This is a genomic window from Streptomyces sp. NPDC002144, assembly GCF_053593695.1.
On sequence record NZ_JBSFDB010000006.1, the window covers coordinates 185,147 to 240,193 of the forward strand.

General features: G+C 72.4%; 49 protein-coding genes and 4 pseudogenes (2 of these 53 only partly in view). 24 read left to right on the plus strand and 29 right to left on the minus strand.

Annotation, left to right across the window (positions count from 1 at the left end; all coding sequences use genetic code 11):
- Positions 1–500: the 5' end (the start) of a DUF5107 domain-containing protein gene (locus tag ACWCQ1_RS11535; protein WP_451026351.1), read on the minus strand. The gene continues 1,429 nt to the left of window position 1, outside the view; 500 of the gene's 1,929 nt are visible here — the first part of the coding sequence; it begins with the start codon at positions 498–500; its stop codon lies off the left edge, out of view.
- Positions 501–540: 40 nt separating this feature from the next.
- Positions 541–1,472, minus strand: a pseudogene (locus ACWCQ1_RS11540) (arginase family protein).
- Between the two features lie 61 nt (positions 1,473–1,533).
- Between ACWCQ1_RS11540 and ACWCQ1_RS11545 the strand changes: the two are divergent.
- Positions 1,534–1,881, plus strand: a complete 348-nt coding sequence (locus tag ACWCQ1_RS11545; protein WP_451026352.1) for a DUF6204 family protein — start codon at positions 1,534–1,536, stop codon at positions 1,879–1,881.
- Here the strand turns inward: ACWCQ1_RS11545 and ACWCQ1_RS11550 are convergent.
- The 11 genes and pseudogenes from ACWCQ1_RS11550 to ACWCQ1_RS11600 form a co-directional block, all read right to left on the minus strand.
- Complete coding sequence (locus ACWCQ1_RS11550; protein ID WP_133041836.1) at positions 1,859–2,413, minus strand: GNAT family N-acetyltransferase; 555 nt, start codon at positions 2,411–2,413, stop codon at positions 1,859–1,861. The two genes, ACWCQ1_RS11545 and ACWCQ1_RS11550, sit on opposite strands and share 23 nt — an antisense overlap.
- A 25-nt stretch (positions 2,414–2,438) precedes the next feature.
- The gene (locus ACWCQ1_RS11555; RefSeq protein WP_133041835.1) at positions 2,439–3,374 is read right to left on the minus strand and encodes a S66 peptidase family protein; all 936 of its coding nucleotides are present in this window, start codon (positions 3,372–3,374) and stop codon (positions 2,439–2,441) included.
- Positions 3,371–5,323: a prolyl oligopeptidase family serine peptidase gene (locus ACWCQ1_RS11560; RefSeq protein WP_358596386.1), complete on the minus strand. Its 1,953-nt coding sequence runs from the start codon at positions 5,321–5,323 to the stop codon at positions 3,371–3,373. Before ACWCQ1_RS11560 ends, ACWCQ1_RS11555 begins: the two co-directional genes overlap by 4 nt.
- An 18-nt stretch (positions 5,324–5,341) precedes the next feature.
- Entirely contained in the window at positions 5,342–6,646 is a 1,305-nt protein-coding gene (locus tag ACWCQ1_RS11565) for a M20/M25/M40 family metallo-hydrolase (protein ID WP_358596389.1), read from the minus strand.
- Positions 6,639–7,472, minus strand: a complete 834-nt coding sequence (locus ACWCQ1_RS11570) for a M55 family metallopeptidase (protein ID WP_358596392.1) — start codon at positions 7,470–7,472, stop codon at positions 6,639–6,641. The genes ACWCQ1_RS11565 and ACWCQ1_RS11570 overlap by 8 nt, the downstream gene beginning before the upstream one ends.
- A 274-nt stretch (positions 7,473–7,746) precedes the next feature.
- Positions 7,747–7,827: a hypothetical protein gene (locus ACWCQ1_RS11575; RefSeq protein WP_358596753.1), complete on the minus strand. Its 81-nt coding sequence runs from the start codon at positions 7,825–7,827 to the stop codon at positions 7,747–7,749.
- A 698-nt stretch (positions 7,828–8,525) separates the two neighbouring features.
- Positions 8,526–9,251, minus strand: a complete 726-nt coding sequence (locus ACWCQ1_RS11580) for a class I SAM-dependent methyltransferase (RefSeq protein ID WP_358596395.1) — start codon at positions 9,249–9,251, stop codon at positions 8,526–8,528.
- A 163-nt stretch (positions 9,252–9,414) separates the two neighbouring features.
- On the minus strand, positions 9,415–11,907 hold the full coding sequence (locus ACWCQ1_RS11585; RefSeq protein ID WP_358596398.1) for a SpoIIE family protein phosphatase: 2,493 nt from the start codon (positions 11,905–11,907) through the stop codon (positions 9,415–9,417).
- A gap of 141 nt (positions 11,908–12,048) precedes the next feature.
- Positions 12,049–12,639: pseudogene (locus ACWCQ1_RS11590) on the minus strand (MSCRAMM family protein); the annotation flags it as partial.
- Positions 12,640–12,704: 65 nt separating this feature from the next.
- Positions 12,705–12,872 (minus strand): annotated as a pseudogene (locus tag ACWCQ1_RS11595) (hypothetical protein); the annotation flags it as partial.
- Positions 12,873–13,143: 271 nt separating this feature from the next.
- A complete protein-coding gene (locus ACWCQ1_RS11600; protein ID WP_133041829.1) occupies positions 13,144–13,587 on the minus strand; it encodes an SRPBCC family protein in 444 nt (147 codons plus the stop codon).
- Between the two features lie 192 nt (positions 13,588–13,779).
- Between ACWCQ1_RS11600 and ACWCQ1_RS11605 the strand changes: the two genes are divergently transcribed.
- From ACWCQ1_RS11605 to ACWCQ1_RS11615, 3 genes are all read left to right on the plus strand, one after another.
- Positions 13,780–14,838: an Rv2578c family radical SAM protein gene (locus ACWCQ1_RS11605; RefSeq protein WP_358596401.1), complete on the plus strand. Its 1,059-nt coding sequence runs from the start codon at positions 13,780–13,782 to the stop codon at positions 14,836–14,838.
- A 135-nt stretch (positions 14,839–14,973) separates the two neighbouring features.
- Positions 14,974–16,551: an alpha/beta hydrolase gene (locus ACWCQ1_RS11610; RefSeq protein WP_358596404.1), complete on the plus strand. Its 1,578-nt coding sequence runs from the start codon at positions 14,974–14,976 to the stop codon at positions 16,549–16,551.
- Positions 16,552–16,609: 58 nt separating this feature from the next.
- Positions 16,610–17,008 (plus strand): RidA family protein, encoded by a 399-nt coding sequence (locus ACWCQ1_RS11615; protein ID WP_358596407.1) that lies wholly within the window; start codon positions 16,610–16,612, stop codon positions 17,006–17,008.
- A 66-nt stretch (positions 17,009–17,074) separates the two neighbouring features.
- Here ACWCQ1_RS11615 and ACWCQ1_RS11620 read toward each other — a convergent pair whose 3' ends face one another.
- On the minus strand, positions 17,075–17,668 hold the full coding sequence (locus ACWCQ1_RS11620; RefSeq protein WP_358596410.1) for an adenylosuccinate lyase: 594 nt from the start codon (positions 17,666–17,668) through the stop codon (positions 17,075–17,077).
- A gap of 390 nt (positions 17,669–18,058) precedes the next feature.
- Between ACWCQ1_RS11620 and ACWCQ1_RS11625 the strand changes: the two genes are divergently transcribed.
- From ACWCQ1_RS11625 to pssA, 9 genes are all read left to right on the plus strand, one after another.
- Positions 18,059–19,864 (plus strand): 3-hydroxyacyl-CoA dehydrogenase family protein, encoded by a 1,806-nt coding sequence (locus ACWCQ1_RS11625; protein WP_451026353.1) that lies wholly within the window; start codon positions 18,059–18,061, stop codon positions 19,862–19,864.
- Positions 19,865–20,024: 160 nt separating this feature from the next.
- A complete protein-coding gene (locus ACWCQ1_RS11630; RefSeq protein WP_207929660.1) occupies positions 20,025–20,840 on the plus strand; it encodes a TetR family transcriptional regulator in 816 nt (271 codons plus the stop codon).
- Positions 20,841–21,220: 380 nt separating this feature from the next.
- Positions 21,221–22,564, plus strand: coding sequence for a crotonyl-CoA carboxylase/reductase (gene ccrA, locus ACWCQ1_RS11635; protein ID WP_133041822.1), 1,344 nt, complete (start codon positions 21,221–21,223; stop codon positions 22,562–22,564).
- Between the two features lie 17 nt (positions 22,565–22,581).
- Positions 22,582–24,630, plus strand: coding sequence for a protein meaA (locus ACWCQ1_RS11640; protein WP_358596417.1), 2,049 nt, complete (start codon positions 22,582–22,584; stop codon positions 24,628–24,630).
- A complete protein-coding gene (locus ACWCQ1_RS11645) occupies positions 24,627–25,586 on the plus strand; it encodes an HpcH/HpaI aldolase/citrate lyase family protein (protein WP_133041820.1) in 960 nt (319 codons plus the stop codon). The genes ACWCQ1_RS11640 and ACWCQ1_RS11645 overlap by 4 nt, the downstream gene beginning before the upstream one ends.
- A 15-nt stretch (positions 25,587–25,601) precedes the next feature.
- The gene (locus ACWCQ1_RS11650; protein ID WP_351803702.1) at positions 25,602–26,114 is read left to right on the plus strand and encodes a MaoC family dehydratase; all 513 of its coding nucleotides are present in this window, start codon (positions 25,602–25,604) and stop codon (positions 26,112–26,114) included.
- On the plus strand, positions 26,114–27,319 hold the full coding sequence (locus ACWCQ1_RS11655; protein WP_208782338.1) for an acyl-CoA dehydrogenase family protein: 1,206 nt from the start codon (positions 26,114–26,116) through the stop codon (positions 27,317–27,319). The genes ACWCQ1_RS11650 and ACWCQ1_RS11655 overlap by 1 nt, the downstream gene beginning before the upstream one ends.
- A 170-nt stretch (positions 27,320–27,489) precedes the next feature.
- Positions 27,490–28,146 (plus strand): phosphatidylserine decarboxylase, encoded by a 657-nt coding sequence (locus tag ACWCQ1_RS11660; protein ID WP_133042136.1) that lies wholly within the window; start codon positions 27,490–27,492, stop codon positions 28,144–28,146.
- Between the two features lie 22 nt (positions 28,147–28,168).
- On the plus strand, positions 28,169–28,987 hold the full coding sequence (gene pssA, locus ACWCQ1_RS11665) for a CDP-diacylglycerol--serine O-phosphatidyltransferase (RefSeq protein ID WP_030936949.1): 819 nt from the start codon (positions 28,169–28,171) through the stop codon (positions 28,985–28,987).
- A gap of 163 nt (positions 28,988–29,150) precedes the next feature.
- On the opposite strand, the gene ACWCQ1_RS11670 is transcribed toward pssA, so the two are convergent.
- A complete protein-coding gene (locus ACWCQ1_RS11670) occupies positions 29,151–30,269 on the minus strand; it encodes a glycerate kinase (protein WP_451026405.1) in 1,119 nt (372 codons plus the stop codon).
- A gap of 212 nt (positions 30,270–30,481) precedes the next feature.
- Between ACWCQ1_RS11670 and ACWCQ1_RS11675 the strand changes: the two genes are divergently transcribed.
- Genes ACWCQ1_RS11675 through ACWCQ1_RS11685 form a run of 3 tightly spaced genes read left to right on the plus strand, consistent with a single transcriptional unit; the run spans position 30,482 to position 32,858 of the window.
- Positions 30,482–31,555 (plus strand): ADP-ribosylglycohydrolase family protein, encoded by a 1,074-nt coding sequence (locus ACWCQ1_RS11675; protein ID WP_451026354.1) that lies wholly within the window; start codon positions 30,482–30,484, stop codon positions 31,553–31,555.
- Between the two features lie 26 nt (positions 31,556–31,581).
- Positions 31,582–32,079, plus strand: coding sequence for an NUDIX domain-containing protein (locus ACWCQ1_RS11680; protein ID WP_133041816.1), 498 nt, complete (start codon positions 31,582–31,584; stop codon positions 32,077–32,079).
- Positions 32,080–32,120: 41 nt separating this feature from the next.
- The gene (locus tag ACWCQ1_RS11685; RefSeq protein WP_358596424.1) at positions 32,121–32,858 is read left to right on the plus strand and encodes an SIR2 family NAD-dependent protein deacylase; all 738 of its coding nucleotides are present in this window, start codon (positions 32,121–32,123) and stop codon (positions 32,856–32,858) included.
- On the opposite strand, the gene ACWCQ1_RS11690 is transcribed toward ACWCQ1_RS11685, so the two are convergent.
- The 3 genes from ACWCQ1_RS11690 to ACWCQ1_RS11700 are packed head-to-tail and all read right to left on the minus strand — an operon-like array spanning position 32,855 to position 35,615.
- The gene (locus tag ACWCQ1_RS11690) at positions 32,855–33,622 is read right to left on the minus strand and encodes a DeoR/GlpR family DNA-binding transcription regulator (RefSeq protein ID WP_358596427.1); all 768 of its coding nucleotides are present in this window, start codon (positions 33,620–33,622) and stop codon (positions 32,855–32,857) included. The two genes, ACWCQ1_RS11685 and ACWCQ1_RS11690, sit on opposite strands and share 4 nt — an antisense overlap.
- A gap of 17 nt (positions 33,623–33,639) precedes the next feature.
- Entirely contained in the window at positions 33,640–34,122 is a 483-nt protein-coding gene (locus ACWCQ1_RS11695; protein WP_451026355.1) for a methylated-DNA--[protein]-cysteine S-methyltransferase, read from the minus strand.
- An 8-nt stretch (positions 34,123–34,130) separates the two neighbouring features.
- Positions 34,131–35,615, minus strand: coding sequence for an AlkA N-terminal domain-containing protein (locus ACWCQ1_RS11700; RefSeq protein ID WP_358596433.1), 1,485 nt, complete (start codon positions 35,613–35,615; stop codon positions 34,131–34,133).
- A gap of 174 nt (positions 35,616–35,789) precedes the next feature.
- Here ACWCQ1_RS11700 and ACWCQ1_RS11705 point away from each other — a divergent pair.
- Both ACWCQ1_RS11705 and ACWCQ1_RS11710 read left to right on the plus strand, forming a co-directional pair.
- Positions 35,790–35,966, plus strand: a pseudogene (locus tag ACWCQ1_RS11705) (transcriptional regulator); the annotation flags it as partial.
- A gap of 16 nt (positions 35,967–35,982) precedes the next feature.
- Positions 35,983–37,140 carry an MFS transporter gene (locus tag ACWCQ1_RS11710; RefSeq protein WP_451026356.1) on the plus strand — a complete coding sequence of 386 codons (1,158 nt, stop codon included), beginning with the start codon at positions 35,983–35,985 and terminating at the stop codon, positions 37,138–37,140.
- Positions 37,141–37,443: 303 nt separating this feature from the next.
- Here ACWCQ1_RS11710 and ACWCQ1_RS11715 read toward each other — a convergent pair whose 3' ends face one another.
- On the minus strand, positions 37,444–38,331 hold the full coding sequence (locus ACWCQ1_RS11715) for a M48 family metalloprotease (protein WP_358596436.1): 888 nt from the start codon (positions 38,329–38,331) through the stop codon (positions 37,444–37,446).
- A 39-nt stretch (positions 38,332–38,370) separates the two neighbouring features.
- Positions 38,371–38,754: a BlaI/MecI/CopY family transcriptional regulator gene (locus ACWCQ1_RS11720; RefSeq protein WP_358596439.1), complete on the minus strand. Its 384-nt coding sequence runs from the start codon at positions 38,752–38,754 to the stop codon at positions 38,371–38,373.
- Positions 38,755–38,890: 136 nt separating this feature from the next.
- Between ACWCQ1_RS11720 and ACWCQ1_RS11725 the strand changes: the two genes are divergently transcribed.
- Both ACWCQ1_RS11725 and ACWCQ1_RS11730 read left to right on the plus strand, forming a co-directional pair.
- Positions 38,891–40,399: a hypothetical protein gene (locus tag ACWCQ1_RS11725; RefSeq protein WP_451026357.1), complete on the plus strand. Its 1,509-nt coding sequence runs from the start codon at positions 38,891–38,893 to the stop codon at positions 40,397–40,399.
- The gene (locus tag ACWCQ1_RS11730; RefSeq protein WP_358596445.1) at positions 40,396–41,343 is read left to right on the plus strand and encodes a lysylphosphatidylglycerol synthase transmembrane domain-containing protein; all 948 of its coding nucleotides are present in this window, start codon (positions 40,396–40,398) and stop codon (positions 41,341–41,343) included. Before ACWCQ1_RS11725 ends, ACWCQ1_RS11730 begins: the two co-directional genes overlap by 4 nt.
- A gap of 21 nt (positions 41,344–41,364) precedes the next feature.
- Here the strand turns inward: ACWCQ1_RS11730 and ACWCQ1_RS11735 are convergent, their stop codons facing one another.
- From ACWCQ1_RS11735 to ACWCQ1_RS11750, 4 genes are all read right to left on the minus strand, one after another.
- Positions 41,365–42,030, minus strand: a complete 666-nt coding sequence (locus tag ACWCQ1_RS11735) for a response regulator transcription factor (protein WP_358596448.1) — start codon at positions 42,028–42,030, stop codon at positions 41,365–41,367.
- A 78-nt stretch (positions 42,031–42,108) separates the two neighbouring features.
- The gene (locus ACWCQ1_RS11740) at positions 42,109–43,011 is read right to left on the minus strand and encodes a phosphatase PAP2 family protein (protein WP_358596451.1); all 903 of its coding nucleotides are present in this window, start codon (positions 43,009–43,011) and stop codon (positions 42,109–42,111) included.
- Entirely contained in the window at positions 43,008–43,613 is a 606-nt protein-coding gene (locus ACWCQ1_RS11745) for a phosphatase PAP2 family protein (RefSeq protein ID WP_451026358.1), read from the minus strand. Before ACWCQ1_RS11745 ends, ACWCQ1_RS11740 begins: the two co-directional genes overlap by 4 nt.
- On the minus strand, positions 43,610–44,275 hold the full coding sequence (locus ACWCQ1_RS11750) for a DedA family protein (protein WP_358596457.1): 666 nt from the start codon (positions 44,273–44,275) through the stop codon (positions 43,610–43,612). The genes ACWCQ1_RS11745 and ACWCQ1_RS11750 overlap by 4 nt, the downstream gene beginning before the upstream one ends.
- 119 nt (positions 44,276–44,394) lie before the next feature.
- On the opposite strand from ACWCQ1_RS11750, the gene ACWCQ1_RS11755 reads away from it, so the two are divergent.
- The 3 genes from ACWCQ1_RS11755 to ACWCQ1_RS11765 all read left to right on the plus strand — a co-directional run bounded on the left by ACWCQ1_RS11755 (position 44,395) and on the right by ACWCQ1_RS11765 (position 47,892).
- Entirely contained in the window at positions 44,395–44,823 is a 429-nt protein-coding gene (locus tag ACWCQ1_RS11755) for a BlaI/MecI/CopY family transcriptional regulator (RefSeq protein WP_358596460.1), read from the plus strand.
- Between the two features lie 93 nt (positions 44,824–44,916).
- Positions 44,917–45,861, plus strand: a complete 945-nt coding sequence (locus ACWCQ1_RS11760) for a M56 family metallopeptidase (protein ID WP_451026359.1) — start codon at positions 44,917–44,919, stop codon at positions 45,859–45,861.
- A 180-nt stretch (positions 45,862–46,041) separates the two neighbouring features.
- Entirely contained in the window at positions 46,042–47,892 is a 1,851-nt protein-coding gene (locus ACWCQ1_RS11765; protein WP_358596466.1) for a M1 family aminopeptidase, read from the plus strand.
- Positions 47,893–47,904: 12 nt separating this feature from the next.
- Here ACWCQ1_RS11765 and ACWCQ1_RS11770 read toward each other — a convergent pair whose 3' ends face one another.
- From ACWCQ1_RS11770 to ACWCQ1_RS11785, 4 genes are all read right to left on the minus strand, one after another.
- Complete coding sequence (locus tag ACWCQ1_RS11770) at positions 47,905–48,414, minus strand: O-acetyl-ADP-ribose deacetylase (protein ID WP_451026360.1); 510 nt, start codon at positions 48,412–48,414, stop codon at positions 47,905–47,907.
- A gap of 246 nt (positions 48,415–48,660) precedes the next feature.
- Entirely contained in the window at positions 48,661–50,073 is a 1,413-nt protein-coding gene (locus tag ACWCQ1_RS11775; protein ID WP_451026361.1) for a phytoene desaturase family protein, read from the minus strand.
- A gap of 116 nt (positions 50,074–50,189) precedes the next feature.
- On the minus strand, positions 50,190–51,038 hold the full coding sequence (locus ACWCQ1_RS11780; protein WP_133041800.1) for an inositol monophosphatase family protein: 849 nt from the start codon (positions 51,036–51,038) through the stop codon (positions 50,190–50,192).
- 220 nt (positions 51,039–51,258) lie between these two features.
- Positions 51,259–53,088, minus strand: coding sequence for a gamma-glutamyltransferase family protein (locus ACWCQ1_RS11785; protein ID WP_451026362.1), 1,830 nt, complete (start codon positions 53,086–53,088; stop codon positions 51,259–51,261).
- 207 nt (positions 53,089–53,295) lie between these two features.
- Between ACWCQ1_RS11785 and ACWCQ1_RS11790 the strand changes: the two genes are divergently transcribed.
- Positions 53,296–54,288, plus strand: coding sequence for a phospholipase D-like domain-containing protein (locus ACWCQ1_RS11790; RefSeq protein WP_451026363.1), 993 nt, complete (start codon positions 53,296–53,298; stop codon positions 54,286–54,288).
- A gap of 18 nt (positions 54,289–54,306) precedes the next feature.
- On the opposite strand, the gene ACWCQ1_RS11795 is transcribed toward ACWCQ1_RS11790, so the two are convergent.
- On the minus strand, positions 54,307–55,047 hold the 3' portion of the coding sequence (locus tag ACWCQ1_RS11795) for a class I SAM-dependent methyltransferase (RefSeq protein WP_451026364.1). It continues 87 nt past the right edge of the window; the window shows 741 of its 828 coding nt (coding positions 88–828); the start codon falls outside the window, past its right edge; it ends in the stop codon at positions 54,307–54,309.

A 55,047-nucleotide genomic window follows, 5' to 3' on the forward strand; every position in this document is an offset into this window, starting at 1 on the left:
AGCATCTCGGTGCCGTCCGGGGCCGGGACACGGGCCGCGTGCAGGGGGGAGCAGGCGAGGGTGGTGTGGCCGGTGGCGCCGATGTTCCATTCGACGCCACCGGAGAACCAGGCGCCGTTGAGGGCGAAGTTCGCGGGCTGGAACACCGGTTTGCGGTACAGGAGTTCGCGCTCGGAAGGCTTGTGGATCAGGGAGGCGAGCCGGCCGCCGAGACCGGGCAGGACGGTGGCGCGCAGTCGGTCGTTCTCGATCACGAGGGCGTCGATCCCGCGGGGTCGGCGCGAGCGGCCGTACCCGTCCCGCACCCGGACGGGCAGGATGCCGCGCAATGGTCCGTGACCCGCCTGCCGGGCCATGTCCCGGGGCAGGTCGTCGCGGTCCCGGTCGTCGATGCGATGAACCTCGTGGAGCGGCCGCAGTGGGGGCAGCGGGTTGTCCGGGCCCAGTTCCGCTGCGGGCAGGGTCAGTACCTCACGTCGGATCGTCGTCACGATCACCATGGAAGCCGCTCACCGGGGAGCTGGCCAGGGGAGGTACCGGTCAGGATTCCGCAAAGGCGGACACGACGACGTCGGTGAGCAGCGCGCCCGCCGTCGCCTCCGGATCCAGGTCGGGGTCGTAGATGGTGATGTTGAGGCCGACGCAGTGCGGGGAGGCGAGCAACGTCCGCAGCAGGGCGACGAGTTCGCCGGGCAGCAGGCCGTCCGGGTCGGGGCTGTCGACGGCGGGCATCACGGACGGGTCGAGGACGTCGGCGTCCAGGTGCACCCAGAAGCCGTCCAGTGGGGGAACGGCGAAGGCCTCGGCGGTGGCCCGGGCGAGGGCGTCGGCGCCCCACTCCCGGATGTCCCCGACGGTGACCACCGGGATCTTCAGCGCGGCCAGTTCGGCCCGGTCCGTCTCGAAGCGGTCCCGGATCCCGAAGAACCGCACGTCCTCGTCCCGCAGATAGGGCTTCAGCCCCTCCAGATCGGTCAGGTCGTCCTGTCCGCGCCCGGTGGCGAGGGCGACCTCCTCGCCGCCCGCCGCGCCGATCCGGTCGGAGTTGCCGGGATGCCGGAAGTCCGGGGAGGCGTCCACGGCCACCAGGCCGTACCGTCCGATACGGCGCAGCGCGAGGGAGGCGCCGAGCTGGATGGAGCAGTCACCCCCGAGGACGACCGGGAAGTCCCCGGCGCGGACGTGCCGCTCGATCCGGTCGGCCAGCCGGACGGTGTACGAGGCGATGGCGGCCGCGTTGAAGACCCCGTCCCCCTCCCGCCACTCCCCCCGGTCGTACCGCGGCGGCACGACCACCCCGCCCTCCAGCGCGCCCAGCCTCCCCCACTGCCCTAAAGGCGTGGGGGGACCCCCAGCACGATCCGCTGCTCCCGCAACGCCCCGGCGAGCTTGTGGCACCCGGGCACCGTCCCGGGCGCCGGCGGCCGCAGCCCCAGGTTGGAGGGGGCGTCCAGCACGACGATATTCCGCATGCGCGTCATCCTCGCCGACGTAGAGTCGGCCCTTCAACGGAATTCAGCAGGGAGCGGGTGCATGAGCGAGCAGCACACTTACCGGGTGATCGTCCGGGGCACCTGGGACGGGCTGACCGAACAGGCGCGGCGGCGGCTGCTCGACGAGGCCGCCGAGCACGGGCTGGCGAGCATGCGCTTCAGCGAGGAGGGCTCGCTGACGTACGAGCCGGCGCCGCTGAAGCACTTCTCGATGCGCTACGTCGTCGTGTCCGACGCGGCGGACGGTGAGGAGATGGCGGGCGCGATCGCGGAGGACCGCGCGCAGACGCGGCTGCGGGAGCTCGGCTACGGCTTTCGCGCCCTGAAGTGCACGGTCACCGACCTCGACACCATGAAGATCAACGTCAAGCCCGCATCTCGGCGGTGATCGCCCAGCGCTCGTGGTCGCGCCAGGCGCCGTCGATGTAGATCATCTTCGGGGAGAAGCCCTCCAGCCGGAAGCCGCAGCTGCGGGCCAGGGCGATCGACCCGGCGTTCTGCGGCTGGGCGTTGATCTCCAGCCGGTGCAGCCGCATCGGGCCGAAGGCGTACCCGACGACGAGGTTCAGCCCCTCCCGCATCAGGCCCCGTCCGACGGCGTGCGCGAAGGCGCCGTAGCCGAGCGCCCCGCACTGGAAGCCGCCCTGGACGATGTTGTTGATGTTGATGAACCCGGCGATCGCGCCGTCGCCGTGCTCGCCGTCCTTCTCGCAGACCAGGAACCCGGCCTTGGTCGGGTCCTCGATCAGCCGGCCCGCGTAGGCGGCGTACGCGTCCGTGCCGTCCGGCGGGAACAGCCAGGGGTGGTGCAGGTCCTTGCTCTCGCGCGCGCGGGCCGTGAACTCGGCGCCGTCCTCGTAGGTGAAGTGACGTATCCCCACGCGGGGGCCTTCGGCGAGGTAGCGGGAAGCGTGTGGCATTCCGCCAGCCTACGGCTTGGACGGCTCAGCCCAGGGCCGGTTCGGCCAGGGTCAGCGTGCCCGCGTCCGCGTCGAGCTCGGCGGCCACGCCGAAGGGAAGGGTCAGCGCCCCTTCGCAGTGGCCGAACCCGAACTCCTCCGCCACCGGGACGCCGAGACCGCCGAGCCGGTCGACGAGCACCGCGCGCACCTCGTCGTAGGGACCGCACCGCGTCCAGGACCCGAGCGCGACGCCCCGGACGCCGTCGAGCCAGCCGCCGCGCAGCAGCTGGGTGAGCATCCGGTCGATCCGGTACGGCGCCTCCCCCACGTCCTCGATCATCAGCAGCCCGCCCCGGGCGCCCGCGCGCGCGTGGGGCGTACCGAGGTCGGAGGCGAGCAGGCTCAGACAGCCGCCGAGGGTCACGCCCCGCGCCCGGCCAGGGACCAGGGCGGTGCCTCGGGAGGCGATCGTCGTGACCGTCTCCGGGGCGAGAAGCGTGGCCCTGAGGTGCTCCTGCGCCCGCGCGTTCTTCACGAAGTCGACGCCCGCGGCGGCCGGCCCGTGCAGGGTGACCAGGCCCAGCCGGGTGGCGAACGCCTGGTGCAGCGCCGTGATGTCGCTGAAGCCCACGAACACCTTCGGTCCGGCGGCCCGCATCGCCTCCCAGTCCAGCAGGTCGGCCATCCGTTGCGCCCCGTACCCGCCCCGCGCGCACAGCACCGCGTCCACCGACGGGTCGCACCAGGCGCTCTGCAGATCGGCGGCCCGGTCCGCGTCCGTTCCCGCGAGATACCCCAACTGCCCGTGCCGGTCGAGGACATGGGGCGCCACGACCGGGTCGAGGTCCCAGCCGCGCAGCACGTCGAGCCCGGCCTGCACCCGCTCCTCCGGAACGGGCCCGGCGGGCGCCACGACGGCGACGCGGGCGCCGGGGGCGAGCCGGGGTGGGCGCCGGAGCTCTCGTACGGTTTCGCTCACTCCGACAGCTCCAGGGTCGGCACGCCGCTCGGGTCGAGTCCGAAGACCTGGGCGTAGAGGGAGAGTTCGGACTCCAGGACCCGGATCGTGGTCTCGGCCCGGCGGAATCCGTGCCCCTCCCCCGCGAAGGCGATGTAGGCGTGCGGCACCCGCCGCCCCCGCATCCGTTCCAGGAACCGTTCGCACTGCGCGGGCGGGCAGATCACGTCGTCCAGGCCCTGCAGCAGCAGGAACGGCACGGCGATCCGGTCGGCGTGCTCCAGCGGCGACCGCTCCGTGTACCGTCCGGGCACCTCCGCGCGGGGCCCCACCAGGGACTCCAGGTACTGCGACTCGAAGTCGTGGGTCTCCCCGTCGCCCCAGGTGGCGAGGTCGAGGACCGGGTAGAGGATCGTGCCGCAGGCGTAGACGTCGGTCTGGGCGAGCGAGGAGGCGGCGGTCCAGCCACCGGCGCTCCCGCCGCGGACGGCGAGCCGGTCGCGGTCGGCGGTGCCCTCGTCGGCGAGCGCGAGGGCGACGGCCGCGCAGTCCTCGACGTCGACCACGCCCCACTGCTCGCGCAGCCGGTCCCGGTACTCCCGGCCGTGCCCGGTCGAGCCGCCGTAGTCGACCTCGGCGACACCGATACCCCGGGAGGTGAAGTAGGCGATCTCCAGGTCGAGCACGAGCGGCGCCCGGCTGGTGGGACCGCCGTGCGCCCACACGACGTAGGGCGGCAGCTCGTCGGCGGGCGGGACGCACCCCGGGTTGTGCGGCGGGTAGATGTGGGCGTGGATGTCGCGTCCGTCGGGTCCCGTGAAGGTGCGGATCTGCGGTTCCGGGTAGTGGGCGGGGTCCACGGCGTCCTGGTGCTCGGCGCCGACGACCCGCGCCCGGCCGGTGACCGCGTCCAGCTCGACCACCTCGTACCCGCTGCGCGGACTGGCGCCGACCCCGACGACCCGCTCGCCGTGCACGGCGAGCGTGGGTGCGAACTCCGTCCAGGGGCCCGCCGCGTCGACCACCTCGCCGGTCTCCGGATCCAGGATGCCGAGCGCCCCCGCGCCCCGGCCGTGCACGACGGCGATCAGCCCGCTCTCCAGCGGCGCGAACCAGCGGTTGCCGAGCTTCCACAGCGGCCCGCCGAACTCCTCCTCGCGCGGGCACAGGGGTACGTCGTCGCGGTACAGGTTCCACCAGCCGGTGCGGTCGCTCGCGTACAGCAGGGAGCCGTCGGCCGCCCAGTCGACCTGCGCGATCGACTCCTCGGGCCCACCGGCGACCGTCCGCGCTCCCTGCAGGGTGCCGTCCTCGCCGACCCCGGCGACGATCAGCTCGGTGCCGTCCCAGGGCATGCGCGGGTGGTCCCAGGCGAGCCAGGCGGCACTGCGGCCGTCGGGCGAGAGGCGCGGCCCGGTGACGAACCGGTGCCGCTCGTCGGTGAGTTCGCGCACGGCACCCCGGTCCTGCGCGGCCGACCCGTCGAGCGGCACGGCGGCCGGCACCCGGCGCACGTCGGTGGATCCGTCGCCGGTGAACTCCTCCAGCACGGCCCACACTTCACCCCGCTCCGGCAGCAACTGCGGCTCGGCCCAGCGCAGTCCGCCGCCGACAAAGGAGACGGGGGTCAACGGGCTCGGTTCGCCGCCGGGTTCGCAGCGGTACAGCCGCTGGTCGGCGAAGTTCACGAACACCACGACGGGCCGGCCGTCCGCCATCGCGCCGGCCCAGGGGTGGCCGCCGTACTCGATGACCCGGCTGCGGACGTTCCAGGGCGCGGGCAGGACGGACTCCTCCCGGCCGTCGACGCGCCGCCGCACGAGGGTGCGCCGGCCGCCCTCACCGGGTCTCGGCTCGGTCCACCACGCCTCGTCGCCGACGAAGCCGACGTACTCGGGGTGCCCGTCGTGCGCGGCGGCGAGGGCCGCGTCGATGGGTGAGGGCCAGGAGCCGTAGGGCAGGGTGTGCACGTTCTCCCCAATGTCCGATCACGCCGTCCGCAGGAACCGGTCGAGTACCCGGACTCCGAAGTGCAGTGCCTCGACGGGGACGCGCTCGTCGACGCCGTGGAACATCGCCTGGTAGTCGTAGCCCTCGGGGAGCTTCAGCGGGGTGAAGCCGTAGCCGGTGATGCCGAGGCGCGAGAACTCCTTGGCGTCGGTGCCGCCGGACATGCAGTACGGCACGACGTGCCCCTCGGGCGCGAACTCCTCGACGGCCGCCCGCATCCTCGCGAACGTGGGCGTGTCCAGGGGCGCCTGGAGGGCGATGGACCGGTGGTGAAACTCCCAGTCGACGTCCGGACCGGTGAGCCGGTCGAGTGTGGCGCGGAACTCGTCCTCGGCGCCGAAGAGATACCGTCCGTCGACGTACGCGACGGCCTCGCCCGGGATGACGTTGACCTTGTAACCGGCGTCCAGCATGGTCGGGTTGGCGCTGTTGCGCACGGTCGACTCGACCAGCCTGGCGGCGGGTCCGAGCTTCTCCAGCAGCCGGTCGACGTCCTCGTGGCCGTCCTCGATGCCGTGGAGCGCGGCCAGTTCGTCGAGGGCCGCGCGCACGCTCGGGGTCAGCCGCGCCGGCCACTCGTACGCGCCGATCCGGGTGATCGCCGCGGACAGCCGGGTGACCGCGTTCTCCCGGTTCACCTTGGAGCCGTGACCGGCGCGTCCGCGCGCGGTGAGCTTCAGCCAGGCGGTGCCGCGTTCACCGGCCGCGATCGGGTAGAGCTGCCGCCCGTCGCCGTCGTGGAAGGTGAACGCCCCCGACTCGCCGACGCCTTCGGTGCATCCCTGGAAGAGGCCCGCGTGCTTGTCGGCGAGGAAGACGGAGCCGTCCCGGGCGCTGTCCTCCTCGTCGGCGGTGAACGCGACCACGATGTCCCGCCGGGGCCGCACCCCGCCTCGCGCCCAGTCCCGCACCACGGCCAGGATCATCGCGTCCATGTTCTTCATGTCGACGGCGCCGCGCCCCCACACGACCCCGTCGCGGACCTCCCCCGAGAAGGGATGCACGCTCCAGTCCCCGGCGCGGGCGGGTACGACGTCCAGATGACCGTGCAGGAGCAGCGCGTCGGCGGACGGATCGGTCCCCTCGACGCGGGCGACGACGTTGGTCCGCCCCTTGGTCCGCTCCAGCAGCACCGGCTCCAGTCCGGCCCCCGCCAGCTGCTCGGCCGCGTACTCGGCGGCGGGCCGCTCCCGGCAGTCCCCGCCGCCCCTGTTGCTGGTGTCGATGCGGATGAGGTCGGAGGTGAACCGCACGACCTCGTCCAGTGCCCGTTCGTCAGCCATACTGCTCCTCCACGGCGGCCGAGACGATCGTGGTGACCGCCTTGAAGGTACGGATGCCCTCGTACATGGTTGCGCTGGTGTACGTCACCTTCCGCTCCCCGATCCGGTCCACGCCCGGCACGACGGTGGCGGCCATCGCGAGATGCTCGGCGTCGAACTCGACCGCGATCGTGAACGGCCCCTCCTGCACGGGTTCCTGACGAACCGCCAGCCGTGCGGCCTCCTTGGCGGCGGCCCGGATGTCCGCGGCGGTCCTGGCCGGGGTACGGCACACGGCCGCGTACCGCGAGACATGGTCCTTGACGGCGACCTTCAACGCCTCGGGCGCGTACCCGAGGGCGTCCTCACAGGCCACATCGTCACCGGTGACGAGGACGACCGGGACGCCGTATTCGGCGACGACGTGCGCGTTCAGCAGGCCCTCGCTGGCCCGGACGTCGTTCAGCCAGACGCCGGTGACGGAGTTGGCGAGATAGGTGTGCGCGAGCACCCCCTCCATCCCGGCGCCGGCGTGATAGCCCACGAAGGCGATCCCGTCCACGTCCCCGTGCTGCACACCCTCCACCATGGACAGCGACTTGTGCCGCCCGGTGAGCATCTCGGCCCGCTCGTCGAGGTGTTCGAGCAGCAGGTTGCGCATCGTCGAGTGCGCCTCGTTGATGAGCACCTCGTCCGCGCCGCCGTCGAAGAAGCCCAGCACCGCGGCGTTGACGTCCGAGGTGAACAGCGAACGGCACCGCTCCCACTGTGACGCCCCCGGCATCACGTCGTCGGGCCACGTCACTCCCGTGGCACCCTCCATGTCGGCGCTGATCAGGATCTTCATGGGGGGCCACGTTACGCGCCGCGAGCTGGCCAGGCCATGAACCCGCTCGCAGGACGCGCTCGAACAGGTCCAGCAGCACGGCCCAGTGCCGCACCGTGGCCTCGGCGACGGGCGCCCGAACAAACGTCGGCGCGGCGGCGGTGAGGGCCCGGTCGAGGCGGTCGATCTGTTCGGCGGGATGGGTGGCGGCTGCCTGGTCGGCGTGGCCGAAGCAGAGCTCGGCGGTGACGCGTTCGGCCAGCAGGTGGGGGCTGTCCGGGGCGTCGGTCGCGAGCTACGCACCGTGGAAGCCGGCCGCGGCGGCGATCCGGTCCGGGCGGGTGCCCGCGGTACGCAGGGCGAGCCCGGCCCCCATGCAGTAGCCGGTGACACCGCCTTCCCGTCGACCCTCAGCGGGAAGGCGGCCAGCCAGTCGAGGCAGACGTCGGCGTCCCGCACAGCGTCCTTGGGCGTGAGGATCCGTGCGGCGGGACCCCGTCGCCGGATGATCTCCGGTCGCTCGGCCGGGTCGATCAAGTCCGGCAGGTCCACTACCGGTGCGGGGCCGCTGCGGTAGACAGGACGCCGTCCTCGGCGCCTTCGAGGGGCAGGACCGGCGGGTGCCGGACGCTCTGCCGGCCCGGCCGGCCGGGGAGGACGAGTGGACGGCCCTGCGGTGGGCGCTGGGCACGGTGTTCGCGCTGTCACGAGGTCCCCGCGGGCGCCCGATCCGACGGCGCACGCCGAGGTCCTCGCGATCCGCCGGTCCGCCGCCGACCAGGCGCCCTGGAGACGACCCGGCTGGTGCGGGAGACCCCGGCGCTGTGCGCACGGCGTCTGGAGAAGCGGCGGCTGGCGCCCGGTGCCGGCCGAGGCGCTCGCCGAGCGAGGAGGGGCGGCCGGCGCTCACCCGGTCGGTGCGGGCGCCCGTCGCCCTGGACCGCTGGCCGGCCTCGGTCCGCGGCCTGAATCTGGTGGCCCTACTGGACGAGGCCTTCGCGGCGCTGGGTCGGCGGGTCTCGGCGGCGTAGGGGCGGGCGCCGGAGTTCCTGCCCGCCCCTGCCACTCGTACCGTCAGCTCGTGCGGCCCGCCACCAGCCACTTCGACGGCAGTTCGATGCGGGTGCCGTCCGGGGCCGACTCCGTGGTGGTCAGCGGGAGTTGACCGGCCGCCAGGACGGTGAGACCGGCCGCGCGCAGATACTCGGGCACGGTGTCGTCGGCGACCTCGCCGGGGGCGATGCCGTGCCGGAAGATGGGCGCGAGCTTAGGCGGCGGCCCGGACGGGCCCTGTGCGAGGCCCAGCAGGACGGGCTTGGCCTCCTCGGAGAGTTCGACCAGGAAGAGCCGGCCCCGCTCGCCGAGCAGCGTGGCGATGCCGTCCGCCATCGGCTGCCGGTCGTCCGGATCGACCTGGTGGAGGACGCCCCGAACGTAGACGTTGGCGTCGCCGAGTTCGGCGTGCAGGGCCTGTGTCTCGGTCTTCTCGACGACGTCGAGCACCCGGTACCTCGCCTGTCCGGCGGGGTCGGCGTGCCGGGCGTGCTCGACCGCGGCCTCGGACAGGTCGGCGCCCACGACCCGCGGGAAGCGCCCGGCGAGGAACCGGGTCTGGGTGCCGTTGCCACAGCCGAGGTCCACCAACGCAAGACCGGGATCGGTCAGGTGCGGTTCGAACAGGGCCACATGGACACCGGCCGTCACGGCCGGATCCGCGTCCCAGAACACGGCCCCCTGTTCGTCGGGGGCCTCTCTCCAGAAGCCCTCCCAGGCCTCCCGGTACCGACTCGTCACGCTCATGCCGAACTCCCCAGGGTACGACGCCGAACCGCCTCAAGTGACGGGCCAGTACGGTCTATCGCGCCCGGATCGGCGCTACAAGCGCGTGGCGCATACCTTCACGCCGCATTCGATATGCGTACGCCCCCGCGCGCCTCGCGCGCCCCTCGGGCGCGCTCGGGGCTCAGCGCCGCGGCAGGCCGAGTTCGAACCAGACGGTCTTGCCGTCCTTCGTCCGGCTGGTGCCCCACTCCCGGGCCAGGGTGGTGACCACCCGCAGTCCGCGCCCGAGCGCTTCGGTGGCGCCCGCGCTCAGCAGGGTCGGCAGCTCATGGTCGTCGTCGTCCACCTCGCACAGCAGGGTGTCGCCCCGCACCAGCCGCAGCTCGACGGGCCTGCTGTGGGAGTGCCGTACGGCATTGGTGACCAGCTCACTGACCATCAGCTCGGCGTTGTCGGCGAGTTTCGCCAGCCCCCACTCGTGCAGCCGCTCCCGGACCGCGGCACGCGCGCGTGCCACCTCGGCCGGGTCGAGGGCGAAGCGCCACTCGGCGACGTCGTCCTCGTCGATGCCGTTGAGCCGTGCCATCAGCAGGGCGACGTCGTCCTTGCGGCCGCCGCGTGTGTTGAGGGCGCGGATGATCGCGTCGCAGGCGTCGTCCATGGAGGCGGCCGGGTGGGCGGCGGACTCGCTGAGCGTCGCCAGGCCGACACCGATGTCCTCGCCGCGCACCTCGACCAGTCCGTCGGTGCACATCACGATCCGGTCGCCGGGCTCCACGCGCACGCGTACCGCCTCGAAGGGCACCCCGCCGACGCCGATGGGCGCGCCGGTCGGCAGGTCGAGCAGCTCACTGCGGCCGTCCTCGGCGCGGACCAGCACGGGCGGGATGTGGCCCGCGTTGGCGATGTGCAGCTCGCTCGCGATCGGGTCGTAGACGGCGTAGAGACAGGTCGCGAGGTAGGAGTCGCCGAGGCGCTGGGCGAGGTCGTCGAGGTTGCGCAGCAGTTGGGCGGGCGGCAGGTCGAGGGCGGCCATGGTCTGTACGGCCGTGCGCAACTGGCCCATCATGGCGGCCGAGTTGAGCCCGTGGCCCATGACGTCGCCGACGACCAGGGCGGTGCGGGCGCCGGGCAGCTTGACCGAGTCGAACCAGTCGCCGCCGACGCGCCCGAGGAGCGTGCCGGGCAGATAGCGGGTGGCGATGTCGCAGCCCGCCATGCGCGGCGGGATGTGCGGCAGCATGCTGTCCTGGAGGGTCTCGGCCACGCTCTCCTGGTAGGTGTACATGCGCGCGTTGTCGAGCACGAGGCCCGCGCGGGCGGCGAGTTCGGCGCCGGTGACCCGGTCCATGTCGTTGAACTCGGCGCGCTCCGGGTGGCGCAGCAGGATCATGAAGCCGAGGACGACGTTGCGCGCCTTCAGCGGGACGACCAGCATGGAACGGTTGTTGATCAGCGGCCGGATGTCGCGCTTCTCGAACTGGGAGGCGATGGCGTGGCCCATCTCCTCGCTGATGCGGGGCACCAGGACGGGCTCGCCGGTGGTCATGCACTGGAAGAACGGCGTGTGCGCGGGGAAGGGCATGGCCTCGCCGACGGGGACGACGTCGTCCCAGCGGCCGGGTTCGTCGGTGTGCTCGACGGCCACCCGGTGCCACATGGTGGTGGTGTCGGGCACGCCCTCGGGGAAGCCCTCGCCCGCGACGACCTGTTCGCGCAGATAGGTGCCGGCGACGTCCGTGAAGCGGGGGACGACGGCCTTGCTGACCTCGATGATGGTTTGCGCCAGGTCGAGGGAGGTGCCGATGCGTCCGCTGACCTCGTTGAGGAACTCCAGGTGCTCGCGGACGGCCGCGTACTCCAGGTCCTCGCCCTCGTCGGTGAGTTCCCGCGGTATCGGCAGGCCCTCGGCGGCGGCCTGTGCGGCCCGCTCACGGCGGGCCCTGCGCTCGGCACGCCGGGGCACGCCCCAGTCGGGGGTGACGGGCACCCGGTCGTTCTGGCTGAACTCCAGGACGGGGTAGCCCAGTTCGAGCACCTGCGCGACGATGCGGGCGCTTTCGTCGACGCTCATGCTGGGCAGGATCTCGGGCAGCCTGCGGGCCAGTTCCTCGGCGCCGGGGAAGTCGGTGTGCAGGGCGAAGGCGGGGGCGATGCGCTCGAAGGCCATGCCGTCGTCGGCCCCGTCGATCCCGTCCGACTCGTCCGGGCGCAGTCCCGCGGTGTCGGCGGCCAGCACCAGCAGCCGCTCCTCTCCCGGGCCCACCAGGGGGTACGCCCACCACAGCACGTCGACGCGGTTCCTCTCGGGGACGGTCAGCCGCGCGCGGCCCGCCGCCGGGTAGGAGAGCCCGCCGTCGAGGGAGGACTCCAGGCCGGGGCCGAGGCCGTCGTAGGCCGAGTACGCCCCGTAGGACAGGACCTCGTCCTCCTCGGGCAGCACTCCGGACACGGGCAGCAGATCGACCGCCGGGCGGCCGATCGCCTCGTCCTTGGGGACACCGAACAGACGCCGTGCGCCCGTGCTCCAGTGGGAGACCAGTCCGGAGCGGTCCACCACGACCACGGCCAGCGGGATGCGGCCGGCCGGGGCGTGCTCCGCCACCGCGCCGTTCCCCGCTCCGTGGCTGGGAGGCGTGTCCCTCTCGGTGCCACGGTCGCTGCCATGTTCCATGGCCCAGGCCCTCTCTCCCCACGGCTCCGCAAGATCTGCCGCCTACTCCACCGTACGGCTCCGCCCGGTGGTGATGTGCGCCAACGCGGGAATTGGTCTTCCGCGACCGCCTCCGCGCGCCGGGCGCACGCCGGGCTGCCGTCAGTCCTCGTGGCCCAGTTGCAGGTCACGCTCGGTCCGTCCGCCGCCGGCCACCTGGAGCACGGTGGCGACCGGCGGGTAACCCGCGGCGATGACGGTGTACTCGCCGGAGGACAGATCCAGGAACCGGAACGTTCCGTCGGGTCCGGTGGTGAGGGTGTCGACGACGTTGCCCGCCGCGTCGAGCAGCGTCACCCCGGCGTCCTCGACCGGCCTTCCGCCGCCCGCGCGCACGGTCCCCCTGAGCACGGCGCCCCCCGCGAGCTCGACGTCCTGGCGGGTCTCCCGGGCGGCCTGGACGGTGACGGGGAGCGCCGCCGGGCGGAAGGCGGGGGCGCTCGCGGCGAGCGTGTACTCCCCGGCCACCAGCTCGCTGATCACATAGCCGCCCTCACGCGAGCTGCGGGTGGTGCCGACGACCTCGCCGCGCACGTTGGTCAGGGTGACGGCGGCGTCCCGGACGCAGGTGCCGTCCACGGTGTGCACGGTGCCGGCGAGGCGGCCGGCCCCGCCGAGCCCGATGTCGAGGTCGACGGGCCGTTCGCCCACGGTGACCGTGACGGCCTGCGGCTGGTGGCCGCCCGCGGCGGCGGTCCCGCGAGGGCGGCGCCGACCACGAAGACGACGATGGCGAACTGGAAGACGCCCTTGCGGCCGAGCAGGTCGCCGAGCTTGCCGTAGACCGGCAGTCCGACCGTGGCCGTCAGCAGGGACGCGGTGATCGCCCAGGACATCCGGTCCAGGCCGTGCAGCTCGCCGACGATCTTCGGGAGCGCGGTGGCGACGATCATCTGCTCCAGCGCGGCGAGCAGCAGCGCCAGCATCAGCCCGAGGAAGACCAGCCGCACCCGGCGCGGGGTGAGGTGGACGCCGGCGACGGCTGCGGGGACGTGGCTCTCGGCGGGAACCACGCCGGGTCCGTCCTGCACCAGAGTCGTCCCGCCCACGTGCCGCTCCCCTCGTCGCGCCTGCCCCGTGATTGCCGCCTGAGGCGACAACTACGGACAAGCACGACGAGTTACGGCAGACCGGCCTGGCACACCGAGATCCACTCGAACCGGTGAGGGCGGTCAACGCCCGCGGATTCCGCGGGACTTACTTCTCGGTCTCGGTGGCCAGCCGGGCGAGCACGGCGTCGTAGATCCGGCCGAGGCCCTTGGGCGCGAAGGTCTTCTCGAAGAAGCCGCCGATACCGCCGGCGCCGTTCCAGACGGAGGTGACGACCACGCGGGACTTGCCCTCCCCGGCCGGGGTGACCGTCCAGGTGGTGACCATGGAGGAGTTGCGGTCCTTCTCGACGAGCTGTCCGTCGGTGGGCTCGCTGACGTCCAGGAGGCAGTCGCGCACCCGCTTGCTGGTCGCCTGGAGCTTCCAGTGGACGAGGGTGCCCTCGCCGTCGCCGCCCTCGCGCACCTCGTACTCGCTGAAGTGCTCGGGCAGCAGCTTCGCGCGCGTGCCGCGGTAGTCGGCGAGGGCGTCGAACACCTTCTCCGCGTCCGCCGCGACGACCCGCTCCGTAGTGGCCTCGACCTGCGCCATCGATTTCCTCCAGGACTTGCTCTCTCGGGGTTGGGGCAAGCCAACCACCCCCGCCCACGGCCCCCCAAATCGGGGGGCCGGAGAGGCGCACGAAGCGATCTCCTGGGCGTGCGAAGCGATCGGAAAACAGCACTTGCACTGGAAATCGAACAGGTGTTTCACTGCTGGGGCAGGTGCTACCGAGGAGGCGTCATGCGCTGGGAGAACCTCACCGTGGAGTCCGGCGGCCACAGCCGGGCGGCCGACGCCGCGCTGTTCGGCGCGGACGCCGTGGTCAGCCGTACGTTCGACACGCCCGAGTTCCGCGGGATCACCTTCCACGAGGTGCGGGCCCGTTCGATCATCAACCGGGTGCCGGGCGCCTCGCGCATGCCGTTCGAGTGGACGATCAACCCCTATCGCGGCTGCTCGCACGCGTGCGTGTACTGCTTCGCCCGCAAGACGCACACCTACCTGGACCTCGACTCGGGCCTGGACTTCGACTCGCAGATCGTGGTCAAGGTCAACGCCCCGGAGCTGCTGCGCCGCCAGCTGGCCTCGCCACGCTGGCACGGCGAGCACATCGCGATGGGCACCAACGTCGACTGCTACCAGCGCGCGGAGGGCCGCTATCGCCTGATGCCGGGCATCCTGTCCGCCCTGCGCGACCACGCCAACCCCTTCTCGATCCTGACGAAGGGCACGCTGATCCTGCGCGACCTCGACCTGCTGGTGCAGGCCTCTCAGGTGACGGACGTCGGCATCTCCGTCTCGGTCGGCTTCACCGACCCCGAGCTGTGGCGGACCGTGGAGCCCGGCACGCCGGCCCCGGAGCGCCGCCTGGACGTCGTGCGCACACTCGCCGAGCACGGCATCGGCTGCGGCGTCCTGATGGCCCCGGTGATCCCGTTCCTGAGCGACCACCCGGCCCAGCTGCGCGCCACCGTGCGTGCGATCGCGGCCTCCGGAGCCACCTCCGTCACGCCCCTGGTGCTGCACCTGCGCCCCGGCGCGCGGGAGTGGTTCATGGCCTGGCTGACCCACCATCACCCGCAGCTGGTGCGCCGCTACGAGCGCCTGTACGCGGACGGCGCCTACGCACCCAAGTGGTACCAGCGCCGGATCACCCGTCAGGTGCACGAGCTGGCCCAGGAGTACGGCATCGGGCCCGCGCGCGCGGGGATGCCGCGGCGGATCCGTCCGCCGGAGCCCGCCGCACCGGAGAGGCCCGAACCGGGGATGTCCGAACCGACCCAACTCACGCTGATTTGAGAGCGTTCGAGCGCATCCGCCGACCCGATCGGGTCAAGTATTGCCAGAACGAGTTCTTCCGGGACTGCTTTCCGGGACGATGCGGCGAGGACCGTGACACGCGCGGCCCGAAACCCTCCGTCCTGGGAGGACCCCATGAGAAAACGCGCAGCCGTGCTGTGCGGCGCCGCGGTCGTCGTGGCCGGGACCGTCACGGCCGTCCCCGCCGACGCCAGCGCGGCCAGAACCGCCGACACCGCTCCCGCGGCGAAGCTCACCTGGAAGAACTGCGGCACCACCGACTATCCGACGCTCCAGTGCGCGTCCCTCAAGGTGCCGCTCGACCACCGCGCCCCCTACGGACGGCAGATCACGCTCGCCCTCTCCCGCGTGCGGCACACCGCCAGGACGAGCCAGGGCCCGCTGCTGGTCAACCCCGGCGGCCCCGGCGGCAGCGGCCTCACGCTCGCCGGGTTCGTCGCGACCTCGCTGCCGAAGGCGGTCGCCGCCCAGTACGACGTCATCGGCTTCGACCCGCGCGGGGTGGGCAAGAGCAAGCCCGCCCTCGACTGCAAGCCCGGCTACTTCAACCCGGTGCGCCCCGATTCGGTGCCGAGCACCCCGGCCCTGGAGAAGGCCAACCTGCAGCGCGCCAAGTCCTTCGCGGCGGCCTGCGGAAAGAAGTACGCGGACCTGCTGCCGTACATCAACACCATCCAGACCGTGCAGGACATGGACTCCATCCGCGCGGCGCTGGGCGCCCACAGGACCAGCTACTTCGGCTACTCGTACGGCACCTACCTCGGCGCGGTCTACGCCAAGCTGTTCCCGCAGCGCGTCAAGCGCCTGGTCCTGGACTCGATCGTCGACCCGACCGGCGTCTGGTACGAGGACAACATCGGGCAGGACTACGCCTTCAACGACCGGCACCGGGCGCTGATGTCCTGGATCGCCAAGTACAACTCGACGTACAAGCTGGGCACCGACCCGGAGAAGATCGAGGCCAAGTGGTACGCGATGCGCAGGGCGCTCGCGAAGAAGCCGGCCGACGGCAAGGTGGGCGCCTCCGAACTGGAGGACACCTTCATCCCCGGCGGCTACTACAACGGCTACTGGCCCTACCTGGCCCAGGCGTTCGCGGCCTATGTGAACGACAAGAACGCCGATCCGCTGGTGGAGGCGTACGAGAACTTCGCCGCCGTGGACGCGTCCGGGGACAACGGCTACAGCATCTACACCTCGGTGCAGTGCCGTGACGCCTCCTGGCCGCGGGACTGGAACCAGTGGCGCAAGGACAACTGGCGGGTCTACGAGCGGGCGCCCTTCATGGCCTGGAACAACGCCTGGTACAACGCGCCGTGCGCGTTCTGGCCCACCGACTCGCTGCGGCCCGTCAACGTCGCCAACGGCAAGCTGCCTCCGGTGCTGCTGTTCCAGGCGACCAACGACGCGGCGACGCCGTACGTGGGCGGTCTGACGGTCCACCGGCTGCTGGCCGGCTCGAGCTTCGTGGTCGAGCAGGGCGGCGGCAACCACGGCATCACGCTGAGCGGGAACGCCTGCCTGGACAAGTACCTCGCGAACTACCTGTCGAACGGCACGGTGCCGCGCAGCGGACGGGAGATCGACGCGGTCTGCCCGAAGCTGCCCGACCCCAAGCCGCTGACCGCGAAGGCGGCGTCGACGTCCGCCCGCGGCTCGGCACTGCACGGCCTGGTCGGCTTCCGCGGCTGACGGCCCCACGGCTCCCTCGGGGGCGGTCGTCGTCAGACCCGTGGTCCACCATGGACGCATGAGTGAGCTGACCAGGATCACCGCCCCCGACGGGGTCTTCCCCGCCGCCCAGTACAGCCACGTCGTCATGGGCACGGGCCGTTTCGTCGCGATCGCCGGCCAGCTGGCCCTGGACGAGAACGGCAAGCTCGTCGGCGAGGGCGACGCCGAGGCCCAGGCCCGCCAGGTCTTCGACAACCTCGGCCGCTGCCTGGCGGCGGCCGGCGCGACCTTCGACGACGTCGTAAAACTCACCTTCTTCGTCACGGACATGGCGCACATGCCCGCGATCCGCGAGGCCCGCGCCGCACACATACCGGACGACCGCCTCCCCGCCGCCTCCGCGCTCCAGGTGGCCTCCCTGGTCCGCCCCGAGTTCCTGATGGAGATCGAGGCGTTCGCGGTCGTGAGCACCTGAGCGGTCAACGGGTCCTGTACGGCGGGGCGCTCCGCGCCTGACGCGTTGTCAGCGCTCTCAGCGCTCTCAGCGCTGTCCGGGCTGTCCGGGCTGTTTCGGGATGCGGGACAGGGCCCGTACCGCCGCCTCCGCCAGAGCCGGGTGGGCCAGGGCCTCGTTCAGGACCGGGCGCGCGCGGGCGTCCTCCAGGGTGCCGAGGCCCTCCACGCAGGCGAGGGCCACCCGGCGGTAGGGGTCATGGGGGTGCAGGCGTCGTTGCAGGGTGGTGATCAGGGCCGGTACGGACTCGGGGGCGCGCAGCCGGGTCAGGAGGCGGACGGGATGCAGGGCGTAGGCGACACGAAGTTCGTTCGTGGCGAGGGCGGCGGCCGCGCGGGCGGTACGCGGGTCGCCGAGGCGGGCGAGGGCGTACGCGGCGGAGGCGCAGCGCTCGGGATCGCGGTGGTTCAGCAGCAGGACGAGGGATTCGAAGGCACGGCGGTCGCCCGCGAGGCCGAGGCGGAACGCGGCCAGTTCCCTGGCCCACAGCGGCTGCCCCGGCTCGGTGAGGACTCCGGCCAGCTCGTCGAGGTCGTCGGTCGCCATGAGCCGGTCGTGAACCGGGGACCCTCCGGACTCCCGCCGTGAACGCTCCGTGAGTGATCGCAACTCTTCGTCCATGGTTCCGAGATTAGTGGGGCGCTCCGGTCTGTCGGGACGTACGTCACAAACACGGGGGCTGGCGCGCTCGTTACCCACCGGTTAAGCTCAGACGAGCGAGTCACCCACTCGCATTCGCTGACGACGGCCTGGTGACGCAGCCGCCGTCAGAGCAGTCGGTTCGGTACCTCAGGTACCGCACGACCCGGCCCCGGGACAGGGCCGGTCGGACACCACCGTTCGCTCCAGGCGTGTGCACGCCCACGGCGACGGCACCGGGCGTGTGCGCTCGCAGCCCGGCAACACCCGCACTTCTCCACGCACCCGGTGCGCCCGGGCCCGCTTCGGCCGGCCCGACCCGGCGCACCCGGGCGCGCTCCCAGTCGTCACCCTCATTCCTGGAGTCCCGCGATGGCCACTCCCCTGTCCGACCCTTCCCTGTCCCCGCTGAGGACCATTGCCGTCGTCGGTCTCGGCACCATGGGCACCGGTATCACCGAGGTCCTCGCCAAGGCCGGCCGCGAGGTCGTCGGCATCGACATCAGTGAGGCCGCCGTCGCCAAGGCGGTCACCGCACTGGAGGCCGCCACCGCCCGCGCCGTGGAGCGCGGCCGGCTGACCGAGCAGGAGCGCGCCGATGTGCTGGCCCGCGTCAGCACCTCCACCGATCTGCGCGCCGCGGCCGACGCCGACCTGGTCATCGAGGTGGCCCCGGAGTCGTACGAGATCAAGCACCAGATCTTCCGTGAGCTGGACGGGATCGTGCGCCCGGAGACGATCCTGGCGACCGGCACCAACGCCCTGTCCGTGACCCGGCTGGCCGCCGACTCGGCCCGTCCGGAGCGCGTGCTCGGCCTGCACTTCTTCAACCCGGCGCCGGCGATGAGGCTGGTCGAGGTCGTCTCCTCGGTCCTGACCGCGCCCACCGCCGTCACGGCCGTCACCAACCTCGCCCTGGACCTCGGCAAGGAGCCCGTCGCGGTCGGCGACCGGCCCGGATTCGTCGCCGACGGGCTGCTCTTCGGCTACCTCAACCAGGCCGCCGCGATGTACGAGGCCAAGTACGCCTCCCGCGAGGACATCGACGCCGCGATGCGCCTGGGCTGCGGTCTGCCGATGGGCCCCCTCGCGCTGCTGGACCTGATCGGCGTCGACACCGCCCGTACGGTGCTGGAGGCCATGTACGCCGAGTCCCGCGACCGGCTGCACGCCCCCGCCCCGATCCTCAAGCAGCTCAGCGAGGCGGGCCTGACCGGCCGTAAGTCGGGGCGCGGCTTCTACACCTACGAGGCCCCCGGCAGCGCGACCGTCGTGCCGGACGCGCTGACGCCCCTGGCCGGCGACCTGGGGGTCCCCGGCCGCCCGGTCGGCGCGGTCGGTGTCGCGGGCTCCGGCACCATGGCGTCCGGCATCGCCGAGGTCTTCGCCAAGGCGGGCTATGACGTCGTCCTGGCCGCCCGCAGCGAGGAGAAGGCCGAGGCGGCCAAGGCCCGGATCGGCAAGTCGCTCGCGCGCTCGGTCGACAAGGGCCGGCTGTCCGCCGAGGCCGCCGCGCAGACGCTGGAGCGGATCACCCCGGCGGGCTCGTACGAGTCCTTCGCGGACGTCGACCTGGCCGTGGAGGCGGTCGCCGAGGACCTGGAGATCAAGCGGCAGCTGTTCCAGACGCTGGACAAGATCTGCAAGCCGGGCGCGGTGCTGGCCACCACGACCTCCTCGCTGCCGGTCGTCGCCTGCGCCCGCGCCACCTCGCGTCCGCAGGACGTGATCGGCATGCACTTCTTCAACCCGGCGCCCGCGATGAAGCTGGTCGAGGTCGTCCGCACGGTGCTGACGGCCGAGGACGTCCACTCAACGGTCCGCGAGGTCTGCGTCAGGATCAGGAAGCACGCGGTCGACTGCGGCGACCGCGCGGGCTTCATCGTGAACGCCCTGCTGTTCCCGTACCTCAACAACGCGATCAAGATGGTCCAGGAGCACTACGCGTCCCTGGACGACATCGACGCAGCGATGAAGCTGGGCGGCGGCTACCCGATGGGCCCCTTCGAGCTGCTGGACGTTGTCGGGCTCGATGTGTCCCTCGCGATCGAGAAGGTCCTGCACCGCGAGTTCCGCGACCCGGGCCTGGCCCCGGCCCCGCTCCTGGAGCACCTGGTGGCCGCGGGCTGCCTCGGCCGCAAGACCGGCCGCGGCTTCCGCGAATATGCCCGCCGCTGACGGCGTCGGCGACTGGTTCACAGCGGAAGCGGACTGGGGCGGACTGCTCGACCCCGGCGGCCGGCCCCCGCCCGCCCGACCCGGCGTCCCCCCGTCCACCCGGGGCCGGGGAACCCCGGTACCTGCGCGGCACGCTGCGGACATGCAGTACGTTCGGGTCATGTCCCAGCCCGCCAGGTCCTCACGTACACCAGCCACGCCCGACGCGCCGGAAAGTGCCGCAGGCAGCCGCGCCGCCGCCCAGCGGCTCAAGATGCGCCGAGAACTGGCGGCCGCGGCCATGGAGTTGTTCGCGACCAAGGGGTACGAGGCGACCACGGTCGACGAGATCGCCGCCGCGGCCGGGGTCGCCCGCCGCACCTTCTTCCGCCACTTCCGCTCCAAGGAAGAGGCGATCTTCCCCGACCACGACGACACGCTGATCCGCGCCGAGGCGGTGCTCAACGCGGCCCCGGCGCACGAGCACCCGCTCGACACGGTGTGCCGCGGGATCAAGGAAGTCATGCGGATGTACGCGGCCCGGCCGGAGATCTCGGTCGCCCGCTACAAGCTCACGCGTGAGGTGCCCACCCTGCGCGAGGCGGAGATCGCGTCGGTGGCCCGCTACGAGCGCCTCTTCACCCGCTATCTCCTCGGCCACTTCGACGAGCACGCGCACGACGACGACGCCAACGACGACCCGCTGCTCGCTGAGGTCGCCGCGTCCGCGGTGGTCACCGCCCACAACCATGTGCTGCGGCGCTGGCTGCGGGCCGGCGGCCAGGGCGACGTGGAGGCGCAGCTGGACCACGCGTTCGCGATCGTGCGCAAGACGTTCGGGACGGGCATCGGAGCGGGCCGCTCGACGGCATCCAGGCCGGGCCCCTCCCCCGCGTCGGTCTCCGCCCAGGGCGAGGTCCTGGTCACCGTGGCGCGTACCGACGCCCCGCTGGACGAGGTCATGCGGACCATCGAGCAGGCGCTGAAGGAGCGCTGAGCGCCCCGGACGACTGTGACGACGGCCACCCCTCGGGGTGGCCGTTTTGGCATGTCGGGGCCCGTTTTCAGGCACATTTCAAGGGCCGTTCGATCGATCATCGCTCATTTGTTACGTAAAGATTTCATCTGAGAGCACATTCATGGCACTCAGTGCCTTGTCACCTGACACGCGGTGTCATACGTTGATGGTGTCCGGGCTGTCCCCGGCAGGCCCACCGCCTGCTCGCCCGGCGCCTGCGTCACAGGCAACCTCCCGCGCCACAAAGCGCTGCCGAAGCACCCCCGCCGAACCGACGGCACTTCCCGAAACCCTCAGCAGCACACCGACGTAACCCTCAGCGTCCCTCCCTCAGGACGCCCATCGCCGGAGGCAACACCGTGACCGTGAAGGACATCCTGGACGCGATCCAGTCGCCGGACTCGACGCCCGCCGACTTCGCCGCCCTGCCGCTCCCCGAGTCGTACCGCGCGATCACCGTGCACAAGGACGAGACGGAGATGTTCGCGGGCATGCAGACCCGTGACAAGGACCCGCGCAAGTCGCTCCACCTGGACGAGGTTCCCCTGCCGGAGCTCGGCCCGGGCGAGGCCCTGGTGGCCGTGATGGCCTCCTCGGTCAACTACAACTCCGTGTGGACCTCGATCTTCGAGCCCCTGTCGACCTTCGGGTTCCTGGAGCGCTACGGCAAGGTCAGCGAGCTCACCAAGCGCCACGACCTGCCGTACCACATCATCGGTTCCGACCTCGCGGGCGTCGTCCTGCGCACCGGCCCCGGCGTCAACGCCTGGCGGCCCGGTGACGAGGTCGTCGCGCACTGTCTGTCGGTCGAGCTGGAGTCCAGCGACGGCCACAACGACACCATGCTCGACCCCGAGCAGCGCATCTGGGGCTTCGAGACCAACTTCGGCGGCCTCGCCGAGATCGCCCTGGTCAAGTCCAACCAGCTGATGCCCAAGCCGGGCCACCTGTCCTGGGAGGAGGCCGCCGCTCCGGGCCTGGTCAACTCCACCGCCTACCGCCAGCTGGTCTCCCGCAACGGCGCCGGCATGAAGCAGGGCGACAACGTCCTGATCTGGGGCGCGAGCGGCGGCCTGGGCTCGTACGCCACCCAGTTCGCGCTGGCCGGCGGCGCCACCCCGATCTGTGTCGTCTCCAGCCCCGAGAAGGCGGACATCTGCCGCTCGATGGGCGCCGAGAACGTCATCGACCGCAACGCCGAGGGCTACCGGTTCTGGAAGGACGAGCAGACCCAGGACCCGAAGGAGTGGAAGCGCTTCGGCAAGCGCATCCGCGAGCTGACCGGCGGCGAGGACATCGACATCGTCTTCGAGCACCCCGGCCGCGAGACCTTCGGCGCGAGCGTCTTCGTCACCCGCAAGGGCGGCACCATCACCACCTGCGCCTCCACCTCGGGCTACATGCACGAGTACGACAACCGCTACCTGTGGATGTCGCTGAAGCGGATCATCGGCTCGCACTTCGCCAACTACCGCGAGGCCTGGGAGGCCAACCGGCTCATCGCGAAGGGCAAGATCCACCCGACGCTCTCCAAGGTCTACTCCCTGGAGGACACCGGGCAGGCCGCCTACGACGTGCACCGCAACCTCCACCAGGGCAAGGTCGGCGTGCTCTGCCTGGCCCCCGAGGAGGGCCTCGGCGTGCGCGACGAGGAGATGCGCGCCAAGCACGTCGACGCCATCAACCGCTTCCGCAACGTCTGAGACACCCGGGGTCATAGATGACTGAGCGTCAGAACGCCGAAGGCAGGCGGGAGAAGGACCGGCCGTGGCTCATGCGCACGTACGCCGGGCATTCCACCGCCGAGGCGTCCAACGAGCTGTACCGGCGCAACCTCGCCAAGGGGCAGACGGGCCTTTCCGTGGCCTTCGACCTGCCGACGCAGACCGGTTACGACTCCGACCACATCCTCGCCCGCGGCGAGGTGGGCCGGGTCGGCGTGCCGATCGCGCACCTCGGTGACATGCGCCGGCTGTTCCAGGACATCCCCCTGGAGCAGATGAACACCTCGATGACGATCAACGCCACCGCCATGTGGCTGCTGGCGCTCTACCAGGTCGTCGCCGAGGAGCAAGGTGCCGACATCACCAAGCTCCAGGGCACGACCCAGAACGACATCGTCAAGGAATACCTGTCGCGGGGGACCCATGTCTTCCCGCCGGGGCCCTCACTCCGGCTGACGACGGACATGATCGCGTACACGGTCTCCCACATACCGAAGTGGAACCCGATCAACATCTGCAGCTACCACCTGCAGGAGGCGGGCGCCACGCCGGTCCAGGAGATCGCGTACGCGATGTCCACCGCGATCGCGGTTCTCGATGCCGTACGCGACTCAGGGCAGGTCCCCGAGGAGAAGTTCGGGGACGTCGTGGCCCGTATCTCCTTCTTCGTGAACGCGGGTGTCCGCTTCATCGAGGAGATGTGCAAGATGCGGGCGTTCGGGCGGATCTGGGAGAAGATCACGCTCGAGCGGTACGGCATCGAGAACCCCAAACAGCGCCGCTTCCGGTACGGCGTCCAGGTCAACTCCCTCGGCCTGACCGAGGCGCAGCCGGAGAACAACGTCCAGCGGATCGTGCTGGAGATGCTGGCGGTGACCCTCTCGAAGGACGCACGCGCGCGTGCCGTGCAGCTGCCGGCCTGGAACGAGGCCCTCGGCCTGCCCCGCCCCTGGGACCAGCAGTGGTCGCTGCGCATCCAGCAGGTGCTCGCCCACGAGAGCGACCTGCTGGAGTACGAGGACATCTTCGAGGGCTCGAAGGTGATCGAGGAGAAGGTCGGCCGGCTGGTCGAGGACTCCCTCGCCGAGATCGAGCGGATCCAGGAGATGGGCGGCGCGATGGCCGCCGTCGAGTCCGGCTACCTCAAGTCGCAGCTCGTCTCCTCGCACGCCGAGCGGCGGGCTCGTATCGAGTCCGGCCAGGAGAAGATCGTCGGCGTCAACATCTTCGAGACGACCGAGCCCAATCCGCTGACCGCCGACCTCGACACGGCCATCCAGACCGTCGACCCGGCCGTCGAGGCCCGGGTCGTCAAAGCGCTGCAGAACTGGCGGGACACCCGCTACCAGCCGCCCTTCAACCACCCCCGCCCGTGCAAGGCGCTGGAGAGGCTGAAGGAGGCCGCGCGCGGTACGGACAACCTCATGGAGGCCACCCTGGAGTGCGCCCGCGCCGGGGTCACGACCGGCGAGTGGGCCGGGGCCCTGCGCGAGGTGTTCGGCGAGTACCGGGCGCCCACCGGTGTGTCCTCCGCGCCGGTCGCGGTCACCGCCGCGGAGGGCTCGGCCATGAGTGAGGTGCGTCGCAGGGTGGACGCCACCGCCCGCGACCTCGGCGTCGGCAAGCTGCGCTTCCTGGTCGGCAAGCCGGGCCTGGACGGGCACTCCAACGGCGCCGAGCAGATCGCAGTGCGGGCCCGCGACGCCGGGTTCGAGGTCGTCTACCAGGGCATCCGTCTGACGCCCGAGCAGATCGTGGACGCGGCCCTCGCCGAGGACGTGCACGCGGTCGGCCTGTCGATCCTCTCCGGCTCGCACGCCCAGCTCGTGCCGGACGTCCTGGAGCGGCTCCGTGTGGCCGGTGCCACAGATATACCCGTCATCGCCGGTGGGATCATCCCCAATGGAGATGCCGAGCAGCTCAGGGCCGCCGGCGTGGCCGCCGTCTTCACCCCTAAGGACTTCGACATCACCGGCATCATCGGCCGCATCGTCGACGAGATCCGGAAAGCGAACAAGCTCGACCCCCTGGAGGTCCCCGCATGACCGTCAACCGTCTCCGCCCGCGGCGCTCCTGCCTGGCCGTGCCGGGCAGCAACCCCCGCTTCCTGGAGAAGGCCCAGGGTCTCCCCGCCGACCAGGTCTTCCTCGACCTGGAGGACGCGTGCGCCCCGCTCGCCAAGCCCGAGGCGCGGCACACCATCGTGAAGTTCCTCAACGAGGGTGACTGGACGGGCAAGACGAGGGTCGTGCGCGTCAACGACTGGACGACCGAGTGGACGTACCGCGACGTCGTCACGGTCGTCGAGGGAGCCGGCCAGAACCTCGACTGCATCATGCTGCCGAAGGTGCAGGACGCCCAGCAGATCGTCGCCCTCGACCTGCTGCTGACGCAGATCGAGAAGACGATGGGCTTCGAGGTCGGCAAGATCGGCATCGAGGCGCAGATCGAGAACGCCCAGGGCCTCAACAACGTCAACGAGATCGCGACGGCCTCCCAGCGCGTCGAGACGATCATCTTCGGCCCGGCCGACTTCATGGCGTCCATCAACATGAAGTCGCTGGTCGTGGGCGAGCAGCCGCCCGGCTACCCGGCGGACGCCTACCACTACATCCTGATGAAGATCCTGATGGCCGCCCGCGCCAACAACCTCCAGGCGATCGACGGCCCCTACCTGCAGATCCGCAACATCGACGGCTACCGCGAGGTCGCGCAGCGCGCCGCCGCGCTCGGCTTCGACGGCAAGTGGGTGCTGCACCCGGGCCAGGTCGAGGCGTCCAACGAGATCTTCTCGCCCTCCCAGGAGGACTACGACCACGCCGAGCTGATCCTGGACGCGTACGACTACTACACCTCCGAGGCGGGCGGCAAGAAGGGCTCGGCGATGCTCGGCGACGAGATGATCGACGAGGCCAGCCGGAAGATGGCGCTGGTCATCTCGGGCAAGGGCCGTGCGGCGGGCATGCAGCGCACGTCGAAGTTCGAGATCCCCGACAACTGAGGAGCCCTGAGCGCGATGCAGTTCGGACGCACCTACGAGGAGTTCGAGGTCGGGGCGACGTACAAGCACTGGCCGGGCAAGACGGTCACGGAGTACGACGACCACCTGTTCTGTCTCCTCACCATGAACCACCACCCGCTCCACATGGACACCAACTATGCGGAGAAGACGACGGACTTCGGCAAGAACGTCGTCGTGGGGAACTACATCTACTCCCTGCTGCTCGGCATGTCCGTACCGGACATCTCCGGCAAGGCGATCGCCAACCTGGAGATCGAGTCGCTCAGGCACGTGGCGCCGACCTTCCACGGCGACACGATCTACGGCCAGACGACCGTGCTCGACAAGTGGCCGTCGAAGTCGAAGAACGACCGCGGGATCGTCTACGTCGAGACCAAGGGCTACAAGCAGGACGGCACGCTGGTCTGCGTGTTCCGCCGCAAGGTGATGGTGCCGACCGAGACGTACATCAAGGAGCGCGGCGGCGAGCAGCCCGGCCGCCCGGAGCTGAAGCAGCAGGAGAAGTAATGGCCCGCCTCGCCCAGACCGCCGGTCTGACGGACATCCAGCAGGAGATCCTCTCCACCGTCCGCGACTTCGTGGACAAGGAGATCATCCCGGTCGCCACCGAGCTGGAGCACCGCGACGAGTACCCGCAAGCGATCGTCGACGGTCTCAAGGAGTTGGGTCTGTTCGGCCTGATGATCCCCGAGGAGTACGGGGGTCTGGGCGAGTCGCTCCTGACGTACGCGCTCTGCGTCGAGGAGATCGCCCGCGGCTGGATGTCGGTGTCCGGCATCATCAACACCCACTTCATCGTGGCATACATGCTCAAGCAGCACGGCACGCAGGAGCAGAAGGACCACTTCCTGCCGCGCATGGCGGCCGGCGACATCCGCGGCGCCTTCTCGATGTCGGAGCCGGGTCTCGGTTCGGACGTGTCCGCCATCACCTCCAAGGCGGTCAGGGACGGCGACGAATACGTCCTCAACGGCCAGAAGATGTGGCTCACCAACGGCGGAACGTCAAGTCTGGTCGCCGTACTCGTCCGAAGTGATGAAGGACACCCCGAGGGCACCGCGCCCCACAAGTCGATGACGACCTTCCTGGTCGAGAAGGAGCCCGGCTTCGGGGAGGTCCGCCCGGGCCTCACCATCCCCGGGAAGATCGACAAGATGGGCTACAAGGGCGTCGACACCACCGAGCTCATCATGGACGGCCTGCGGATTCCCGCCGACCGGGTGCTCGGCGGCCAGACCGGCCGAGGTTTTTACCAAATGATGGACGGCGTCGAGGTTGGCCGGGTGAACGTGGCGGCGCGTGGCTGCGGCGTCGCTCAGCGTGCCTTCGAGCTCGGCGTCCAGTACGCCCAGCAGCGGCACACGTTCGGCAAGCCGATCGCCCAGCACCAGGCCATCCAGTTCAAGCTGGCCGAGATGGCTACCAAGGTCGAGGCCGCCCATGCGATGATGGTGAACGCCGCACGCAAAAAGGACTCCGGCGAACGAAACGACCTCGAGGCCGGAATGGCGAAGTACCTGGCCTCGGAGTACTGCAAGGAGGTCGTGGAGGACGCCTTCCGGATCCACGGCGGTTACGGCTTCTCCAAGGAGTACGAGATCGAGCGTCTCTACCGCGAGGCGCCGATGCTGCTGATCGGTGAAGGTACCGCCGAAATCCAGAAAATGATCATCGGTCGCAGGCTGCTCGAAGAGTATCGGTTCCAGGGCTAGATGTCCGGATACGGGGTGTTTTCTTGGAGAAGAAGATCACACCCCGTAGGCAGTCTTCGGTCGCCGACTCGTCTTCCTGGCTTGCCCAGTTGTGGTCCGCGACCGGTACGATCCCGGGAAAGCCGCCGTCCCCCGTTACAGCGCGGCATCATCCGCTACGAAGGTCATCCATGCCCCACAGCCAAACCTCTGCACCACGCGACAGCCTGGCAGGCGTACGTCTTGCGCGCGGAGCATCGCCGTGGCTTCTCCCGACCGTCGCCACCGCAGCCCTCAGCCTGGTCCGCGCCCGCCGCTCCGGCGTCGCCAAGGCCGTGGCCGTGCCCGCCACCGCGCTCGCGGCCGGCATGCTGTGGTTCTTCCGCGACCCCGAGCGCGAGATCGCCCCGGGCCGGGTCATCTCGCCCGCCGACGGCGTGGTGCAGAGCATCATGCCGTGGAAGGACGGCCGGACCCGCGTCGCGATCTTCATGAGCCCGCTCAACGTCCACGTCAACCGCGCTCCGCTCTCCGGCACGGTGACGTCGGTCGAGCACATCCCCGGCGGGTTCGTTCCGGCGTTCAACAAGGAGAGCGAGAACAACGAGCGCGTAGTCTGGCATTTCGACACCGAACTCGGCGACATCGAGATGATCCAGATCGCCGGCGCGGTGGCCCGCCGCATCGTGCCGTACATCCCGCAGGGCACGAAGGTCGAGCAGGGCGACCGCATCGGGCTGATCCGCTTCGGCTCGCGCGTCGACATCTACCTGCCCGAGGGCGTGGAGGTCGCGGTCGAGGTCGGTCAGAAGACCGTGGCTGGGGTGACTCGCATTGACCGTGATTGATCCTGATACCCAGGCGGGCTGGGTGCCCGAGGCCGACGAGGTGGACGAAGAGGAGGAGATGCCCCTCTCTCTCCGCCTCTCAATAGCGGACACCCTCACCCTCGGCAACGCCACGTGCGGGTTCATGGCGGTGTACTTCACCACCACCGGGATCCTCATCCCGCACCTCACCGGCGACCAGGAGACCGGCATGGCCCGCCACAGCGCGGCCACGGCGGTGATCCTGATGCTGTGCGCGGCGGTCTTCGACCTGTTCGACGGCCTGGTCGCGCGCAAGCTGCGCTCCTCCCCCATGGGCGCGGAGCTGGACAACCTCTCCGACCTGATCAGCTTCGGTCTGGCACCGGCGTACTTCGTCCTCGTCTACGGCATGGTCGCGGACGACGCACACCAGAGAGTGGCCGCTGTCGGGGCGATCGTGGTGCTCCTGGCCGTCGTCCTGCGTCTGGCGCGCTTCTCCTGCGTGACGGTGCCGAACGGCATGTTCCAGGGCATGCCCTCGCCGTTCGGCGCGCTGACGGTCGTGTCGATCGTGCTGCTGGAGCTGCCCTTCGTGGCGACGCTGCTCGCGATCCTCGGCACGGCCTGGCTGATGGTGAGCCGGGTGGAGTACCCGAAGCCGCGGGGCCGTCTCGCGGTGGCGATGCTGTCCTGGATCGTCGTGTCGATGGGGCTGCTCGCGGCCTGGGCGTTCGACGCGCCGAGCGGACAGCTGCTGCTCCAGACGGGCTGCGCGCTGCAGCTGGTCACGGGCGCGGTCATCCCCCTGTTCGCCACGGCCCGCCGGGTGAACAACTTCCGCGACAACCGACGCGAGGCCCGGGCGGCACAGCTGCCGTAGCACTGCGTCGGCTTGGGCCCCGGACCGGCATGGTTCGGGGCCCTCGCTGTTCCGTGCGCGGCGTCGGTGTGCCGCCCCACGGGGGGCTACCGCCCCCAGCCCCCCGCTTCGGCCCTGGACGGGCCTCGTCCTCAAACGCCGGACGGGCGGGCCGGGCCGAACGTCAGCTCAGGAAGTCCCGGCCGATCTGTTCCGCCACCCGCTCCAGGATCGGCCCGGCGTCCGCGATGCACTTGGCGATGTCGGGCTCGGCGTCCGTCAGGGGGTACACCCGCCGGATCCCCGCCCGTCCCAGCGCCTCCGGCGGCAGGGCGAGGCGGCCGCACACCGCGACGACCTCCTTGTCCGCCGCCCGGGCCGCCGCGGCGACACCGGCGGGGGCCTTGCCGTGCAGGGTCTGTTCGTCGAGGGAGCCCTCGCCGGTGATCACCAGCGTGGCCCACTCCAGCGCCGGGGCGAAGCCCAGCACCTCCAGCATGACCTCGATACCGGGGCGGAAGCGGGCGCCGAGCAGCAGGGCGCCGTAGCCGATGCCGCCTGCGGCGCCCGCGCCCGGGGACGCGGCGTACTCGGCCGCGTGCACGCCGGCGGTTTCCTCCAGCACCTTCGCGTAGTGCGCGAGGGCCGAGTCGAGGATCTCCACGTCGTCCGGGGAGGCGCCCTTCTGCGGGCCGTAGACGGCCGCGGCGCCCGTGGGGCCGGTCAGCGGGTTGTCGACGTCGCTGGCCAGGATCAGCTCCACGTCCGCAAGCCGCGGGTCCAGGTCCGACAGGTCGGCGGACGCCAGCTCCGCGAGTCCGCCGCCGCCCGGCGGTACCGGCTCCCCGTCCGCGTCCAGGAACCGCGAGCCGAGGGCGGAGAGCATGCCCGCGCCGCCGTCGGTCGTCGCGCTGCCGCCGACGCCGAACACGATCGTGCGCGCGCCCGCGTCCAGTGCGGCCCGCAGCAGTTCGCCGGAGCCGTACGTGGAGGCCGTGAGCGGCGCGAAGACACCTCTGGGCAGCCGCTGGAGTCCGCTCGCCTCCGCCATCTCGACGACCGCCGTGCCGGCCCGGAGCGCGAACGCGGCCGTGACCTCCTGTCCGAGCGGCCCGGCGACCCGCACCTCGCGGCGCTCGAAACCGGCCGCGACCGCCGCGTCCACGGTCCCGTCGCCGCCGTCGGCCACGGGCAGCGCCTCCACCTCCAGGCCCGGCACGGCCCGGCGCAGCCCGGCCGTCACCCGCTCGGCGACCTGCACGGCCGTCAGCGAGCCCTTGAACTTGTCCGCGGCGATGAGCACGCGCTGTGTCACCTGTTTCCCCTTGCTCTCCGGGCCCCGAGGCATGTCAAGGCCAGTCGCGCCGCTGTGACCTTAACCGGAGCACACCCCCGCCGTCATGCACCGACCGGCCCCTGGGAACGGCGTGGGAGCAACGTACGAGCGCCGTGTCAGGCGCCTGTGCGGACGGCCGAAACCGCACACGCGCCCCCGGAATTGGGTAAACCGGAGCTATGACCCCTGTGGGCACTGAGCCAGAGCTCGCCGACCGCGTCCTCGGGGGCTGGCTCGGCCGGATCGCGGGCAACATGCTCGGCAAACCGGTCGAGCAGGGCGACCTGTGGACGCGGGACCGCATCGACCGCTATCTGCGGCAGGCCGCCGCGCTGCCCCTGACCGACTACCTTCCCGAGCCGGCCGTCGAGAGCGACGGCTTCGAGCTGCGCCCCGAGTGGCGCCAGTGCGTGCGCGGCCGGATCCACGGCAGCTGCCGGGACGACGACGTCGACTACGCCATCCTCGGCCTCGACCTGCTGGAGACCCACGGCTTCGGGTTCAGCACCGAGCAGGTCGGCGACCTGTGGCTGCTGAGACTGCCGTACCTGCAGACGTTCACGGCGGAACGGGCGGCGTACCGGAACCTCGCGAACGGGCTGAAACCGCCGCTGACGGCCACCTTCGACAACCCGTACCAGGAGTGGATCGGCGCCCTGATCCGGGCCGACATCTACGGCTGGACCTGCCCGGGCGTTCCGCGCCGCGCCGCCTCGCTGGCCCGCCGGGACGCGGTGCTCTCGCACACCGGCAACGGGGTGTACGGGGCGATGTGGGCGGCGGCGCTGATCGCGGCGGCGTTCACGGCGCCGACGGTCCGGCACGCGGTGGACGAGGGGCTGGCCGTCATCCCGGCCTCCAGCCGGCTGGCGCGCACCGTACGCCGGGTCGTCTCGCTCCACGACACCCGGATGACCTGGGAGGACACGCTCGCCACGGTCGGCGAGGAGACCACCGGCCTCGGCTGGATCCACACCATCCCCAACGCGGCCGTGCTCACCGCGGGCCTGCTGTACGGCGACGGCGACTTCACCCGCACCATCACCCTCACCGTCCGCGGCGGTCTGGACACCGACTCCAACGGCGCGACGGCGGGCTCGGTGGCGGGCGTCCTCACCGGGGCGGAGGAGATCCCGTCCCAGTGGAAGGACCCGCTGGAGGACACGGTCCGCAGCGCGGTGTTCGGTTTCGACGGGGTGCGGATCAGCGAGCTGGCCGAGCGGACGCTGCACCTGGCGGAGGCGGAGAGCTGACCCCTGCGGCTGGTTACCCTTCCTGTGTGACCAGCTCCGAAGAATTCGCCGCGTACCTCGCGGGCCTGCCCCGCATCCTCTCCGGCGCCGCCGCGCTCTTCCGTGACACGGAGGGCCGGGTGCTGCTGGTGGAGCCCAACTACCGTGAGGGCTGGGCCCTGCCGGGCGGCACCATCGAGTCCGACGACGGCGAGACCCCGCGCCAGGGCGCCCACCGCGAGACGCTGGAGGAGATCGGCCTGGACCGCGAGCTCGGACGGCTGCTCGCGGTGGACTGGGTCTACCGGCCCGGCTTCCCGCCGCTGGTCGCCTACCTGTACGACGGCGGAGTCCTGACCGAGGACGACCTCAAGGCGATCCGTCTGCAGGAGGAGGAACTCCTGTCCTGGCGCCTGGTCGCCCGCGAGGACCTCGGCGACTACCTCCTGGGCACCCTCGGCGACCGCGTCCTGGCCGCCCTGGACGTGCTGGACGAGGGGTCCGGGACGGCCGAGCTGGAGAACGGCCGCCGAGCGCACGGATAAACGTTCGCCCCGCCCCGGCACGCCCCCCTACCCTCGGCCCCATGACCAAGCCCCTCGTCGCCATCCTGAGCGGCGCCGGTATATCGACCGACTCCGGCATCCCGGACTACCGCGGGCCGAACGGGCTGTGGCGGAAGGATCCCGGAGCCGAGAAGCTCGTGACGTACGAGTACTACATGGGGGACCCCGAGATCCGGCGGCGCTCGTGGCAGATGCGGCGCGCGAACCGGACGCTGCTCGCCGAGCCGAACGCCGCGCACCGGGCCGTGGCCGAGCTGGAGAAGTCGGGCGTGCCGGTGCGGGTGATCACGCAGAACGTGGACGGGCTGCACCAGCTCGCCGGGACGACGGCCCGCAAGGTGCTCGAACTGCACGGCACCGCACGTCAGGTGGTGTGCACCCGCTGCCACGCGCGTGGCTCCATGGAGGACGCCCTGGCCCGGGTCGAGGCCGGTGAGGACGACCCGCCGTGCCTGGAGTGCGGCGGCGTCCTGAAGTCCGCGACCGTCATGTTCGGTGAGCGGCTCGATCCGGTGGTGCTCGGTGAGGCCGTCGCCATCAGCAAGGCGTGCCAGGTGTTCATCGCCGTCGGCACCAGTCTGCAGGTGCAGCCCGCCGCCGGGCTCGCGGGCGTCGCCGCCGACCACGGGGCGCGGCTCGTCATCGTCAACGCCGAGCCGACGCCGTACGACGAGATCGCCGACGAGGTCGTACGCGAGCCGATCGGCACCGCACTGCCGGAGCTGCTGCGCCGGCTGAGCACGGACCACGAAGACTAGGCGTCTTCGGACTCCGGCGCCCGCACCACCCGTACGCCCGCCTCCTCCAGCGCCGCGCGGGTCGTGGCGTGGGGCGGGGTGTCGGTGACGACGACGTCCAGTTCCTCGGGGTCGCAGATCTTCACCATGCCGGTGCCGGGGAACTTGGAGCCGTCGGCGAGGAGCGCCACCTTGTCGGCGGCGGCGATCATGGCGCGCCGCGCGGGCACCTCGGCGACCGTGGTGTCCATGACCTGCCCGCCGGCCCGGACCCCGCAGGCGCCCATGAAGAGCCAGTCGGCGTGCACCTGGCGGAGGTTGTCCTCGGCCATGAAGCCGTCCAGCATGCGCGACGCACGGATGACCATGCCGCCGAGCAGCATCAGGTCGACGCTGTCGTCCGGGAGGAGTTCCTCGTACACGGCGAGGTTGTTGGTGACGACCGTGATCCGGCGTCCGTGGAGCCGGCGGGCGAGCCGGTGGACGGTGGTGCCTGAGTCGAGGATCACCGACTGACCGTCCTCGATCATCGCGGCGGCCCGGGCGGCGATCGCGTCCTTCCCCGGCACCCGTGCCTCGGCGGCCTCGGCGAAGGGCGCCGGTTCGTCCTCGACGACCGCTCCCCCGTGCACCCGGGTGAGCAGTCCGTCCCCTTCCAGCTTGAGGAGGTCGCGGCGGACCGTCGCGGCGCTGGCTCCGAGCCGGTCGGAGAGGTCCGTCACGGTGACGGTGCCGCCGGATCGCAGCGCCCGCAGGATCAGTTGGTGTCGTTGTTCGGCCAGCACCGACGGAACATTACCCGCTAGAACAGGGCCGTTCCCCGTTCGAAGTCCAGGAGGCGTTGTTTGCGGGGCAGGCCGCCGCCGTAGCCCGTCAGGCTGCCGTCGGCGCCGACCACGCGGTGGCAGGGGACGATGATGCCGACCGGGTTCTTTCCGTTGGCCAGGCCGACCGCTCGGGAGGCGGCCGGACTGCCGAGGGCGGCGGCGAGTTGGCCGTAGGAGCGGGTCTCGCCGTACGGGATCCGGCGGAGCTGGTCCCACACCGTGCGCTGGAACGGAGTCCCGTTCAGGCGGAGTTCGAGGGTGAACTCCTTCAACTCGCCGTCGAAGTAGGCCGTCAGCTGTTCCTCCGCCTCGCCGAAGGGGCTGTCGTCGCGGTCTCCGAACGTCTCCTCGGCCGGACGGTGGCGTTGGTCGGTCATGTAGAGGCCGCACAGGACGCCGTCCTCGGCGACGAGGGTGAGGGGGCCGTAGGGGCTGCTGATGACGGTGTGCTGCTTCATGAACGTCCTTACACCGGGAGGAAGTTGATCGGGTGGCTGTCCGTCGCCCACAGGTACTGGACCGCGTACGCCCGCCACGGCCGCCAGGCCGTCGCGCGGGTGGTCAGCGCTCCCGGGGTGGAGGGCAGGCCCAACTCCTGGGCCGCGCGGCGGATTCCGAGATCGGTGGGGAGGAAGGCGTCCGGGTCGCCGAGGGCGCGCATGGCGATGACGTCGACCGTCCAGGGGCCGAAGCCGGGGAGGGCGAGGAGACGGGCGCGGGTCTCGGGCCAGTCGCTCTCCGGGCCCAAGTGGATGGCACCGGAGGCCAGTCGGGTGACCAGGGTGGTGAAGGTGGTGCGCCGGGTGCGGGGCATCGCCAGGGTCTCGGGGTCCAGGGCTGCCAGGGCCTCGGGGGTCGGGAAGAGGTGGGTGAGGCCGCCCTCCGGGTCGTCCACCGGGTCGCCGTGCGCGGTGACCAGACGGGCCGCGTGGGTGCGGGCGGCGGCCGTGGAGACCTGCTGGCCGAGGACGGCCCGCACGGCGAACTCGGCCTCGTCGACCGTGCGCGGCACCCGCCGGCCCGGGGCCTTGTCGACCAGCGGGGCCAGGACGGGATCCGTGCGGAGCTGGTCGTCGACGGCCACCGGATCGGCGTCCAGGTCCAGCATGCGGCGGCAGCGGCTGATCGCCACGGTCAGGTCGCGCAGGTCGCTGAGGGTGACGCGGCAGGCGATGTGGTCGGGCTCGGGGGCCAGCGACGCGACGCCGTGGCCGTACGGGAGGCGGAGCGTGCGGCGGTAGGCGCCGTCGCGCCACTCCTCGACGCCGGGTACGGCGGTCGCGGCGAGGTGGCCGAAGAGGTTGTCGGGGTTGAGGGGGGCTCGGAAGGGGAGGCGCAGGACGAGGGTGCCGGGGGTGGCGGCCGGGGGTGTGTTCCCGGGCAGGCGGGCGCGCAGCTCGCTCGGGGACAGGGCGAAGACCTCGCGGACCGTGTCGTTGAAGGTGCGGATCGAGGAGAAGCCGGCGGCGAAGGCGATCTCCGCCATCGGCAGCGGGGTGGTCTCGATCAACAGGCGGGCGGTCTGGGCACGTTGGGCGCGGGCGAGGGACAGCGGGCCGGCGCCGAGTTCGGCGAGCAGCTGGCGTTCGATCTGGCGGGTGCTGTAGCCGAGGCGGGCGGCGAGCCCGGGGACGCCCTCGCGGTCCACGACGCCGTCGGCGATCAACCGCATCGCGCGGGCCACGAGGTCGGCACGCTGGTTCCACTCCGGGGAGCCAGGGCTGGTGTCGGGACGGCAGCGCTTGCAGGCGCGGAAGCCGGCCTGCTGACAGGCGGCCGCGCTGGGGTAGAAGGTCATGTTCTCGGGCTTGGGCGGGACGACGGGGCAGCTGGGCCGGCAGTAGATGCGGGTCGTCAGGACCGCCGTGAAGAACCAGCCGTCGAAGCGGGCGTCCTTTGACTGGACGGCGCGCACGCAGCGCTCTCGGTCGGTGTGCATCCCGTTCTGCATGCCTCCAGCATCGGCGACGGGCGCGGGCAGGGCTGGCGAGAATCCGACATCGACCTGGGCTGCCCTGGGCCGGTGCGGATCGCCGGGCGGCGAAACAGCGGGTTGTTGAACATCGTTAAGCGACGAGGGGGCGCTGGGTAGGATGCCCGCATGAGTCAGGGAGCGGACGCCGCGCGGGATGCGTGCTCGCACCAGTTGCGGTTGCTGCGGAACCTGGGGCTGGTCGTGGGCGAGCGCCGCGGGCGGTCGGTGGTGTACGCGCTGCACGACCGCCGGGCCGCCGGGCTCCTCGACCGGGCCGTGCACCACGTCGGGCATCTGCGGCCGGGGAACAGTGACGCCGGGGAGTGACCCCGCGCGTCGGCGGATGTGGCCGCTGTATGCCGCCGGGTTCACCACCGCCTTCGGGGCGCACGGCATCGCCGCGAACCTCGGGGGCGCGGGCAAGGACGCGGTCACCTCGCTGCTCGTCCTCGGCGGGCTGCTCGCCCTCTACGACGGCGCCGAGGTCCTGCTCAAGCCGGTGTTCGGCACGCTGGCCGACCGCGTCGGGGCGCGACCGGTGCTGCTCGGCGGGCTGGTGGCGTTCGCCCTCGCGTCCGCGCTGTACGTGCTCGCGGACAGCCCGGGGTGGTTGTGGGCCGCGCGGCTGGGGCAGGGGGCGGCGGCGTCCGCGTTCTCGCCGGCCGCGTCCGCGCTGGTGTCCCGGCTGAACCCGGCGGCGAAGCAGGGGCGGGCGTTCGGCGGCTACGGCTTCTACAAGTCGATCGGCTACACGCTGGGTCCGCTGCTCGGCGGGGTGCTGGTGTGGGCGGGCGGGCTGCGGCTGCTGTTCACGGTGCTGACGGTGCTCGGCGCGGCCGTCGCGGTGTGGGCGCTGGCCGCCGTACCCGTCGTACCGCCGCTCCCCCGGGCCCGGCAGACGGTGCTGGACCTGGCGCGGCGGCTGGCGGACCCGGCGTTCCTGCTGCCGACGGCCGCGCTCGCCGGGGCCACGGCCGCGCTGTCGGTCGGGGTGGGGTTCCTGCCGGTGTCCGGCCGGGCGGCGGGGCTCGGCACGGTGGCGACGGGGGCGGCGGTGTCGGTGCTGGCCGCGTGTGCGGCGGTCGTGCAGCCCCGTACGGGACGGGCCCTGGACGCCGGGCGGCTGACCGCGCGGACCGGCCTCACCGCCGGGCTGCTGCTCACGGCGGCGGGGCTGGCCTGCGCGATGCTGCCGGGCCTCACGGGAGTGCTGCTCGCCGCCGCCCTGATCGGCGTCGGCACGGGCCTGATCACTCCCCTGGGCTTCGCGACCCTGGCCTCCTCGACCCCGAAGGAACGCCTCGGCCAGACCATGGGCGCGGCCGAACTGGGCCGCGAACTGGGCGACGCGGGCGGCCCGTTGCTGGTGGCCGGGGTCGCCGCGTCCACCACCCTGACGCACGGCTACGCGACCCTGGCGGCGGTGTTGGCCTGCGGGACGGTGCTGGTGGGGTGGGGGTTGCGGGGCGGGGTGCGCGCGGAGAAGACGGAGGCAGCTTGACGGGGTGGGGTGCGCGCGGGGGACACACAGGGGTGGCTTGACGGGATCGCGGGGCGGGGACTGGAGGCGGCGTCACGAGGGCGCGGCCGGGGCGGGCGCGGCATCACGAAGGCGCCGACCGGGGCCCGGGGCCGCATCACGAACGCGCCCACCGAAGGCCCGGGGCCGCATCACGGGGTTGCGGGCCGGGGGCTCATCGGCATCCCGTCGCCCCTCGCCCGCCCCACCGCCCACCTCTCGCCCACCGAAGGCGACCGCGCAACCCCCGCTCAGCTCAGCGCCCCGCTCAGCTCAGCACCCCGCTCAGCTCAGCACCCCGCCCAGCAAGCGCAGCAGGTCCCCGGTGGCGTCCGCCGCGCACAGGGGCGGCAGGGCGCCCAGGGTGAGGATCGCCGCGGCGATGGTGCGCAGGTGCGGGGGCGGGGTCGTCTGGAGGGCGGCGATGCGGCGGGTGACGGTGCGGTCGGTGAAGCGCAGGGCGCAGCCCTGACTGTGCGTGACCAGGGCGGCGCGGGCCAGCGCACGGGCCGTGGTGCCGCGGTCGCCCACCGCGCCGGCGGCCTGTTCGTCGGCCCAGCGTTCCACCAGGTAGGCGACGCTCGTCCGGACCGGCACGAGCAGCGGGTTCGCCGCCGCGGCGAGGCCGGCCGCACGGACCAGCAGGGCGTGCCGGTGAGCGAGATGGGCGCGCTCGTGGGCGAGCAGGACCCGGCGTTCGGCCGGGCGCAGGGCGGCCAGCATCGCCGAGGTGACCAGGATCCGGCCCGGGGTGCCGGGGACGGCGAAGGCCTGCGGCCGCGGTGAGGCGGCGACGATCAGTTCGGTGCCCGGCGGATGCCCCGCGCACAGACGGCGCAGCGTGCGCCGGGTCGCCCGCTCGGCCCGGACCGCGCGCAGCACACGGCAGACGGCGACCGTGAGCAGCGCGAGCGCGAGGACGGCGACCGTCCCGGGGACCGGTTCCGGCAGCACCCGGCCGTCCTCGCGGGCGTCGGCGACGACCGGCGGGGCCTGCCCGACCAGCGTGACGGTCAGCAGCACCAGGGCCCAGGTGGTCGCGCCCGCGGTGAGGACGGCGGCCGCGGTCAGGGCCCGGGCCGCCTGCGCGGGCGCCAGCGACCGGGCGACCGGGCGACTGACGGCGGCGAGCAGCAGGGACAGCAGCACCGGGGTGTAGACGTCGATCCTCATCTCGTCCTTCCCGTCCCCTGCCGACCCGCAGCGGCGCCGTCAGACACCGCCCTCACCCAGCAGCTCGCGCAGGGCCGTCTCCTCCTCCGGGCTCAGACCGCTGACGAACTGCTGCAGCGCGGCTATCGGGTCGGGTCCCCGGTCCAGGGCCTGGTGCATGGCCTCGGCGGTCATCTGGGCCGCGTTCTTCGCCGGGCGGTACGCGCCGCGCCGCCCGTCGGCGTCCCGCAGGACGAGGCCCTTGTCGTGCAGGCGCCGCAGGATGGTGTGCACGGTGTTGTAGGCGAGGTCGCCGTCCAGCTCGGCCTGGATCTCGGCCGGCGTCAGGGCCCGGTCGGTCGCCCACAGCGCGGCGAGGACCTCGCTCTCCAGCTCACCGGGGCTGCGTCGCTCGGCTCTGCCGCGAGGAGTCGTGCCTGCCATGGCCACCACCTTACGGCGCGTAGGGTCCGGCGGTCACCGACTCGCACCTGCCCCTTACCCGCCTCCGACATCACCCCGACCTACAGCCTGTAGGGTGACCCCGACCCTACAACGCGTAGGGCCGGAGGGATGGACGATGCCAAGGGCCTCCGACGCCGCAGCCGCACCTTCACGGACCCGGACCCCCGGTGCCGCCCCGCCTCCGGGGTCACCTCCGGCGCCCCGGACGGGCGAGCGATGGCTTTTGGCCGTGGCGGGTGCCTTCACCCTGCTCCAGCTCGTGATCGTGCGCCCCGGGCTGGGCCTCGGCTGGGACGAGACGGTGTACGTCAGCCAGGTCAGCGGCCACGCCCCGGCGGCCTTCTTCAGTGCCCCGCGCGCCCGAGGCATCACCCTGCTGGTGGCCCCGGTCGCCTACTGGTCGTCGTCGACCCCGGTGCTGCGGGTGTACCTGGCCGTACTGGCGGGCGCCGGCCTGTACGGGGCCCTGCGGGCCTGGCTCGGCCTGTTCCCGCCCCGCGTCCTCGCGGCCGGCGGCGCCCTCTTCGCCACGCTGTGGATCACCCTGTTCTACGGCCCCCAGGCCATGCCCAACTACTGGGTGGCCGTGGGCGCCCTGGCCGCCGTGGGCTGCTTCCTGCGGGCCCGCCGCGACCCCATCCGGCGGGCACCCCTGTGGGGCCTGGCCGCGGCGGCCGCTCTGATGGCCTGGATGCGGCCCACGGACGCCGTCTGGACGAGCCTCCCCCTCCTCATCCTGGCCCTGCGCGACCGCCGCCCGCGCCTCCTGCTCGCCCTCCTCGGCGGCATGGCGGCGGGCGCGCTCGAATGGGTCGTCGAGGCATACGTCAGGTACGGCGGCCCGGGCGCCCGGCTCAGCGCCGGCTCCCGCATCGAGGGCGGCCTGGGCCTGCACAATGCCGTGACCGACCAGCTCCGCAGCCTCGGCGGACGCGCCCTGTGCCGTCCGTGCACCGGCGCCGTCCCGAGCGCGCCGGTGATCGCCTGGTGGTTCGTCCTGCCGCTGCTCGCCGCGGCCGCGCTGGTCATCGCGGTACGGGCCCGTCGTACCACCGTCACCGCGCTGCCCCTGGCCTGTGCGGTCACCGCGGCCGTGCCGTATCTCTTCCTCATCGGATACGCGGCACCCCGCTTCCTGCTGCCGGCGTACGCCCTGCTCGCGATCCCGGTCGCCGACGCCCTGCGGTTCCTGGTCACGGCGCCCGCGGGGCGGTGGCGACCGGTGGTCGTGACCCTGGTGGCGGTCGGGGTGGCCGGTCATGTGGCCGTGCAGCTGGCGGTGGTGGACAGAGCCGTGTCCCGTACGACGACCGCGCACCGCGCCTGGGCCCGCAGCGCCACAGAACTGCGCCACCTGGGCGTCTCCCCGCCCTGTCTGCTCACCGGCGGCGACTCCGTCCCCATCGCCTTCCAGGCCGGCTGTGCCTCCGCGTACACCGCCGGTCACGACGCCGCCACCACGGCCGGTACCCTCACGCGCACAGCCCGCCGCATCCCGGTCGCCCTCCTCGCCGCGAGCCCCGGGCACCTGCCGTCCTACGCCCACGGCTGGCGAGGGCACCGGCTGTCCGACGGCTACGCCTACCTGGCGCCCGGCGCCCCGCGGGAACGGCAGGGCGCATGAGCACGCAGACCGGTGCCGCGGTGGACGCCGGGCGGCGGGTGCCCTGGCAGACCCTGGTGGCCGGTGGCCTGCTGGCGGGGGCCGTGGTGATCGCCGTACGGCACTGGCCCGTACTGGACGCCGGGGCCGACCGGCTGGTCGTCGCCGACCGGGGATGGCTGCTGTTGGCCGCGGTGCTCACCGTGCTGACCTGGGCGTGCGCGGCGGTCACGGTACAGGGCGCGGTGCGGGAGACATTGCCCGCGCGACGGCTGATGGCCGTGCAGTTCGCGGCGTCGGCGGCCAACCACGTCCTGCCCGCCGGGCTGGGGGCCGGTGCCGTCAATCTACGGTTTCTGATGCGCTGCGGGCTGACGCCGGGGCGGGCCGCGACGGCCCTCGCGGTCCGCGGCACCGCGGGCGCGGTCGTGCGGTGCGCACTGATCGCGGTGCTCGCCCTGGCCTGTCCCGGGGTGCTGCGGCTGCCGTCGGTGCACGGGACGACACTGCTGCTCGCCCTCCTGGGGACGGCCGCCGCCGGCTGCGCGGCCGTGGTGTCGGCTCGGCTGACCCGGGTGCGGCGGTGGCTGGCGTGCACGGTGGCCGATGTGCGGAGTGTCCATGAACGCCCGCCGCGCGCGGCGGCCCTGTGGGGCGGTTCGCTGGCCTTCGCCGTACTCCACACGGGGATCGTGCTGGCCGTCGTACGGGCCCTGGAACTGCCGCTGCCGGCGGGACGGGTCGCGCTCGCGTATCTCGCCGCGAGCAGTGCCGCCGTACTGTTGCCGACGCCCGGTGGGCTCGGGTCGCTGGACGCCGCGCTCGCCTGGACGCTGACGGCGGCCGGGGCTCCGGCGGAGGCGAGCCTGTCCGCGGTGCTCGGCTACCGGTTGCTCACGGTGTGGCTTCCGCTGGTGCCGGGGCTGCTGGTGCTCGCGGGGCTGGTGCGCACGAAGACGCTGTAGAGGCGACGGTGGAACCGGGGGTCATGACAGGCGGTGGCCGATGCCGCGGGTGGTGGCGACGGTCAGGTCGCTGCCGGCCGTGCGCAGCTTGCGGCGCAGCCGGGTCAGGTACTGGTCGAGGGTGTTGTCGCTGACCTGGGCGCCCTCCGGCCAGGCGGCCCGGACGAGGTCCCGGCGGCTCACGTTCTCCCCGGGCCTCGCCATGAGCGTGGCCAGCAGCCGGAACTCCGTAGGCGTGAGATCGGCCGCCGTGCTGCCGCGGACGGTCAGGCGGTGCCGTACGGCGTCGAGTACCAGGTTCCCGGCCGTGGCGTGGGGCGTGGGCACGGCGCGTCTGAGGGCGACGCGCAGGCGGGCGGCCAGTTCGGCGAGGTGGAAGGGCTTGGGGAGACAGTCGTCGCCGCCCGCGGAGAAGCCGGACAGGCGGTCGGTCAGGCCGTGGCGTGCGGTGAGGAAGACGACCGGGAAGGAGAAGCCGTTGGCGCGTAGCGCCTGGCAGACGTCCCGCCCGTCCGCGTCCGGGAGACCGACGTCCAGCACGGCCGCGGCGACCTCGGCCCCGGCCAGCCGCAACGCGCTCGCCCCGTCGGCGGCGGGCAGAGTCGCGAACCCTTCGTCCCGCAGCCCGCGCACCAGCACGTCACGCAGGCCGTGATCGTCCTCGACGACCAGGATCTTGGGGGGCATGGTCCTCCGTCAGGGGGTCGGGACAGGCGCGGGGGCGTGTGCAGCCGGGCACGGAGAGAAGTGAGGGACGGATGTCCCTCAGGAGCCCGAGGGTGGGGCGGAGTCGGAGGGCGGCGGGGAACCGGGCGGTCGGTCAGGGGGTCGGTCAGCGGCTGTCGGCGGTCGGGGAGCGCGCCCCCTGCCGGTGTCATCTCCGTCGCCGTCAGCCCGTCCCCCCGGCCCCGCAGTCACCCCGCGCCCGTCCGGCCGCGCACCCGCACCCGCACGCCCACGCGCGCCCGGCACGGAGCGCCCCGATGCGCCCCCACCCGTCATCCGCACGCCCGGCCACCGTCCGAGCGCCCACCAGCACAGCCCCAGCCACGCGCCGGCCAGCAGCCAGCCGCCCAGTACGTCGCTGGCCCAGTGCACGCCCAGGTAGACGCGGCTCAATCCGACGGCCACCGCCCAGCACACCGCGATCACGCACCTCGTACGCGCGGGCCCGGGTCGGATGTGCCGGGTGACCGCCCAGCACACGAACCCGGCCGTGAGCGCGGAGGTCGTCGTGTGGCCGGAGGGGAAGGCGAAGCCGGACGCGTGGGTCGCCCAGTCCGCGGCGTTCGGACGGGCCCGCGCGAACAGTTCCATCAGCCCGCTGCGCACCAGCTGCCCGGCGACGAGCACAGCCAGGCCGTACACGACCGCTCTCACCCGCTCACCGGTGTCCCGGCCGGCGACCAGCCCGGCCGCCACGACGATCAGGTACGGCCACGGTCCCGTCCCCGTCGCCGTGATCCCCCGGGCCAGCGCCAGACCGACCGGCGGCCGGTGCCGGAGCGCCCACACGTGCGCCGCGCCGTCACCCGGGAGCGGCGAGCCGTGCCGTACCCCCATCGCGACGGCGAGGGCGGCGAACAGCACGGCGCAGACGACGGCGAGCAACGGCAGCCCTTTCCGGACGGGCAGCGCATCCCGTACGGACCGCGCGCTGCGCCTCACACCCCCGTCACCAACCCCCCGAGCCGAGTCCCGGCCACCCGTCTGACCAGTGGTGCGCCCCGGTCGGCGAGCTGCATCAGGAGCCAGGCCAGGAGCGCTCCGAAGGCCAGGCCCACGGCCACGTCGTGGGGATAGTGGGCGCCGATCCAGACGCGGGAGACGGCCATCAGAACGGCGGCCGGGGCCGCGATGCGGGTGAGACGGTGGTCGGTGAGGGCGATCGCCACGGCCGCGGCCCCGGCGATCACCGCGTGGTTGCTGGGGAAGGACCAGTCCCCCGCCGCAGGGCACGCCTCGACCGTGACCACGTGCAGCGTGCGGCAGGGTCTGGTCTCCGCGAACGCCGACTTCACCAGCACGTCCACGGCGTACACGACCACCACGATCAGCGGTGTCGCCAGGGCCCGGACCATCCGCGCCTCCCCGGCCCCGCGGGCCCGCCACCAGGCGACGAGCATCAGCACGGCGAACAGAACGAGGCCGTAGTCGGACCAGACGGCGATCGCGGTGTCGAGGGGATGGGACGTGTGGCGGGCGAGCTTCGTGATCCAGGTGTAGAGGCCGCCGTCGACCGAGGCGCCGCCGAATGCGAGGCCGGTCATGACGGGGCCCCCGGGGAGGCGCGGCGGGCACGCGCGCGGCGGGCCTCGATCGCGATCGGGGTCAGGGACACGAGGACCACCACGGCGACCAGCGGCAGGAGGTAGTGGTCGACGTTGGGGATGGAGGAGCCCAGCGCGTAACCGCCGAGGACGAGGCCGATCGTCCACACCAGTCCGCCGACGACCTGCCAGAGCGTGAAGACCCGTACCGGCACGTCCAGGGCCCCGGCCAGCGGGTTGAGCACCGTGCGCACCACCGGCACGAAGCGGGCCAGGACGACCGCCTTGGCGTGGCCGTAGCGCGCGAGCAGTTCCTCGGCGCGCGCCGCGCCGTCGTGCAGCTTTCTCGCCCGGCTGCGGGCCAGCAGCGCGCGGCCGCCGCGCCGCCCGATCCAGTACCCGACCTGCGCCCCGGCCAGTGCCCCGACGACCGCGGCGACCAGCACCTGCGGCAGCGAGAGATGCACGGACCGGTGGGTGCCGCCCGCGCACAGCAGTCCCGCCGTGAACAGCAGCGAGTCGCCGGGCAGGAAGAACCCGACCAGCAGGCCGGTCTCGGCGAACAGCACGGCGGCGATGCCGATCGTGCCGAAGGCGGACAGCAGGGATCCGGCATCCAGGACGTTCACCGCCTGGGCGACGGCGAACTCGGCAGCTGCCATGCGGGCGACCCCTCTCATACTGGGACGTGGACGGAGCGGGCCGGAACCCGCGCCGAGCGACTACAGTCATGTAGACCGTCTACCGAACTGTAGACGAATCAGAGCCGAGGAGCGTTCCCATGCCGCAGGGGCAGATCGACGAGCCGGCCGGCGGCCCGGCCGACGGGCGCACGGACCGGCGGCCGGCGGGCGAGCTGGAGGCGAGTGTCCTGGCCGCCCTCTGGGCCGCCGACGGACCGCTCACACCCGGGGCCGTGCAGCTGGAGCTCGGCGGCGGCCTGGCCCGCACCACCGTCACCACCATCCTCACCCGGTTGCACGCCAAGGGCGCGGTCACCAGGGAGCGGGTCGGCCGCGGCTACACCTACGCGCCCGCCCAGGACTCCCCCGGACTGACCGCGCGCAGGATGCACGCCGAACTCGACAAGGACGAGGACCGCGGCACCGTACTCGCGCGTTTCGTCTCCGACCTGAGCCCGGAGGACGAGCGTGTGCTGCGCACCCTGCTGGAGACCACCGGCCAGGGGACGGCCGACGAGACGCCGTGAGCCGGTGCGGGTACCCGTGACGGTCAGGAACCGGCTGCGGGGTCGTGCCGCGTAGGCTGGCCGGTGACGGACCGGCGGCCCTGGAGGAATCGCGTGATCTTTGCCGTGTGGCTCCCGCTCCTGATGCCGCTGCTGGCGGTCCCGCTGGCCCGGCGCGGCGCGGAGCAGCTGCCGCCCCGGACGGCGGCCTGGGCGCTGACCGCTCTGGCGCTGGTCCTCGCCCTGTCGAGCACGGCCGCTCTCGTCCTGCTGGCCCTGAACGGCGCCCTGCGCCTCCCCTTCGTCGCGGCACTCGGCCATCTCTCCCCGCATCTGCTGGGCGACGGCTCCCCGGCCACCCTGCCCGCCGCGGTCCTGGCCGCGTGCGCGCTGACGGCACTCGGCGCCTCGCTGCTGCGCCGGGCCGTCCGGCACACGCGTGAACTGCGCGCCGCTCACCGGCAGTTCGGGAGCGAGGCGAGCGCGGGCGACCTCTCGGTGCGAGAGGACGAGCGGCCCGACGCGTACGCGCTGCCCGGCCGCCCCGGCCGCATCGTGGTGACCACGGGCATGCTGCGCGCCCTCAGCGCGCGCGAGCGCGAGGTGCTCTTCGCCCACGAGCGCGCGCATCTGTCCGGCCGCCACCATCTCTTCCTCGTGGCCGCCGAGTCCGCCGTGGCGCTGCACCCGGCACTGCGCGGTCTGCGCGCCCCGCTCTCGTACGCCCTGGAGCGCTGGGCCGACGAGTCCGCCGCACGGGTGACGGGCGACCGCGCCCTCACCGCCCGCGCCGTCGGCCGCGCCGCGCTCGCCGCCCGCGCCGCGAGCCCCCGGCCGCGGCTGTCCCTCACGGCCACCGCGGGGCCGGTGCCGCGCCGGGTCAGCGCGCTGCTGAGCGCGCCGAAGCCCGCCGCCCGCGCACTCCCCCGCACCCTGGCCGGACTCCTCCTCGTCTGTGTCGCCCTGTCGGCGACGGCGGCCCTGGAGGCGGCCACGGACCTGCACGACGGCATCGAGGTCGCCCAGGGGGAGAGCACCCCCGTCGGACACGGCGACTGACCGGAGCGGCCGGCTGCCGTAGGCCGTGGTCACCCTTCTCACACACAGCTCCCTCACAGCACACGCTTATGGCATGCTCAGGCCAACAAGTGCACGCAGCCCCGACCGCCTCCGGCGCACCCAGGCCGGCGGGCGCTCGCCGAGCAGACCGGGATCCCGGTCGCCGCAAAGGAGTTCCGCGTGAGATCGACCCCCCACAGATCCGTCGCCGCGCGCCTGCTGGCCTTCGCCGCGCTGGCCGTCGTATCGCTCCCCGCCCTTCCCGCGGCCGCCGCACCCTCAGCGGCGGCGGCCTGCACCCCGGCCCAGGTGGTGGCCAACGGCGGCTTCGAGAGCGGCACTTCGTCATGGAGCCAGTCGTCGACGAGCGTCATCACCAGCCGGTCCGGGCAGAACGCGCACGGCGGAAGCTCGTTCGCCTGGCTGGACGGCGTCGGATCAACGCACACCGACACGCTCTCCCAGAGCGTCACCGTCCCGTCGGGGTGCGACAAGGCGACCCTGTCCTTCTGGCTGCACATCGACACCGCCGAGACGACCTCCTCCACCGCCTACGACAAACTGACGGCGAAGATCGGCTCCACCACGCTGGCGACGTACTCGAACCTCGACAGGAACACGGGCTACGTCCAGAAGTCCTTCGACGTGTCGGCCTTCGCCGGCCAGACCGTGAACGTCGCCTTCACCGGCACCGAGGACTCCAGCCTGCAGACCAGCTTCGTCCTGGACGACGTCGCCCTCGACACCTCCGCGGGCACCACCCCGCCGGCGGACTCGACACGGACGCCCGCCTCACCCTCGTACACCGTCAGTCTGAGCAGCAACAGCAGCGGCACCGTGTGGACCGGCCACGAGAGCGCGACCTTCACCAACGCCTCCTCGACCGCGCTCGGCGAGGTGTATCTGCGGCTGTGGGACAACTACCACGGCACCTGCTCGGCGATGCCCATCACGGTCACGAACCTCACCGGCGGTACGGCGGGCGCCCTGTCCGTCGGCTGCACGGCCCTGCAGATCTCCCTGCCGACGCCGCTCGCGCAGGGGCAGAGCGCCACGATCGGCTTCGACCTCGGCATCACCGTGCCGAGCGGCGCCGACCGGTTCGGGCACGACGGGGCGTTCAACAACATCGGCAACGCGCTGCCCGTGCTCGCGGTGAAGGACGGGGCGGGCTGGCACCTGGACCCGTACACCAACAACGGCGAGTCCTTCTACTCCCTGGCCGCCGACTTCAAGGTCACGCTGGACCACCCGAGCAGTCTGCTGGTCCCGGCGACCGGCACGTCCGTCGACACCCCCGGTTCCAGCGGGCGTACGGTCACCACCGCGACCGCGTCCAAGGTGCGCGACTTCGCCTGGGCGGCGGGGCCGTTCAGCAAGATCTCGGGTACGTCGGCTGCCGGCACGGCTATCAACGTCTACTCCGTCTCGGGCATCAGCTCCTCCGACGCGCAGTCGATGCTGAGCACCGCGAAGACCGCCGTCGACGCCCATGCCGCGCGCTTCGGCGCCTACCCGTACGGCGAGTTGGACGCGGTCATCGACAACAACTACTGGTTCGGCGGCATGGAGTACCCCGGCTTCGTCCTGGACCTCGTCAGCACCACCGCGCTCACCCATGAGATCGGCCACCAGTGGTGGTACGGCATCGTCGGCGACGACGAGTACAACAGCCCCTGGCTGGACGAGGCGTTCACCGACTACGCCACCGATCTGGCCCTCGGCAAGACCGGCAGCAACTGCTGGAGCAGCGTCTCCTGGGCCTCCTCCGCCGAGAAGATCACCAACTCCATGGCGTACTGGGACGCCCACTCCTCCCGCTACTCCACCGTCGTCTACGGCTACGGCAAGTGCGCTCTGCACGACCTGCGGCGCCTCATCGGCGACACGGCGATGACCAAACTGCTGAAGGACTACGCGAGTTCGCACTGGTACGGCGTCTCGACCACGGCCGAGTTCAAGGCGGCGGCGCAGGCCGCGACGAGCACGGACCTGACGTCGTTCTGGAGCACGCACCGCATCGACGGCTGAGCGGACGGGAGTTCAGCGGGTCTGCGCGGCGAACGCCTCGTGGGCCCGCTCGTCGAACAGGACGAACCTGACCTCCTCGACCGACGTGTCCGCGGCCCGCACCGTCTCCACGGCGATGCGGGCCCCGTCGTCGATCGGCCAGCCGTAGACACCGGTGGAGACGGCGGGGAAGGCGACCGTACGGGCGCCCAGTTCGTCGGCGACCCGGAGGGACTCCCGGTAGCAGGAGGCCAGCAGCTCGGAGCGGTCCTCGCCGGCCGCCCAGACCGGGCCGACGGTGTGGATCACCCACCGCGCGTCCAGCTTCCCGGCGGTGGTGGCGACCGCCTGTCCGGTGGGCAGGCCGTTGCCGTAGTGCGAGGCGCGCAGCCTTCGGCACTCCTCCAGGATCTCGGGGCCACCCCGGCGGTGGATGGCACCGTCGACACCCCCACCACCGAGCAGCGAGGAGTTCGCCGCGTTGACGATGGCGTCGACGGACTCCCGGGTGATGTCGCCCCGGACGAGAGTGATGCTGGTCATGGTGCCTCTATACCAGCAACGCCGGGACGGGGCGCGTGGGCTTTCCGGGCTGGGGGAGGGAGCGTGCCGGGAGGAAGGGGGCCCTCGCGCGGCTCGACCGCGGACAGCACCGGCTGCCACGAGTCACCGGTCGTGCACCGCTTCGGCGGCGACGCAAGGGGGCGGGCACGCCGACCCGCACTGGGCCGCGGGCCTGCGGAGAGCATGCGCGTGGCCGGTGTCAGGTGGCGGACCGGGCTGTCGCGGCTACCGCTGCTCACGCAGCCTGCGCCACACCGCCTTCGCCGCGTTGTGTCCCGACATGCCGTGGACGCCCGGGCCCGGTGGGGTGGCGGAAGAGCAGATGAAGATCGCCGGGTGGGGGGTGGTGTACGGGGAGAGGGAGAGCTTGGGGCGCAGCAGGACCTGGAGGCCGGTCACCGCGCCGGAGCCGATGTCGCCGCCGACGTAGTTGGCGTTGCGGGCGGCGAGTTCGGGTGGGCCGGCGGTCGCGCGGGCGAGGACCCGGTCGCGGAACCCGGGCGCGAAACGCTCCAGTTGGCGTTCCATGACGTCCGTGAGGTCTCCCGTCCAGCCGCTCGGCACATGGGCGTAGGCCCAGAAGACCTGCTTGCCCTCGGGGGCGCGCGTCGGGTCGACGACGCTCGGCTGCACCGTGATCATGAACGGCCTGTCGGGCGCCCGGCCCTCCCGGGAGGCCGCGCGCAGGGCCCTGCCGATCTCCGCGCTGTCGGCGCCGATCTGCACGGTGGTGGCGGCGCGGGCCTCCTCCGCGGTCCACGGCACCGGTCCGTCGAGCGCGTAGTCGACCTTGAAGACGCCCGGGCCGTACTTGTAGTCCGCGTAGTAGCGGCCGAAACCGGCGATGCGGGCCAGCGCGGTGGGCGAGGTGTCGAAGACGTACGCGCGCGCGGGCGGCAGGTCGTCGAGGCGCTTGACCTCGTAGTCGGTGTGCACCAGGCCGCCCAGGTCCTTGAGGTACGCGGTGAGCGCGTCCGCGATGGACTGGGAGCCGCCCCGGGCCACCGGCCATCCGCGCGCGTGCGCGGCGAGGGCGAAGACCAGGCCGATGGCGCTCGTCGCGAAGCCGCTGAGCGGGGCCATCACATGGGCGACCAGGCCGGCGAAGAGGGTCCTGGCCCGGTCGTCGTGGAAGCGGCGCGCCAGCCAGGTCGACGGGGGCAGGCCCACGAGGCCGAAGCGGGCGAGGGTGACCGGGTCGCGGGGCAGCGCGGTCAGCGGCAGGGACATGAAGTCGCGGACCAGGGTGTCCCACCGGGGCAGGAACGGCGCGACCAGCCTGCGGTAGGCCCCCGCGTCCCGCGGGCCGAAGGAGGCGGCCGTCTCGGCGACCGAGCGGGCCAGCACGGCGGCGGTGCCGTCGGTGAAGGGGTGCGCCATGGCCAGGTCGGCGTGCAGCCACTCAAGGCCGTACCGCTCCAGGGGCAGGGCGCGGAAGGCCGGGGAGTTGATGCCGAGCGGGTGGGCCGCGGAGCAGGGGTCGTGCAGGAAGCCCGGCAGGGTGAGCTCTTCGGTGCGGGAGCCGCCGCCGACGGTGTCGCGGGCCTCGAAGACGGCCACGGAGAAGCCGCGGCGGGCCAGCTCCACGGCGGCCGTCAGTCCGTTCGGCCCCGCACCCACCACGCAAGCATCGAGCATCGACGGCACCTTCGGACCCCTTCGTCAAGCGATGGCCTGGGGGTCAGGATATGCCGGGGGTCCGACACCCGGGGGTGCGGGCGGGGGATGCCGGTGCCCGCTGCCGCCGAGGTCGGTCATGCGGGTCCTTGCCGCAGAAGTCCCACCACCTTGCGAGCCGTCGCCTCGTCCCGGGCGGTGGTGAAGGGGAGGGTGTTGCCGCCGGTGATCCGGAACGGCTCCCCGGCGAGTGTCAGGTGGGCGCCGCCCGCCTCCTCGGCGAGGAGGATGCCCGCCGCGTGGTCCCAGGCGGCCTCCCAGGAGAAGGCCGTCGCGTCGAGCTCTCCGCGGGCGACGGCGAGGTACTCGAGGCCCGCCGAGCCGCAGGCGCGGGGGGCGACGCCGTCGGCCCACAGGCCGAGCAGGGCGTGCTTCTGTTCGTCGGTCGTGTAGTCCGGGTGGGAGGTGGCCACTTCGAGGTCCCGGCCGGGGGCGGGCGAGCCGGCGTGCAGGCGCTCGCCGTCGAGGAAGGCGCCCCGGCCCCTGACGGCGACGGCGAGCCGGCCGCGGGCCGGCGCGTACGTCCAGGAGGCGAGGACCACTCCGCGGCGCGCGAGCGCGACCAGCGTGCAGAACCCGGTCTCGCCGCGCACGAACTGGCGCGTGCCGTCGACCGGGTCGACGATCCACACCGGGGCGTCGCCCTGTATCGCCTCGTAGGTCGCCGGGTTGGCGTGCACCGCCTCCTCGCCGACCACGACGGAGCCGGGCAGCAGGGCGCCCAGGGTTTCGGTGAGGTACCGCTCGGCGAGGCGGTCGGCGTCGGTGACCAGGTCGTGCGGTCCTGCCTTCTGGTCGATCTCGTGGGCGGCCAGGCGGCGGAAGCGGGGCATGATCTCGGCCGCGGCGGCCGTGCGGACCGCCTCCTCCACGTCGGCCGAGCGTCGGGCGAGAAACTCGTCGATGGTTTCCGTGTCTACGATCATGCCTCCATGAGAGCATGCGTCACTGACAACGCCCGCCCGCCGGGTGGATACCCGGTGGAATCGGGATGAACTCGGGGTGCGCGAGTCACGGGCTCCAAGCGGACATGGTGAAGTCCGCAGCGGTTCGGTAGTGCCCCCGAAGGGGCGCGGGGACCGCGCGACCGGCCACGACGGCGCCGCGGACGACCGACGGCACAGCGCGGCACTTCCAGCGGAGCGCTCAGCGGCCGGCCGCGTACCCCTGCATCCCGCGCGGGTTGGCGGCCGCCGACAGCACGCCCGTCTCCGGGTCCCGGGCCACCGCGCACAGGCGGCCCTCCGACCAGGGGTCGCCGACGGTCACCCGGTGACCGCGCCGCCGTAGCTCCTCGACGACGTCCGCACCGACGCGGGACTCGACCGTGACGCTGCCCGGCCGCATGCCGCGCGGGTGGAAGGAGCCGGGGAAGCTGTCGTTGTGCCAGTTCGGGGCGTCGATCGCGCCCTGGAGGTCGAGGCCGCCGCGGACGGGCGGGAGCAGGGCGAGGGCCAGGAAGAAGTGCAGCTGCCACTGGTCCTGCTGGTCGCCGCCGGGCGTGCCGAAGGCCAGCACCGGGACACCGTCGCGCAGGGCGAGGGAGGGCGTGAGGGTGGTGCGCGGACGGCGGCCCGGGGTGAGGGAGTTGGGCAGACCGTCCTCCAGCCAGGTCATCTGGAGCCGGGTGCCGAGCGGGAAGCCCAGTTCGGGCACGACCGGGTTGGACTGGAGCCAGCCGCCGCTCGGGGTGGCGGCGATCATGTTGCCCCAGCGGTCGACGACGTCGATGTGGCAGGTGTCGCCGCGGGCGGCGCCGTCGGCGGCGGTCTCCGGCTCGCCCGGCACCGGGGACGTCGGCGGTTTGGCGACGGTCGGCTCGCCGGCACCCATGGGGCTGAAGCCGGGCTCGTCGGCGACGACCGTGTGCGCGTGCGCGCTGAGCCGCGGGGTGCGGCCTCCGGGGCTGCCGGGGCGCAGTTCGCAGGAGGCCCTGTCGCCGACGAGGGCGCGCCGGGCGGCGTTGTAGCCCTCCGACAGGAGGTCTTCCAGCGGCACCTCGGCGGCGTCCCCGTACCAGGCCTCACGGTCGGCCATGGCGAGCTTGCAGCCCTCGACCAGCAGGTGGACGTAGTCGGCGGAGCCGTACGCGGGCAGTTCGGGCGGCAGCAGCGCCAACTGCTGGAGCAGTGCCGGACCTTGGCTCCAGGGGCCGGCCTTGCACACGGTCCAGCCGTTCCAGTCGTACGCCACCGGGGCCTCGTAGGTCGCCGACCAGCCGGCGAGGTCGGTGGCCGTGAGGGTGCCGGTGTGGCGCTCGCCGCTGGTGTCGAGGGTGGGGCGCCCGGACTGCCGTATCAGCGCCTCGGCGATGAAGCCGGAGCGCCACACCTCGCGCGCCGCCTCGATCTGCGCGACCCGGTCCCCGGCACCGGCGGTCTCGGCGATCAGACGCCTCCAGGTGGCGGCGAGGGCGGGGTTGCGCAGCAGCCGACCGGGGCGGGGGGCCTTTCCGCCGGGCAGATAGAGATCCGCCGACGAGGTCCATTCCGTCTCGAACAGCTTCCGTACCGTCTCGACGGTCGCACCGACGTTCTCCACGGGCGCGTGCCCGTGCTCGGCGTACCCGACGGCGTACTCGAGGACGTCCGCGAGGGGCTTGGTGCCGTGGTCGCGGAGCAGCAGCATCCAGGCGTCGAAGGCGCCGGGCACGGCGGCGGCGAGCGGACCGGTGCCGGGCACGAGGTCCAGACCGAGCCCCCGGTAGTGCGCGACACTCGCCCCGGCCGGGGCGACGCCCTGTCCGCACACCACCCGTACCTCGCCGCCGGCCGGCGCGAGCAGGATCGGGACCTCGCCCGCGGGGCCGTTGAGGTGCGGCTCGACGACGTGCAGCACGAACGCGCCCGCGACGGCGGCGTCGTAGGCGTTGCCGCCGTCCTCCAGGACGGCCATCGCCGACTGCGAGGCCAGCCAGTGGGTGGAGGACACCATTCCGAAGGTGCCCTGAAGGGTCGGCCGGGTGCGGAACCGCATGTCTCACCTCGCTGCTCGCGCACCCCGGTCGGTCCGGGGCGCGATCACACCTGTGGGACTGCCTCTACCCCTCCGATGCGCCTACGAAGATTTTGCGATCCCCCGGGCACTTCATGAGCCGCCCTCCACCCACGCGTTCTACGCGCGTGGTGTCATGCTCACGCCTGCCACCCCCCACGTGGGCATCAACTCGACCAGGAGTCAGACATGTTGTGGAAGGTCCTCGGGCGTGCGGGTGTGGCCCTGGCGGCCGGCGCCGCCGTGATCGCCACCGCCGTCCCCGCGAACGCCGCGAGCTACTCCGCCTTCGCCTTCTCGCTCACCAGCAGTGAGCCGACGATCTACGACTTCATCGACTCGGCCACCACGTCCCTCGACATGACGATGTACGAGCTCGAGGACACCACGGCGGTCAACGACCTCATAGCGCTCAAGAACAAGGGCGTCACGGTGCGGGTGATCCTGGACCGCCAGCACAAGACCGCGAACAACTCCGCGTACACGGCGCTGACCAACGCGGGCGTTGGGGTGGTGTGGTCGCCGTCGAGCTTCGTCTACACCCACCAGAAGACGATCACGGTGGACGGCACCAAGTCGCTGGTCCTGACCGGCAACCTGACCTCCCAGTACTACGCGACCGGCCGTGACTACGGCGTCTTCACCGACGACACGCGGGACGTCGCCGCGATCGAGAAGGTCTTCACCGCGGACTACGCCGGAACCTCGATCACCCCGACCGACGGCGACCACCTGCTCTGGTCGCCGACCGACTCGCGCAGCCGGCTGCTGTCGGTGATCAACGCGGCGACGAAGACGCTCGACGTCGAGGAACTCGAGTTCAGCGACAGCACGGTGGTCGACGCCATCGCCGCGCGGGCGAAGGCGGGCGTGAAGGTGCGGGTCGTCCTGGAGACGCCGGGCGACTACGCGAGCGAGGTCTCCGAGATCAAGGCGGCCGGCGGCACCGTCGTCGGCTACTCCGACCCCAACGGCTTCTACATCCACGCCAAGGCCATGGTCGCCGACTACGGGCTGTCCACCCAGGAGGTGGAGGCGGGCTCCATGAACATCAGCAGCAACTCCCTTTCCAACAACCGTGAGTTGGGCATCATCCTCACCGGCACCGGGGTGGCGCAGTCCGTGGCCACGACCGTCGAGACGACGTTCAACAGCGACTACACGGGCGGCACGGCGGCCTGACCCCGCACGGACACCTGCTCATGGCCGGCGGCGCCCGACCGTGAGCAGGTGACCGCTCGCGCCCAGCAGGGCCGGCTCCGACTCGATGCGCCGCGTCGCCGCGAGGACCACCTCGCGGCGCTCCGGGTCGTCCAGCCAGTCCTCGATCCCGCCCATGAGCCAGGCGACGCCCTCCAGCCCGTACTGGCCCTCCGGGGCGAGGCCGGCGTCGCTGAACTCGCCGGGCACCTCGGCTGGTTGGGCGAAGTAGGCCACGGTGAACAGACCGCCGTCGGAGCGGTGCCGGCCGTCGGTGCTCGCCGCGTCGGTGCGGGCCCGCTGGACGGGCTCGAAGTAGCGCTCCTCCCGGAGCAGGTCGTGCAGTCCCGCGTACCGGTTGATGGTGGCCGCGACGACCGGTCCGCCCGGCCTGACCACTCGCCGTGCCTCGGCCAACGCCTCTACCCTGTCGGCGCGTTCGGTCAGGTGGTAGAGCGGGCCGAGCAGCAGCACCGCGTCGTACGTGGCGTCCTCGTCCGGCAGCGACCGCGCGTCCCCGGACCGGGCCGTGACCCCGGGCAGCCGGGAGGCCTGCTCCACGTGCAGCGGTACGGGATCGACGAGTTCGACATCGTAGCCGTCCCGAACGAGCCACTCCGCGTGCACCCCGCTGCCCCCGCCGACGTCCAGCACGCGCGCGGGTGCCGGGGGCAGGATCCGCCGCAGGACGTCCTGCGTACGCCAGAACTCCAGCCGGCCGGACGGCGCACCGCCGTCCCT

What these genes read in the sequence shown, in the direction of transcription:
- ACWCQ1_RS11785 (WP_451026362.1), bottom strand. Translation starts at nt 53,088, where the DNA reads ATGCGGTTCCGCACCCGGCCGACCCTTCAGGGCACCTTCGGAATGGTG.
- ACWCQ1_RS11550 (WP_133041836.1), bottom strand. Translation starts at nt 2,413, where the DNA reads ATGCCACACGCTTCCCGCTACCTCGCCGAAGGCCCCCGCGTGGGGATA.
- ACWCQ1_RS11655 (WP_208782338.1), top strand. Translation starts at nt 26,114, where the DNA reads ATGGCCCGCCTCGCCCAGACCGCCGGTCTGACGGACATCCAGCAGGAG.
- ACWCQ1_RS11570 (WP_358596392.1), bottom strand. Translation starts at nt 7,472, where the DNA reads ATGAAGATCCTGATCAGCGCCGACATGGAGGGTGCCACGGGAGTGACG.
- ACWCQ1_RS11750 (WP_358596457.1), bottom strand. Translation starts at nt 44,275, where the DNA reads ATGGCAGCTGCCGAGTTCGCCGTCGCCCAGGCGGTGAACGTCCTGGAT.
- ACWCQ1_RS11630 (WP_207929660.1), top strand. Translation starts at nt 20,025, where the DNA reads ATGTCCCAGCCCGCCAGGTCCTCACGTACACCAGCCACGCCCGACGCG.
- ACWCQ1_RS11660 (WP_133042136.1), top strand. Translation starts at nt 27,490, where the DNA reads ATGCCCCACAGCCAAACCTCTGCACCACGCGACAGCCTGGCAGGCGTA.
- ACWCQ1_RS11575 (WP_358596753.1), bottom strand. Translation starts at nt 7,827, where the DNA reads ATGGGGGCCGGGCTCGCCCTGCGTACCGCGGGCACCCGCCCGGACCGG.
- ACWCQ1_RS11580 (WP_358596395.1), bottom strand. Translation starts at nt 9,251, where the DNA reads ATGAGCGTGACGAGTCGGTACCGGGAGGCCTGGGAGGGCTTCTGGAGA.
- ACWCQ1_RS11780 (WP_133041800.1), bottom strand. Translation starts at nt 51,038, where the DNA reads ATGATCGTAGACACGGAAACCATCGACGAGTTTCTCGCCCGACGCTCG.
- ACWCQ1_RS11790 (WP_451026363.1), top strand. Translation starts at nt 53,296, where the DNA reads ATGTTGTGGAAGGTCCTCGGGCGTGCGGGTGTGGCCCTGGCGGCCGGC.
- ACWCQ1_RS11725 (WP_451026357.1), top strand. Translation starts at nt 38,891, where the DNA reads ATGCCAAGGGCCTCCGACGCCGCAGCCGCACCTTCACGGACCCGGACC.
- ACWCQ1_RS11625 (WP_451026353.1), top strand. Translation starts at nt 18,059, where the DNA reads ATGGCCACTCCCCTGTCCGACCCTTCCCTGTCCCCGCTGAGGACCATT.
- ACWCQ1_RS11620 (WP_358596410.1), bottom strand. Translation starts at nt 17,668, where the DNA reads ATGGACGAAGAGTTGCGATCACTCACGGAGCGTTCACGGCGGGAGTCC.
- ACWCQ1_RS11545 (WP_451026352.1), top strand. Translation starts at nt 1,534, where the DNA reads ATGAGCGAGCAGCACACTTACCGGGTGATCGTCCGGGGCACCTGGGAC.
- ACWCQ1_RS11700 (WP_358596433.1), bottom strand. Translation starts at nt 35,615, where the DNA reads ATGCAGAACGGGATGCACACCGACCGAGAGCGCTGCGTGCGCGCCGTC.
- ACWCQ1_RS11675 (WP_451026354.1), top strand. Translation starts at nt 30,482, where the DNA reads ATGACCCCTGTGGGCACTGAGCCAGAGCTCGCCGACCGCGTCCTCGGG.
- ACWCQ1_RS11640 (WP_358596417.1), top strand. Translation starts at nt 22,582, where the DNA reads ATGACTGAGCGTCAGAACGCCGAAGGCAGGCGGGAGAAGGACCGGCCG.
- ACWCQ1_RS11565 (WP_358596389.1), bottom strand. Translation starts at nt 6,646, where the DNA reads ATGGCTGACGAACGGGCACTGGACGAGGTCGTGCGGTTCACCTCCGAC.
- ACWCQ1_RS11735 (WP_358596448.1), bottom strand. Translation starts at nt 42,030, where the DNA reads ATGCCCCCCAAGATCCTGGTCGTCGAGGACGATCACGGCCTGCGTGAC.
- ACWCQ1_RS11775 (WP_451026361.1), bottom strand. Translation starts at nt 50,073, where the DNA reads ATGCTCGATGCTTGCGTGGTGGGTGCGGGGCCGAACGGACTGACGGCC.
- ACWCQ1_RS11710 (WP_451026356.1), top strand. Translation starts at nt 35,983, where the DNA reads ATGTGGCCGCTGTATGCCGCCGGGTTCACCACCGCCTTCGGGGCGCAC.
- ACWCQ1_RS11615 (WP_358596407.1), top strand. Translation starts at nt 16,610, where the DNA reads ATGAGTGAGCTGACCAGGATCACCGCCCCCGACGGGGTCTTCCCCGCC.
- ACWCQ1_RS11605 (WP_358596401.1), top strand. Translation starts at nt 13,780, where the DNA reads ATGCGCTGGGAGAACCTCACCGTGGAGTCCGGCGGCCACAGCCGGGCG.
- ACWCQ1_RS11685 (WP_358596424.1), top strand. Translation starts at nt 32,121, where the DNA reads ATGACCAAGCCCCTCGTCGCCATCCTGAGCGGCGCCGGTATATCGACC.
- ACWCQ1_RS11585 (WP_358596398.1), bottom strand. Translation starts at nt 11,907, where the DNA reads ATGGAACATGGCAGCGACCGTGGCACCGAGAGGGACACGCCTCCCAGC.
- ACWCQ1_RS11695 (WP_451026355.1), bottom strand. Translation starts at nt 34,122, where the DNA reads ATGAAGCAGCACACCGTCATCAGCAGCCCCTACGGCCCCCTCACCCTC.
- ACWCQ1_RS11715 (WP_358596436.1), bottom strand. Translation starts at nt 38,331, where the DNA reads ATGAGGATCGACGTCTACACCCCGGTGCTGCTGTCCCTGCTGCTCGCC.
- ACWCQ1_RS11610 (WP_358596404.1), top strand. Translation starts at nt 14,974, where the DNA reads ATGAGAAAACGCGCAGCCGTGCTGTGCGGCGCCGCGGTCGTCGTGGCC.
- ACWCQ1_RS11720 (WP_358596439.1), bottom strand. Translation starts at nt 38,754, where the DNA reads ATGGCAGGCACGACTCCTCGCGGCAGAGCCGAGCGACGCAGCCCCGGT.
- ACWCQ1_RS11650 (WP_351803702.1), top strand. Translation starts at nt 25,602, where the DNA reads ATGCAGTTCGGACGCACCTACGAGGAGTTCGAGGTCGGGGCGACGTAC.
- ACWCQ1_RS11645 (WP_133041820.1), top strand. Translation starts at nt 24,627, where the DNA reads ATGACCGTCAACCGTCTCCGCCCGCGGCGCTCCTGCCTGGCCGTGCCG.
- ACWCQ1_RS11730 (WP_358596445.1), top strand. Translation starts at nt 40,396, where the DNA reads ATGAGCACGCAGACCGGTGCCGCGGTGGACGCCGGGCGGCGGGTGCCC.
- ACWCQ1_RS11745 (WP_451026358.1), bottom strand. Translation starts at nt 43,613, where the DNA reads ATGACCGGCCTCGCATTCGGCGGCGCCTCGGTCGACGGCGGCCTCTAC.
- ACWCQ1_RS11755 (WP_358596460.1), top strand. Translation starts at nt 44,395, where the DNA reads ATGCCGCAGGGGCAGATCGACGAGCCGGCCGGCGGCCCGGCCGACGGG.
- ACWCQ1_RS11770 (WP_451026360.1), bottom strand. Translation starts at nt 48,414, where the DNA reads ATGACCAGCATCACTCTCGTCCGGGGCGACATCACCCGGGAGTCCGTC.
- ACWCQ1_RS11600 (WP_133041829.1), bottom strand. Translation starts at nt 13,587, where the DNA reads ATGGCGCAGGTCGAGGCCACTACGGAGCGGGTCGTCGCGGCGGACGCG.